We start from the raw sequence: 57671 nt of genomic DNA, 5'->3' as shown, positions 1-57671 counted from the left end.
GTCAATGGTAACCAGGTCGATCCGATGCGCGTCGACCTGCCCGAGAACCAGAGCCTCGAGGGTGACGCCCTGGCCGCCTTCCAGCGTGAGTCCGAGCGCCTGCTGGCAACCCTCGAAAGCGGCGAAACCGGCACCGTCATCGCCAGCACCAGTGCCGGCGAACCCGAACCGCGCCGCCCTGGCGACGACAGCTAGACTGCCGAGCTTGACCCACGACGCCCCGCCCTGCGGGGCGTCGTCGTTTCTAGGCCTTGGCCGGCAGCGTCGCAGTGCCGAAGCGCAGCAGCAGCGCATAGCTCAGCACGGCCACCAGCACGCCCACCAGCGGCGGCAGCAGCGGCGAGAGATAGGCGGCCAGCGAGCCCAGCGCATAGGCCAGCAGTCCCACCCAGTGAAAGGCCGGCAGATCCGCTGACTCGAGAGACGGATAGCGCCCTTTATGGCGCAGCCAGAAATCGGCCATGATCACGCCGCCGATGGGTGGGATGAAGGTGCCCAGCAGCACCAGGTAGGGAATCAGCAGGTCGTACATGCCGCCGACTGCCAGCAGCGTACCGATAGCGGCACCGACCACGGTCACCAGCCGTCGACGGGGCGTGCGTAGCAGGTTGCAACCGGCCACGGCGAAGTTGTAGATGGTGTTGTCCTGAGTGGTCCAGATATTCAGGAACAGCATCAACACCGCCAGCACCACGAACCCTTGCGCCAGCATCACGTCGACGATGTCCGCCTGCTGATAGATCAGCGCGCCCAGCGCACCGGTTAGCACCATCAGCCCGTTGCCGACACAGAAGGCCGCCAGAGTGGCGATCACCGCGATTTTCGGCGAACGCGCGAAGCGGCTCCAGTTGGTCGCCTGGGTCCCACCACTCACGAAGGTGCCGATGATCACCGTGACGGCCGCGGCAAAACTCATGCTGCCAGTGGGCGTCTGGCCTAACAGGCCGCTCAACCCGCCAATATCGTGCATGCCGGTATAGAGGCTGATCAGGATGAACAGCAGCATGGCCGGCACGGCAAAACGCGACAGCCAGTCGAGACCGCGATAGCCGATCATCGCAGTAATGCAGAAGGCCATGCCGAACACCACCATCAGCGGGATCTCCATCCAGCCGGGCAGGTTAGTGGTTTGCACCAGGATCACCGCGATGGTGGCCGTCCCCCAGGCGTACCAGCCGATCTGGGTGAAGCCGAGCAGCAAGTCGGAGAGCTTGCTGCCAAGCTCACCGAAGCAGAAGCGCCCCATCAGTACCGAGTTGAGGCCGCTGCGACAGGCGATATACGCCAGTGCCGCGGCATAGCCGCCAAGCAGCAGGTTGCCGATGGTGATCACCCATAGCAGCTCACCAAAGGTGAACGCCGTGCCCAGCGAGCCGCCCGCCCACATCGTCGCCGTAAAGAAGGTAAAACCCAGCAGCACCATGGTCGTCGAGAGCAGTCCTTTGCGGCGACTTGCCGGTACGGCGCTGAGCGGATAATCGGATGTTTTCATTGTTAGCTCCGGAATGAATGAAATGCCCGTCTAGCGGGAAGGCCGACACGACAGCGCCCCGGGCTGATGGCCGGGGCGCGGCGCGTGCATTACTCGAACGACGCTATCAGGGCATGCGTTCGGGCTCGATGGCCGCAGCCGTCGCCGACACGTTCACCGGCGACATCACCTGGCTTGCCACATAGTAGATCACGGCACCCAAGGCCGAGCCGGTAAACCAGCCGTAATCGTAGAACCAGTACATGGTGCCGGTCAGCAGCGATATCACGGTCAGTGCGACGGGAATGCCGAAGGCGACGAAGCCAGGCCAGTTGACCGCCGGATAAGCGCGCCCATCCTGATACAGGCTCGGCACATCGAGCCGCTGGCGCTTGATCAGGAAGTAGTCCACCGCCATGATCCCGGCGATGGGCCCCAGCAGGCTCGAATAGCCCAGCAGCCAGTTGGAGTACATCTGCTCGAGCGACACCCCGGCGGTAATCACCCCGGCCTTCTGCAGCAGATCATAGCCCATCAGCAAGACCCCCACGGCGCCGGTGATCAACACCCCGCGGGTCTGGTCGACCAGCTTGGGCGCCACGTTCTGGAAGTCGTTGGTGGGCGAGACGATATTGGCGGCGGTATTGGTCGAGATGGTCGCAATGATGATGAACAGCATGGCGAGAGCAACCCAGAACGGGTTGTCGATCATGCCGATCAGACTCACCGGGTCGGCCACGGTCTGCCCCACCAGCGACTCGGACGCCGCCGTCATCACCACCCCGAGGGCAGCAAAGAAGAACATGGTCATGGGCAAGCCCAGCACCTGGCCGACGATCTGATCCTTCTGGCTCTTGGCGAAGCGGCTGAAGTCAGGAATGTTGAGCGACAGCGTCGCCCAGAAACCCACCATCGCGGTAAGCCCGGCGAAGAAGTAGCCGTACACCGGCGCGCCTTCCGGGCGCGACGGGGGCTGCGCCAGCAGCTCAGTCATCGACATATGCGGCCAGGCCCAGAACATCAGGCCCACGGCGACCGCCAGCAGCAGCGGCGCGGCCAGTGTTTCGAGCCACTTGATCGACTCGGCGCCGCGAATCACCACATACAGGTTCATGGCGCCGAAGACGAAGAACCCGACCACCTCACCCAGGCCACCCAGCGCCTGCCATGGGGGAAAGATCGTCGACAGCAGCAAGTGAATCGCGAGCCCGCCGAACATGGTCTGCACCCCGAACCAGCCACAGCCGACCAGTGCCCGCACCAGACACGGCACATTCGACCCCAGGATGCCGAACGATGAGCGCAGCACTACCGGAAACGGGATCCCGAACTTGGTACCGGGAAAGGCGTTCAGCGTGAGCGGTATCAGCACCACCACGTTGGCCAGCAGGATCGCAAACAGCGCCTCGCCGACACTCAGGCCGAAATAGGCGGTTAGCACACCGCCCAGGGTATAGGTGGGTACGCAGATCGACATGCCCACCCACAGGGCGGCCACGTTCCATTTCGACCAGGTGCGTTCATGCGCCTTGGTCGGCGCGATATCAGCATTGAAACGTGGACTGTCGCGGACGTCATCGCCCTCCTCGAGCTCGATCAATCCTTGCCTATCCACCATCCTCGATGCCTTGACGGTCATTGTTGTTCTCCTCGTCACTTGTGTCGTCACAACGCCTGGCGGCGTACGTGTCAGATGCAACGCAATAAGCGTGCCCAGTTGCGCCATTAGCAACGCATGACGCCACTGCCAGCCTCGCCACAGGGCACTCCCAGGGCCTTCAACTCAATGATTTTTGTGAAAAACTGTCTTTGCTGACAGCTTAATTGGCGTCGTCATAGCGAAAGAAAAAGCAAACTACGTTGTCATCTCCTTCACGCTTCATGACAGGCTAGTCAGTTTTCATAATGGTTCAAGATTCATTATCTAGCTAACAAAAGCCCGCGGAAATAAATCACAACCTACTGTTATAAAAGAAAAATATAGGAAATATGCGTTTGTCCATTATGGTGCAGAGAATCACCAAAATGGGGATGTCGCGGCATATAACCATAAATAAAACTTTCAATACAATGACTTATAGACAAACTGGCCAGGTGGAAAAAAAGTTCTTGCAGGAACCTGTCGATGCCGACTAGCTTAAAACAGCTGTCTTATGAGTCAACTTTAATAACAACCCAGATCGTGCCTTGGACCCTCCCCGCACCACCACGGCAGGGAAACCGTCCTGACAACAAACACAAGATGAGTGAAATGCCATGCAGAAGATGAAGATCGGTCTGATCCAGATGGCGCTGAACACCAGTACCGACCTGGAACCAGACGCCATTCGCGACGCCATGAACGACGCCCACCTGCCGTTGATCCAGCAGGCCGCCGATGCCGGCGTGCAGGTGCTGTGCTTTCAGGAAGTCTTCAACCAGCCCTACTTCTGCCCCAGCCAGGACCCCAAGTGGTATGCCGCTGCCGAGCGGGTACCCGAGGGACCGACCTGCCAGATGATGCAGAAGCTTGCCGCCAAGCACCGCATGGTGATGATCGTGCCGGTCTACGAGGAGACGGTGACCGGGATCTACTACAACACTGCAGCGGTCTTCGATGCCGACGGCAGCTATCTCGGCAAGTATCACAAGACCCATATCCCCCAGGTCGCCGGCTTCTGGGAGAAGTTCTACTTCAAGCCCGGCAAGTCGGAGTGGCCGGTATTCGATACCGCCTACGGCAAGATCGGCGTCTACATCTGCTACGACCGCCACTTCCCCGAGGGCTGGCGGGCGCTGGCACTCAACGGTGCCGAGGTGATCTTCAACCCGTCGGCCACCGTCGCCGGCCTCTCCCAGTATCTGTGGGAGCTCGAACAGCCGGCCTCGGCCGCCGCCAACGGCTGCTTCATCGCCGCCATCAACCGCGTCGGCACCGAGGCGCCCTGGAACATCGGCGAATTCTACGGTTCGAGCTACATCGTCAATCCGCGCGGCAAGATCGAGGCCCAGGCCAGCGACAAGGACGACGAGCTGCTGATCCATGAGATCGATCTCGATATGGTCCGCGAGGTGCGCAACAACTGGCAGTTCTTCCGCGACCGCCGCCCGGATGCTTATGCCCGGTTGACCGACGGCGAATGATCCCGACACCAGGAGACGCACCATGAGCCTATTGATTCGCGGTGGCACCGTGGTCACCGACAGCGACACCTACCGCGCCGACGTCCTCTGTGATGACGGCAAGATCCAAGCCATCGGCAGCAATCTAGAGGCGCCGCAGGGCGGCGAGGTCATCGACGCCGAGGGCATGTACGTGATGCCCGGCGGCATCGACCCACACACCCATATGCAGCTCCCCTTCATGGGCACCGTGGCTAGCGAGGATTTCTATACCGGCACCGCCGCGGCGCTGGCCGGCGGCACCACCTCGATCATCGATTTCGTGATCCCCCAGCCCGGTCAGTCGCTGCTCGAGGCATTCGAGACCTGGCAGGGCTGGGCGGAAAAGGCTGCCACCGACTTCGCCTTCCACGTCGCCATCACCTGGTGGGACGACAGCGTGCGCGAGGAGATGGGCACCCTGGTACGCGACCACGGCGTCAACAGCTTCAAGCACTTCATGGCCTACAAGGGCGCGATCATGGCCACCGACGACATCCTGGTGGAGAGCTTCTCGCGCTGCCTGGAGCTCGGCGCGGTGCCCACCGTGCACGCCGAGAACGGCGAGCTGGTCTACCACATGCAGCAGAAGCTGCTGGCCGAGGGCATGACCGGGCCCGAGGCGCACCCGCTGTCGCGGCCGCCCCAGGTCGAAGGCGAAGCGGCCAGTCGCGCGATCCGTATCGCCAGCACGCTGGGCGCGCCGATCTATCTTGTTCACGTCTCCACCAAGGACGCCGTCGACGAGATCGCCTATGCCCGCCAGCAGGGTCATCCGGTCTACGGCGAGTGCCTGGCCGGCCATCTGGTGCTCGACGACAGCGTCTACCTGGATACCGACTGGGGACGCGCCGCGGCCCACGTGATGAGCCCGCCGTTTCGCCCCAAGGGCCATCAGGAGGCGCTGTGGCACGGCCTGCAGTCGGGCAACCTGCAGACCACCGCCACCGACCACTGCTGCTTCTGCGCCGAGCAGAAGGCCGCCGGCAAGGACGACTTCACCAAGATCCCCAACGGCACCGCCGGGGTCGAGGACCGCATGGCGGTACTCTGGGAGGAGGGGGTCAACAGCGGCAAGCTGTCGATGCAGGAGTTCGTGGCGCTGACCTCGACCAACACCGCGCGGATCTTCAACCTCTATCCGCGCAAGGGCGCGGTGCAGGTTGGCGCCGACGCCGACCTGGTGGTGTGGGACCCCAAGGGCACCCGCACCATTTCAGCCGAGACCCATCACCAGAACGTCGACTTCAACATCTTCGAAGGCAAGACGGTACGCGGCATCCCGCGTCACACCGTCAGCCAGGGCAAATGGGTGTGGCGCGACGGCGAACTGCGCGCCGAGCGCGGCGCGGGCCGCTACCTCAAGCGCCCCGCCTACCCCGGCGTGTATGAGCTGCTCAAACGCCGCGCCGAGCTCAATGCGCCAAAGCCGGTGAAGCGCGGCTAGGCAGGCCCCTGACAGGCCCACAACAACAACGAGGTGTTACCGTGAAACATGACCTGACCCATCTGCCCCGGGCCGGCGATACCGTTGCCGGCCGCCCGGGCACATCGCCTGAGGCGCTGGAGGCCAACTTCAGCGACCTGCATCCGCCGCTGAACCCGCGCCAGGCGATGATCGAGAGCCAGCGCTGCCTGTACTGCTATGACGCCCCTTGCGTCGAGGCGTGCCCGTCGGATATCGACATCCCACGCTTCATCCGCCAGATCAGCGAGGACAATATCGACGGCGCTGCGCACACCATCCTCGAACAGAACATCCTCGGCGGCAGCTGTGCCCGGGTCTGCCCCACCGAGATCCTCTGCGAGCAGCGCTGCGTACGCAATCACGATGCCGAGTGCCAGCCGGTGCTGATCGGCCTGCTGCAGCGCTATGCCACCGATCACGCGCGCTTCGACGGCCATCCGTTCCAGCGCGCCGCCGACAGCGGCTACCAGGTGGCGGTGGTCGGGGCCGGGCCGGCAGGGCTGGCCTGCGCCCACCGGCTGGCGATGCTCGGCCACCGGGTCACCGTCTTCGAGGCCGAGGCCAAGCCCGGCGGGCTCAACGAGTACGGCATCGCCCGCTACAAGATGACCGACGACTTCGCGCGCAAGGAGGTCGAGTTCCTGCTCGAGATTGGCGGCATCGAGATGCGCTACGGCCAGCGTCTTGGCCACGACCTCAGCCTCGCGCAATTGCATAGCGACTATGACAGCGTGTTTCTCGGCCTCGGCCTGGGTGCCAGCCGCCAGCTGGGGCTGACCGGCGAGGATGCGCCGGGCCTTGCAGCGGCCGTGGACTACATCAAGATCCTGCGCCAGAGCGACGACCTGGCCCAGCTCCCGCTGGCTCGCCGCTGCGTGGTGATCGGCGCCGGCAACACCGCCATCGACATGGCGACTCAGATGGCACGCCTGGGCGCCGACGAGGTGACTCTGGTCTATCGGCGCGGCGTGGAAGCCATGTCGGCCACCGGCCACGAGCAGGAGATCGCCAAGGCCAACGGCGTGCGCATGCTGACCTGGGCGACGCCGCGTGAGGTGCTGCTTGACGCCGAAGGCCGCGTGAGCGGCATGCGCTTCGAAAGAACCCACGCCACCGAGGGGCAACTGCAAGGCACCGGCGAGACCTTCGAGGTCGAGGCCGACGCGATATTCAAGGCCATCGGCCAGGGCTTCGATGGCGACAGCCTGAGCGACCCGGCGGCCAGTGAACTGGCCCGCGACGGCGAGCGCATCCGCGTCGACGACGCCTTTCGCACCTCGCTGCCGCGGGTCTACGCCGGTGGCGACTGTGTCGCCCCCGGCCAGGATCTCACCGTCCAGGCCGTGCAGCACGGCAAGCTGGCCGCCCACGCCATTCATCAGGATCTCTTGGCCAAGCAGGAGGCCGCATGAACACTCGCACGGACCACCTCGTCAACGGCGTCGACCTGTCCATCGACTTCGCCGGAATCAAGTCCCCCAACCCTTTCTGGCTGGCCTCGGCCCCGCCCACCGACAAGGCCTACAACGTCGAGCGCGCCTATCGCGCGGGCTGGGGCGGCGTGGTCTGGAAGACCCTCGGCGAGGATCCACCCGCGGTCAACGTCTCGTCGCGCTACTCGGCGCACTTCGGCAAGAACCGCGAGGTGCTGGGCTTCAACAATATCGAGCTGATCACCGATCGCTCGCTGGCGATCAACCTGGAGGAGATCGCCCGGGTCAAGCGCGACTGGCCGGACCGCGCGCTGATCGTCTCGATCATGGTGCCCTGCGAGGAAGCCGCCTGGCAGCATATCCTGCCGCTGGTGGAGGCGACCGGCGCCGATGGCATCGAGCTCAACCTGGGCTGCCCCCACGGCATGCCGGAGCGCGGCATGGGCGCGGCGGTGGGCCAGAACCCCGACCTGATCGAGCAGGTGGCGCGCTGGTGCAAGCAGTATTATTCCAAACCGGTGATCGTCAAGCTGACGCCCAACATCACCGATATCCGCGTTGCCGCCCAGGCCGCCCTGCGCGGCGGCGCCGATGCGGTGTCGCTGATCAACACCATCAACTCGATCACCAGCATCGATCTCGACAACATGGTAGCCAAGCCCACCGTGGGCCAGCAGAGCACCCACGGCGGCTACTGTGGTAGTGCGGTCAAGCCCATCGCCCTGAACATGGTCGCCGAGATCGCCCGCGACGCCCCTACCCGGGACCTGCCGATCTCGGGTATCGGTGGCATCTCGGACTGGCGCGATGCCGCGGAGTTCGTGGCCCTCGGCGCCGGCAGCGTGCAGGTGTGTACCGCCGCCATGCTGCATGGGTTTCGCATCGTCGAGGAGATGAAGGACGGCCTGTCGCGGTGGATGGCCGAGCAGGGCTATCGCTCGCTCGATGAGTTCAGCGGCAAGGCGGTGGCCAACACCACCGACTGGAAGCACCTCGACATGAACTTCAAGACCATCGCGCATATCGACCAGGACAAGTGCATCTCATGCGGGCGCTGCTACATTGCCTGCGAGGACACCTCTCACCAGTCGATCGCCCAGCTGATCGACGCCAGCGGGGCGCGGCGCTACGAGGTGATCGAGGAGGAGTGCGTGGGCTGCAACCTGTGCCAGATCACCTGCCCGGTGCAGGACTGCATCAGCATGCTGCCCCAGCAGACCGGCAAGCCCTATATGAGCTGGGACCAGGACCCGCGCAACCCCTTCCGCCAGGCCAGCTAAGTACCGGCTGATCGCCCCGACCGCACTGCCAAGGGCAGTGCGGTCGGGGCGTCTGCAATGAGATGACGCGTACCGGTATGCCCGGTGCCCCTCGCGAGGGTAGAGCAATGGCCATTCTTGGACAGACTCATAGACCAAGTGCTGATTTTTTCAGCGCCCCCTAAAGTCGCGCCTAGCCAAGCCGATTTGGTGAGTGCTTATCGCCAGTAAACCCAGCACTCCCGTGAGACAATAAAATATGGCTTCTTCGGCTCCCAAAGCCTCGTTCTTGCTAGGCCTGCAGACTCGTATTCTGGCACTCGTGCTACTCCCCTTATTGCTGACCACCGGCAGCCTGGTGGCCCTGGATGCATATACCCGCATCCAGAGCAGTCATGACGCCCTCGAGCGGCAGCGTGAACTGCTCATCGAAACCCGCCAGGCGGGTGTGCGAGACGTGGTGGAAAGCGCCCGCACGGCCATCCAGCCAGTGTTGTCGAACCACAATCTCAGCGACGCCGAGCGCCAGGAGCAGGCAGCTGAAATCGTGCGTGCCATTAGCTTCGAAGGCGACAACTACGTGTTCATCTATCAGTATGACGGACTCAACGTGGTCACAGCCCCCATGCCCGATCGAGAGGGCACCAACATGCTGGGCGTTCAGGCACCCGACGGCGCCTATATCATCAGCGACCTGATCGATGTTGCGCAGCAAGGCGGCGGCTATTACGCCTATCCGTGGGAGCACCCAGCCACAGGCACGATAGAGCCGAAGTATTCCTATGCCACCAGCGTGCCGGAATTCGACTGGATGATCGGCGCAGGCGTCTATACCACCGATATCGATGCCGCCATGGCCAGCGCCGAGGCCCAGGCGGCAGTCGAGCTGCGCCGTTCGCTTCTGACCTCTGCCCTGGCAGGGCTTTTGATCTTCGCTGGCGTATCAGTGATCGCCATCTGGCTGGTGCGACGCACGGTACAGCCGATCCGCCGCACCGCCGCAGCCATGCGCGACATCGCTAAAGGTCAGGGCGATCTGACTCGTCGCCTGAAAGTGGAGAGTCGCGACGAAATCGGCGAACTGGCAGCCCAGTTCAATGCCTTCGTAGCACGGATGCAAGACACCCTGCGCGACGTGCGCCGCAGCACCACTAGTGTGCAACAGGCCGCCCAGGAAATAGCCCAGGGCAGCGACGAACTGGCCACACGTACCGAACAGGCCGCAGCCAACCTTCAGGAAACATCGGCCTCCATGGAAGAGATCACGGCAACGGTCAACCACAGCACGGAATCGGCCGAGCAGGCCAACCAGCTGGTTCAATCCACGGCAACAGTGGCCCGTGAAGGGGAAACCGCGATGAAGAGTGTCGAGCGCACCATGAGTGATATCGATGCTTCGGCCAGCCGCATCAGTGAGATTATTACACTGATTGATGGCATCGCTTTCCAAACCAACATATTAGCGCTCAACGCCTCGGTTGAAGCAGCCCGGGCCGGTGAACATGGCCGCGGTTTCGCCGTGGTCGCCCAGGAAGTGCGCACCCTGGCTAGTCGAAGCGGCGATGCGGCACGCGAAATCCGAACCCTGATCGACGCTTCTGTTTCACATACGCGGGAGGGCAGCACTATCGTCAAGCAGGCTGGCGCCACCATGCAGGAAATTGTTAGCAGCGTTGCGCGAGTCACCGATGTGATTGCCGAAATCAGCGCCGGCGCTCAGGAGCAAAACGAGGGTATCGGTCAGATCAACACGGCCGTGGCAGAAATGGACACCATGACCCAGCAGAATGCTGCAATGGTGCAGCAGACCTCCTCGGCCGCCATGCAAATGCGCAACCATGCCGAGCATCTGAGCACCATGATCGGGACCTTCGTGCTAGGCGAGGATATCCAATCTGCAGCCACCCTTCCGGGGAGCAACAGCCCGCCCAGGTTGCAACGCGCTAGCAATAAAAAAACCGAGGAATGGGAAACATTCTGAGCCGCCCTCGCTGGCACACTCAGTCCGACCAGCTAAGCATTGGCTGATCGCCCCGACCGCACTGCCAAGGGCAGTGCGGTCGCGCTTGTGCACTACCCTGTCCCTGTCGACAGGGCGACAGCATTGCCACTTCGACCTCGGCAGCCTGAAGCGCCTCGGCGCTGGTCAACCTAGGCCGACAGGCCGATGCCGCGCAGGATCACCGATGTCACCGACTGTACCGCCCGCTCGAACTGGATATCATCGAGCGGACAGTCGTCGTTGAGCAGCGCAATCTGGTAGTCGAAGTCGGCATAGTGCTGGGTCGAGGCCCAGATCATGTAAAGCAGGTGCGACGGCTCCACCGGCAGAATCTTGCCGCTGTCGACCCACTCGCGAATCTTGGCCTCCTTGAGCTTGGCCCACTCGTAGAGATTGTCGCGCAGGCGCTCCTGAAGCACCGGCGCGCCCTGCATGACCTCGGCTGCCCAGACCTTGGAGCCATAGGCGCGATTGCGCGAGTGCTGCATCTTGGCGCGAATATAGCTCGACAGGACGATACGTGGGTCGTCGTAGAGCTCGAAGCACAGCGCGTCCTGCTTCCAGACCTCGAGCAACCCCAGCAGTACCTCGCGATACAGCTCCTCCTTGGTCGCGAAGTAGTAGTGCACGTTCGACTTGGGCAGGTCAGCCAACTGAGCAATATCGCCCATGGCGGCGCCCGCATACCCTTTCTCGGCGAAGACCCGCTCGGCGGCGAGCAGGATCTTCTCGACATTGCGGCGACGAATATCGCCCTTCTTCTTGGCCATCCCGTCTCCTTGCACCCCGTCTCACGCTGAACGCTGGCCACCGCCCGCCGGCGAGGCTCTATCCAGCGTACCATTTTCCACCCCCAGGGCGGCGCAAGCACGCCCAAGCCGACGCCTAGCCGCCCCAGTTTCCTGCACCCTGGCATGGCGGAGCCCCACGGTCGTTGCACCAACATGCACCATGCAGCGCAGCATAGTGCGCGCCAATAACAACACAAGGCATTGAATAAAAAGAAAAACACAAGAAGCGGCAAACTAATTGCTTGATGAATGACAGATATTGACGTGGACCAGGCTCAAATCGAGTACGAGTGCGTCGACCTGACCTTCAACGGCGAAGGCCCTGATCGTGAGTTCGACCGTCACTTGACGAGGCTAGTCCCATGGATATTCGCAACAAGGCCAACAAGATCCGCCTGTTGAGCTTCAACACCCCCCAGATGCGGGCCTTCCACTTCTCGTGGTTCGCCTTCCATATTTGTTTCTTTGGCTGGTTCGGTATCGCCCCACTGATGGCAGTGGTCCGTGAAGACCTCTCGCTGACCCAGACCCAGATCGGCAACACCATCATCGCCTCTGTCGCCATTACCGTGATCGTACGCCTGCTGATCGGCGTGCTCTGCGACCGTATCGGCCCACGCAAAGCTTACTCCGGGCTGCTGATCCTCGGTTCGATTCCGGTGATGGGGATCGGCTTCGCCAACAGTTTCGAAACCTTCCTGCTGGCACGCCTGGCCATCGGTGCCATCGGTGCCTCCTTCGTCATCACCCAGTACCACACCACCATGATGTTCGCGCCCAACGTGGTGGGCACCGCCAACGCCACCAGCGCCGGCTGGGGTAACCTGGGCGGTGGTACCACGCAAATCCTGATGCCGCTGATCTTCTCCGGCCTGCTGATGCTGGGTGTCAGCGAAACGCTCGGCTGGCGCCTGGCGATGGTAGTACCCGGCGTGGTGCTGTTCATCACCGGTATCTGCTACTACCGCTTCACCCAGGATGCGCCCAACGGCAACTTCGAGGACCTGCGCGCCCGTGGCGAGCTACCCCAGGCAGACGGCGAAAGCGGTGCCGGCCAGACCTTCCTGGCGGCCGCCAAGGACATCCGCGTCTGGGCGCTGTTCGTGGTCTATGCCATCTGCTTCGGCGTCGAGTTGACCATCAACAACATTGCCGCCATCTACTTCTTCGATCACTTCGACCTGACCCTGGCCACCGCCGGCCTGATTGCCGGGCTGTTCGGCTTGATGAATGTCTTCGCGCGTACCATGGGCGGCATCTTCTCCGACCTCTTCGCACGCAACGGCGGCCTCAAGGGCCGTGTGCGCTGGCTGTTCATCGCCCTGGTGTGCGAAGGCATCGCCCTGGTCGCTTTCTCGCAGATGCACGTGCTCTCCTACGCCATTGGCATCATGCTGGTCTTCAGCCTGTTCGTGCAGATGGCCGAGGGCGCGACCTACGGCGTGGTGCCCTTCATCAACAAGCGCGCGCTGGGTGCCGTGGCCGGCATCGTCGGTGCCGGCGGCAACGTCGGCGCCGTGGCAGCGGCCTTCCTGTTCCGCTCGGAAGCCATCACCTATCAGCAGGGGCTGTTCTACCTCGGGCTGATCGTGCTGGTGCTGGCCTCCTGTGCGCTGCTGGTGCGCTTCTCTCCGGAGACCGAAGCCGAAGAGGCCGCCGCCTACCAGGATGCGGTGGGCGAAAACACCGGTGCCGGGGCACTCTCGCTGCGCTGAGCGTAACCCGCGCCAACACAGGCTCGGCTCGACAGCAAGCCGCCGCTCGCAAGGGCGGCGGCTTGCGTGACGGGAGATGATGCGTCATTTACTCAGGAGGTCTCGCCCATGAACCCAGCCCACCGCCTGCTGCAAGCCGCCAAGCGTAGCGAGATCGACAACCTGCAGCACCTCGCCACCACCTGCGAACTGGTCGGCGATATCAGCCGCTTCATTCATGCGCTGCAGAAAGAGCGCGGCGCCTCGAATGTGTTTCTCGCCTCCCATGCCCAGCGCTTTGCCAAGCGTCGCCTGGAGCGGATTGCCGACAGCCTCACCCGCGAGCGGGCCATTCGCGAGCGCCTCGACCACCTCCCGCAGTACGCCGCAAGCAATGCCCGCCTGCTCAAGCGCATCGCCTGTGTATGGGTCGCCCTCGACGACCTGGCCGGCCTGCGCCGCGACATCGAGTCGCTGGCGATCAGCGCCGATGCTGCGACGCGCACCTACAACCGGTTGATCGGGGGGCTGCTGGCCGTGGTCTTCGATGCCGCCGACACCGCCGACGACCCCGACGTGACCCGCTCGCTGGTGGCCATCTTCCACTTCATGCAGGGCAAGGAACTGGCTGGCCAGGAGCGCGCCTGCGGGGCCATCGGGTTTACCGCCGGTGAGTTCGATGCTCCCCACCGCCAGCTACTGCTGCAGCTGATCGACGCCCAGCAGCGCTGCTTCGATACCTTCAGCGAATTTGCCAGCGACGCCGCCCGGGAGTATTGGCAGCAGCAGCTGTCGCTGCGTACCCAGGACGGCATCCAACAGCTGCGCGAGCGCGCCTGCACCGACGCTGCGCAGCAGCTGGACCGCGACCTGGGTGAGACCTGGTACGAGCTGACGACCGCACGCATCGATGCCATGCAGCAGGTCGAGGCGCAGCTGGCCGCCGAGCTCTCGCAGCTCTGTCATCGCAAGATCGAGCAGGCCCAGGCCGACATCAACGACCAGCAGCAGTTGGACGCCTCGCTTCAGGATGCGATCAAACACTGCTCGACCTGCGAACAGCTGGCCGACCTCTTCCCACAGGAGGCCACCCACGAGCTCGGCCAATTGACCGCCAATGCCGTGGAATCGAGGCTCAACCGGGCCCTGATTGACCTGATGCAATCCCAGAATGCGCGACTGCAGCATATCAGCGATGAGCTGGAGAACACCCGCAAGACGCTTCGCGAACGCAAGCTGATCGACCGTGCCAAGGGCATGATCATGGAGCATCAGCAGATGAGCGAAGAGGAGGCGTATCGTTTCATGCGCAAGGCCTCCATGGACCAGAGCAAGAGCATGGCCGAGATGGCCAAGACCATCATCGACCTGGCCGATATCCTACAAAAACGTCAGGCCTGAGGGCGTAAGTGGTGCGATGCATCATCGAGGCGCACCAACACAACGCCAAGAGAGATATCACCGAGCCCAGGCCACTATACGCAAGTCCTTGTTAGCGAAAGAAACAGCACCATTACGGGTAAAAATGGCACCCTAACTGCAACGGTATTGGCGTACGCTGAGTCAACGACGGTTCAGCTCCCAGGCAGTTTTCAATACCGGACAACGGCGTCTGATAAGAGCCTCCCAGTGAGTGGAGGCTTATATCAGACGCCGTTTCTTTGTTTGGAGCCATCATATGAACAACAACAGATTCAAGGGCTACTCCCCTCAGCGTCGTCGCTTCCTGAAAAACTCCGCCACCCTGGTCGGCGGCTCGGCGCTGCTAAGCAGTTTGCCGGTGAGCTGGGCCTTTGCCGACGGCAAGCCGGAGACCACTGCGGCCAAGCTCGGCTTTATCGCCCTGACCGATGCCGCCCCGCTGTTCGTCGCTGACGAGAAGGGCTTCTTCGCCAAGCACGGCATGACCGATGTCGAGGTACTCAAGCAGTCGTCCTGGGGCACCACCCGCGACAACCTGGTGCTCGGCTCACAGCGCAACGGCATCGATGGTGCGCATATCCTCACCCCCATGCCCTACCTGATCAGCTCCGGTGCGGTCACACCCAACAACCAACCGGTGCCGATGAGCATCCTGGCGCGCCTCAATCTCAACGGCCAGTGCATCTCGGTGGGTAGCGACTATGCCGACCTCGAGGTGCAGCTCGACACCCGTGAATTCGGCCAGGCCCTGGCCGAGAAACGCGCCGGCGGCGACGAAGCCAGTGCTGCCATGACCTTCCCCGGCGGTACCCATGACATGTGGATTCGCTACTGGATGGCGGCGGGCGGCATCGATCCCGACCGTGACGTATCGACCATCACCATTCCGCCCGCCCAGATGGTCGCCAATATGCGCGTTGGCAGCATGGATACCTTCTGCGTCTGCGAGCCATGGAACAACCAGCTGGTCAACCAGGGAATCGGCTATACCGCCAATACCACCGGCGAACTATGGAACGATCACCCGGAAAAAGCCTTCGCCATGCGCAGTGACTACGTGGAAGCCAATCCCAATGCGACCCAGGCCTTGTTGATGGCGATCATGGAGGCACAGATGTGGTGCGAGGATCCTGCCAACCATGAAGAGATGGCACAGATCTGCTCGCGCCGGCGCTGGATTCACGCCCCTTATGGCGACCTTATCGATCGTATTCAAGGTAACTTCGACTACGGCACTGGCCGAGTCGTCGAAGATCATCCGCAGATGATGCGCTACTGGGATCGTCATGCCTCTTACCCCTACAAGAGCCACGATCTTTGGTTCCTGACCGAGAACAAGCGCTGGGGATATCTGCCGCAAGACATGGACAGTGCCGCCCTGGTCGAGCAGGTCAATCGCGAGGATCTGTGGCGCCAAGCCGCCGACCGACTCGGCGTGGCATCAAGCGATATTCCCGACTCGACCTCGCGAGGCATCGAGACCTTCTTCGATGGCAAGACCTTCGATCCCGAGAATCCCCAGGCCTACCTCGACAGCCTCGAGATCAAGCGCCTGACCTGAGCCTAATCGACACCCACCGACTCACTCATACCGGAGAATCGCCATGCGCGCTTCACCTAGCACCGATAGCGCCAGTCGCCCACTGCTGGGTGGCTGGACACCCAACCTCCAGGGCATCAGGGACGCCCTGGTCCAGAAGCTCCTGCCACCGGTGATCATCCTCGCCGTGCTCGGGGCGATCTGGGAAATCCTGTGCTCCTCACCTGGGGCAACCCTGCCCCCACCCTCCCAGGTGCTCACCGACACCTGGGAGCTGATCGTCAATCCCTTCTATGACTACGGTGGCAACGACAAGGGCATGGGCTGGCAGATACTGGCCAGCCTCGAGCGGGTCGCCTACGGCTATTTGCTGGCGGTGGTGGCCGGCATCAGCCTGGGCGTACTGGTCGGCCAGTCTACCTGGGCCATGCGCGGGCTCGACCCGGTCTTCCAGGTGCTGCGCACCGTACCACCGCTGGCCTGGCTGCCGATTTCTCTGGCCGGCTTCCAGGACAGCACACCGTCGGCGATCTTCGTGATCTTCATCACCGCCATCTGGCCGATCATCATCAACACCTCGGTCGGAGTACGTAACATCCCCGAGGACTACCGCAACGTCGCCCGAGTGATACGCCTCAACGGCATGGAGTATTTCACCCGCATCATGCTGCCGGCCGCCGCGCCCTATATCTTCTCCGGCCTGCGCATCGGCGTGGGCTTGTCGTGGCTGGCCATCGTCGCCGCCGAGATGCTGATCGGCGGCGTGGGCATCGGCTTCTTCATCTGGGATGCCTGGAACGCCTCGATGATCAGCGACATCGTGCTGGCGCTGATCTACGTCGGCATCGTCGGCTTCATCCTCGACCGCATGGTCGGGTACATCGGCAACCGCGTCACCCGCGGCACCGCCCAGGGCTAACGGAGACTCCCCATGACCCAACGCTATCTCAGCATCGAACAGGTCGACATGACCTTTCACACCAAGGGTGGCTCGAGCAACGTGCTCAAGGGCATCAACCTCAGCGTCGCCCGCGGCGAGTACATCTCGATCATCGGCCACTCCGGCTGCGGCAAGTCGACCCTGCTCAACATCATTGCCGGGTTGACCGAATCCACCTCCGGCGCAGTGATCCTCGACGGCAAGGAGGTCAACGCCCCGGGCCCCGATCGCAGCGTGGTGTTCCAGAATCACTCGCTGCTGCCGTGGCTGACCGTGTATGAGAATGTCGCCCTGGCGGTCAACAAGACCTGTGCGCGTACCAAGAGCAAGGCCGAGCGCCACGCCTGGATCCTCAAGAACCTGGAAATGGTTGGCATGGGCCACGCGCTCGACAAGCGCCCGGCGGAGATCTCCGGTGGCATGAAACAGCGCGTCGGTATCGCCCGGGCGCTGTCCATGGAGCCCAAGGTACTGCTGCTCGACGAGCCCTTCGGCGCCCTCGACGCCCTGACCCGCGCCCACCTTCAGGAGGAGGTGATGCGGATCCAGGATGAGCTCGGCAACACCGTGATCATGATCACCCACGACGTCGACGAAGCGGTGCTGCTCTCAGACCGCATCGTGATGCTCACCAACGGCCCCTCGGCGCGTATCGGTGAAGTTCTCGACATCGACCTGCCGCGGCCACGCAACCGCATCACCCTGGCCGATGATCCTGCCTACAACCACTACCGCCAGGAGGTGCTGCGATTCCTCTACGAGAAGCAGCGTAAGGTCGAGCAGCTCGCCGAACGGCGCGACAAAGCCCCCACCGCCGAGGCCGCCAAGGCCCGCGCCTGAAGACAGCCGCGCCGCCTTCGGGCGGCGCGGCCATTCCCCGCATGACAACAAAAGTGGCAGCCCGGCGGGTGTCGAGCCATGCTCATAGCCATCGCCCGCGACACGGAGCCCGCCCAGTGACAGATTCCCCACGCGTCACGGTATTTTACGACGAGCGCATGCTGGCCCATGAGCCAAGCGCCGATGCAGCTTTCCTGCCTGGCCGCATGGATACCCGCATCCGCCAACTGCTCTCAGGGCTCGGCGTGCCCTGGAAGTACCCCGAGCATCCCGGCCGACTTACCGCCATCAGCCAGTTCCTGGCCCTTGCGCCACTTCAGGGCGTCACCTTCGCGACGGGAAAAGCGGCCACCGCCGAGCAGCTAGGTCGCGTTCATACCTCGTCGTACCTCGAGCAGGTGTACAAGCTACGCGGCCAGTATGCCTGGCTGGACGTGGATACCACCGCGGTATCGCCGGGCAGCGTGGATGCTGCGGAAGTGGCCGCCGGCACCGCGATTGCCGCCGTCGAGTCGGTGGTCGCTGGCGCAAGCGACAGCACCTTCGCCCTGGTACGCCCACCGGGGCACCACGCCGAGCCGGTGCGTGCCCGAGGCTTCTGCCTGTTCAACAATGTGGCAGTGGCCGCCGCCCACGCCAAGGCGGCGCTGGGCTGCCAGCGCATCATGATTCTCGATTGGGATGCGCATCACGGCAACGGCACCCAGGACATCTTCTGGGCCGACCCCGATGTGCTGCTCATCGACCTGCACCGCGGCGCCCCCTTCTATCCCGGCTCCGGTAGCCTGGAAGAGGTCGGTGAAGGACTCGGAGAGGGCACCACCGTCAACATTCCGCTGCCGGCCGATGCCGGCGACGCGGCCTACCTGCTGGCCTTCGAACGCATCATCGAACCCGCAGCGGACTGGTTCAAGCCCGACCTGATCCTGGTCTCGGCAGGCTTCGACCCACACGCCCACGACCTGGCACTCAACGTTTCCTACCGCGGCTTCGCCTCGATGACACACCGCCTCAAGCAGCTTGCCGCCCGCCACAGCCAGGGCCGGCTGGTGTTCGTGCTCGAAGGCGGCTACAACCTGATTTCGCTTTCACACGGCGTCAAGGCGGTGCTCGAAGTGCTCGCAGGCGCAGTTCCGCCGCCGCCGGGCGAGTGCGGCATCGCCGAGGTCGAGGCCGCCGCGGCCTTTCACCGCGGTGCCTTTGTCGATTCGTGACGTAACGCCCTGCCCGCGTGTCTCGCGTCATGCTGGCAGGCCGGCGACCAGGCTGATCAGCACGCCGCCCAGCGCCATGATGGCAACCACCGCCCAGGCCGGCAGCTTCCATATCGTCAACAGCAGGAAGCCGGTCAGCGCCAGGGCGAACTCATGGCTGCCAAGAATGGCGCTGGTCCACACCGGCTGATAGAGCGCGGCACCCAGAATACCCACCACCGCGGCGTTGGCGCCGCGCATCAGCGACTGGGCGCTGGCCCACTGGCGAAAGCGGTTCCAGAACGGCAGCACCGCCACCAGTAGCAGCATGCCCGGAACGAAGATTGCCAGTAGCGCCAGGGTCGCGCCAACCAGCCCGTTGGGCAGCGGCTCGAGTACCGCACCAAGATAGGCGGCGAAAGTGAACAGCGGCCCTGGTACCGCCTGGGCCGCGCCGTAGCCGGCCAGGAAGTCGTCTGGGGTGACCCAACCCGACTGCACCACCTCGGCCTCGAGCAGCGGCAGCACCACGTGGCCGCCGCCAAACACCAGCGCCCCGGCGCGGTAGAAGGCATCCAGCAGCGCCAGGGTCTGCGACGGCGTGCTCCAGGCCAGCAGCGGCAGCCCCACCAGCAGCAGCACGAAGGCCGCCAGTGCAATCCCGCCGGCACGCCGCGTCACCGGAAAGTGCACCTCGCTGACCGTGTTCTCCACCGCGGCACGACACAGCACCAGGCCTGCCAATCCGCCCGCAACGATTGCCGCTACCTGGCCCAGCGGGCCGCTAACCATCACCACGACCAGCACCGCTGCCAGGGCGATGGCAGCACGCTGGCGGTCCGGGCACAGGTTGCGCGCCATGCCCCATACCGCATGAGCGACGATGGCCACCGCGGCCACCTTGAGGCCGTGGATGATGCCGCTACCCACGGGCCCCTCCATCACCGCCGCGCCGAAGGCGAACAGCACCAGGATAATCGCCGACGGCAGGGTGAACGCCAACCACGCCATGGCAGCCCCCCAGGGGCCGGCGCGCATCAGGCCCAGCGCAAAGCCAACCTGGCTACTGGCCGGCCCGGGCAGGAACTGGCAGAGCGCCACCAGATCGGCGTAATCCTTCTCCGACAGCCACTTACGACGCGCCACGAACTCGGTGCGGAAATATCCCAGGTGGGCAATCGGCCCACCGAAGGAGGTCAGCCCCAGCATCAGAAAAGCGCGAAAGACCTCCTGGATGCGGCCCGGATGGGGGGTAGTCATGATCGGAATTCCTTGACTGGCGGTAGTGGTGACGCGAAAAGCTGCCTTATCATGCCATACCTGCGTGACGCTCTCGTTACGCGTACACTGGCGGCTCCCTCGCCAGGAGCCCCTACGTGTCGCCACCGCCAGCCCCCGACCGTGACAGCAGCAATCCCCTCGCCGGGTTCTTCGGCGTGTTTCGCTACAGCCGCCGGGCGCTCGGCCTGGTGTGGGAGACCTCGCGCTGGATGACCCTGGGGCTGATGCTGTGCACCCTGGTCGCCGGCGTGCTGCCAGCGGTGGCGGCCTGGGTCGGCCAGCTGATCGTCGACGGCGTGGTCGCCGCCATGGAGGCCCACCGCGCGGCCAGCGACCCCGAGCTGCTTACGCTGATCACCCCGGTGCTGTGGCTGGTAGCGCTGGAGGGAGTGATCATCGCGCTGATCGCGCTTGCCCAGCGCGGCCTCGCCGCCCAGCAGTCATTGTTGCGCGCGCTCCTCGGCCAGAAGGTCAACGTGATGATTCTCGAGAAGGCCGGGAAGCTCTCGCTGGCGCAGTTCGAGGACTCCGAGCTCTACGACAAGTTGACCCGCGCCCGCCGCGAGGCCTCGACCCGTCCCCTGGCGCTGGTCAACAAGACCTTCGGGCTGCTGCAGAACGCCATCTCGCTGGCCAGCTTCGGTGTGCTGCTGGTGCAATTCTCGCCCTGGGCGCTACTGCTGCTGGTGGCCGGCGCCCTGCCGGTGTTCATCTCCGAGGCCAAGTTCTCCGGCGACGCCTTCCGGCTGTTCCGCTGGCGCTCGCCGCAGACCCGCATGCAGATCTACCTCGAGACGGTGCTGGCCCGCGAGGACACCATCAAGGAGGTCAAGCTGTTCGGCCTCGAGGGGCTATTCCTGCAGCGCTATCGCGACATCTTCACCCGGCTGTTCGCCGAGGATCGCCTGTTGACGCTGCGCCGCGAGAGCTGGGGCTTCCTGCTCGGCCTGCTCGGCACCCTGACCTTCTACGGCGCCTACGGCTGGGTGGTGGTGGAGACTATCGCCGGTGGCCTCACGCTGGGCGAGATGACCATGTACCTGATGGTCTTCAAGCAGGGTCAGGCGGCGCTCTCGGCCAGCCTGACCGCGATCAGCGGCATGTATGAGGACAACCTCTACCTCTCGAACCTCTACGAGTACCTGGAGCAGCCGGTAGAGGACGACGGCGGCACCCTCACCCAGGGCGCCACGCCCGGCGATGGCCTGCGCTTCGAGGGCGTCGGCTTCGCCTATCCCGGCGGCGAGGCGGTGTTGCATGACATCAACCTGCACCTGGCCCCGGGCCAGAGCCTTGCCCTGGTGGGCGAGAACGGCTCCGGCAAGACCACCCTGATCAAGCTGCTGACGCGGCTCTACCTCCCCACCCAGGGGCGCATCCTGCTGGATGGCAGCGACCTGCGCGACTGGCAGACCGAGGCCCTACGCGAGCGTATCGGCGTGATTTTCCAGGACTTCGTGCGCTACCAGCTGCAGGTCGGCGAGAACCTCGGAGTCGGCGATACCCACGCCTTCGAGGATCAGGAGCGCTGGCAGGAGGCCGCCCGCCACGGCATGGCCGACGACTTCATTGCGCGCATGGCCAGCGGCTACCAGACCCAGTTGGGCCGCTGGTTCAAGGGCGGCCAGGAACTCTCCGGCGGGCAGTGGCAGAAGATCGCCCTGTCACGGGCCTACATGCGCGAGAACGCCGATATCCTGGTACTCGACGAGCCCACCGCGGCGATGGACGCTGCCGCCGAGGCGGAGATCTTCGCGCGTTTCCGCGAACATGGGCACGACAAGATGACCATCCTGATCTCGCACCGCTTCTCCACGGTGCGCAGCGCCGAGCAGATCCTGGTCATCGACCGCGGAGAGATCATCGAGCGCGGCACCCACGACCAGTTGCTGGCCGCCGACGGCCGCTACGCCACGCTGTTTAGGCTCCAGGCCAAGGGATATCGCTGACGGCCCAGGCTCAACGGCTCTCTCCCAACCGCTTGACGCTTGTTCAGCGATTGTTTATAAGAAAAGAGTCACTCACATTAGGTGAGTGACATCGACCCCATCCAGAGACCGTTTTCTCATGCGCTGGCAATCCCGCGTCAACCGCCCAAGCAAGCTACATCGCATTGCCAATAATGCGATGCGAGCCTGCCGTTGCCGCGTGCCAATCCGATACTGAGAAACGATGGCCGCGGCATGTGTCGCGGCCATGTGATTACCCCCGCTGTATTCGGTCATCTCCTGTTCGCGCTGCATCCCGGCCTCCCGCAAGGAGACCGAGAAATGGCAATTTCCGCTAGCCTCAAGAACCTGCTTCATGCACTGCGCAGCCGTGCGATCAAGCGTCGTCAATTCGCTCAGCTCCGGGAGTGCGACCCACGCATGCTCAAGGACATGGGCCTGCGCTGGGAGCGCGGCACCCTGGTCGCCATCAATCCCGAGCGCGAGCCATCCGAGGGCATCGCCCGCGACGCGCATGAGAGCTGTCCCCACTGCGGGAGTAGACTGACGTAGCCAACGCCCCGGCCACAGGACGTGGCCGGGGCGACTACACTACGGGGTGGCCGATTTACGCTGAATCAGGGGGTAAGATGAGTACCAATCTGTTCGACCTAAGCGGCAAGACCGCTATTATAACGGGCTGCAATACCGGCCTTGGCCAGGGGATGGCGGTAGGCCTCGCTGAGGCTGGTTGCAACATTGTGGCTGTCAATCGAAGCGAACCAAGCGAGACCCAACGACGCGTCGAGGCATCAGGACAAGGTTTCCTGGCCGTCCACGCCGACCTGACATCTACGGCACCGATAGACGACATTCTTTATCAAACGGAGCAGCGCTTTGGCGGCGCGGATATCCTGATCAACAATGCGGGGCTCATTCGTCGAGCTGACGCCTTGGATTTCACGGAACAAGACTGGGACGACGTCATCAACGTTAACCTCAAGAGCCTCTTCTTTCTCTCTCAAGCCTTTGGCCGTGCCTGCGTCGATAAACAGCGGCGGGGGAAAATCATCAACATCGCCTCATTGCTCTCCTTTCAGGGCGGCATCCGAGTGCCTTCCTACACGGCCTCCAAGAGTGGTGTTCTGGGATTGACGCGCCTGATGGCCAACGAGTGGGCGTCCCTGGGCCTCAATGTCAATGCCATCGCGCCGGGCTACATGGCGACCAACAACACCCAGGCCCTGCGCGACGATCCCCAGCGCAGCCGCGAAATTCTTGGCCGGATTCCCACGGGACGCTGGGGAACACCGGAGGATCTCGTCGGCGCGGCCGTGTTTCTCGCCTCACGCGCATCGGACTACGTCAACGGTCACACGCTCGCGGTGGATGGCGGCTGGCTGGGCCGCTAGGCATCTACAGCAGACGAGTCGAGAATGACGCACTCATCGTTAGCCCCTTACTCATTAGCCAGTGAATATCACCCTAAGAATCACTAGAATCGACGTTTCGCTTCGCTGCCGGACACGCCATGAGTTCTGCCCACGCCGCTGATCCCCCCGCCGAAGAGCAGATCGCCCTGCATCGCCAACCCGGCTTTGTGAGTTTCCTGGTATCACGCCTGGCGGCGGTATTCGCCATGCAGATCCAAGCGGTGGTGGTGGCCTGGCAGGTGTATGCGATTACTCGCGATCCGATGTCGTTGGCCTATGTGGGCCTGGCCCAGTTCCTGCCCATGGTGGTGCTGTTACTGCCCGCCGGCGACCTGGTCGATCGCTTTCCGCGTAAGCGCATCCTGCAGCTGAGCTGGGCGGTGCAGGCGCTGTGTAGCGCCATGCTATTAGCGCTTTCGCTGGCCGCCAGCGAGCGGGTCGGGGCCTTCTATGCGGTGCTTGCGCTGTTCGGCTGCGCCCGCGCCTTCACCGGCCCGGCACTGCAGAGCCTGCTACCCAATATCGTGCCTCGCAGCCAGCTGGCCCAGGCCATCGCCTTGAACAGCTCGATCATGAAGATCGCGGTGATCGGTGGTCCTCTGCTAGGCGGGATTCTGTATGCCCTGGGCGGGGGTGGACTCGCCTATGCGGTATGCCTGGGCTGCTTCGCTACCGCGCTGGTTCTGCTGCTGCCGGTACCGATCCGCTTCGCCGAGGCTAGCCAGGCACTTGAGGCCACCGCCTGGCGCCGCTTTACCGCCGGCATTGGCTATATCCGCCGCCAGCCGATCATCCTCGGCGCCATCTCGCTGGACCTGTTCGCGGTGCTGCTTGGCGGGGTGGTCGCGCTGCTGCCCATTTACGCCCAGGAGGTGCTCCACGTCGGCCCCGAGGGGCTCGGTGCGCTGCGCAGCGCCATCGCCGTCGGCGCCCTGCTGATGGGGATATATCTCGGCGTGCGCGGCATCAAGCGCCACGCCGGCATGGTGATGTTCGTTGCCGTGGCGATATTTGGCGTTGCCAACCTGGTGTTCGCCTTCTCGACGCTGTTCTGGCTGTCGCTGCTGGCCATGCTGGTGGCCGGCGCCGCCGACATGATCAGCGTCTATGTGCGCATGACGGTGATCCAGCTGGCCACCCCCGACGCCATGCGCGGCCGGGTCAACGCCGTGAACATGTTGTTCATCGGCTCCTCCAACGAGCTCGGTGAGTTCCGCGCCGGCAGCATGGCGGCCTGGCTCGGCGCCGTGCCGGCGGCAGTGGTCGGCGGCCTAGGCACCCTGGCAGTGGTCGGCGCCTGGATGCGGCTATTCCCCACTTTGCGCCACGTCGACCGCTTCGATGACGCCTCGCGCTAAGGGGTGTTCAGCAGCCTGGCGATTTGCGTCTAGACTGGCTGAGGAGTCGTCATTACAAGGAGAGTCTTATGTCCGCCACGACCCAGCATACCGGCAGCTGCCTGTGCGGCGCTGTTACCCTGAGCGTCGAGGTCGCCACCGACGAGGTCGCTGCCTGCCACTGCAGCCTGTGTCGCCGCTGGGGCGGTGGCCCGCTGCTGGCCCTGGAGGGCGCCAGCGCAATAGACCTGGTCGGTGAACACAACGTCACGGTATACCCCTCCTCCGAGTGGGCCGAGCGCGGCTTCTGCCGGGACTGCGGCACCCACCTGTTCTACCGCCTCAAGAGCGGCGATCACCACGCCGTACCGGTGGGGCTGGTCGACAAGGGCCACGGCTGGCACTTCGCCACCCAGATCTTCATCGATGAGAAGCCCGGCTACTACGCCTTCGCCAACGAGACCCACGATATGACCGGCGATCAGGTGTTCGCGGCGTTCAATGCAGGCGACGGAGATTGACGCTCAAAAGTGTGCGCCGGCCAGCATGCTGATCCAGCCGGCCAGACGCTTGCGCCAGGGGCGATTCTCCCAGCGCTCGAGGTCGTAGCGCTCGGCGCGGCGGATATCGTCCTCGACCAGCTCGCGGACACGCTGGGCGAAATCCTCATCGTAGACGTTGAGGTTGCCCTCCTTGTTGATGCGGAAGGAGCGGTTGTCGAGGTTGGTGGACCCGACGCTGGCCCAGCGGTCGTCGATGCTGATCAACTTGGCGTGATACATCGACGGCTGATACTCGTGGATGGCCACGCCGGCCTCGAGCATCGGCCGCCAGCGGTTGACCGAGGCGTGACGCACGAAGCCCATGTCGATACTGTCGCCGGGCACCAGGATATTGACCTCGACGCCACGTTCGCGAGCCTCGATCAGCGCCTCGAGAAATGCCTCGTCGGGGTAGAAGTAGGCCGAACCCAGCGTGATCCGCTCTTCGGCCGTGGCAATCGCCACCATCAGCATCTTGCGCATACGGTGGCGACCCTCGCGGGGCGTACTGGTCACCATCTGCGCCTCCAGTTCGCCCTCGGCCTCCAGCTCAGGGAAATAGGCATCGCCCAGCAGCAGTCGACCGCTGGCATCCAGCCAGGTATCGACGAAGGCCGACTGCATATTGCCCACCACCGGCCCCTCGACGCGGAAGTGGTGATCGCGATAGGCCTGGCCGTCGTCATCGGGCAGCCAGCTATCGGTGATATTGGCACCGCCGATAAAACCGGTGCGACCGTCGGTCATCAGCAGCTTGCGGTGAGTGCGATGATTGAAGCGCGCCAGCTCGTACCAGGCGGGCTTGCGCCAGCGGATCACCTCGACGCCAGCCTCCTGCATGCGCTCGAACTTGTCCGACGCGGCGGCCACCGAGCCGACATAGTCGATCAAGGCATGCACCGCGACACCGCGCTCGGCCGCCGCCACCAGGGCGTCGACGAATGGCCCGGCGGCCTCCTCGCCCCAGAACTCGAAGGTCTCGAAGGTGATGGAGGCCTCGGCAGCGTCGATGGCATCGAGCATGTCAGCGTAGATCGCCTCGCCGTCCTCGAGCATGGCGATGCGATTGCCGGCCACGATAGGTTGCTCGAGGATCAGTCCCATGCTGCGCCGGAAGTCTGCATCGCCGGTGGTGAAGTCCACCGCCAACGGCTCGAGCAACCGCTTGGGCTTGGGTGTAGCGTTGTAGAACAGCACGCTGCCCACCGCGAATATCACCACTATCACGGCAGCCACATAGGCAATGAGTCGATTACGGCGTTTCACTAGCGGCTCCCTGCCTTGTGAGTCGCCCCATGATTGCAGTAGCCCAGGCGGAATGCGAGCGTTGGCGCAGCGCGTCAGTCTCGTCCGAACAGGTTCTTCTGTACTTCCCGGAGATGCTCCTCGAGTAGTGACCTGGCGGTATCCTCGTCGCGATCGCGCAACGCCGCGACGATAGCGCGGTGCTGCATTTCGTAGCGTTTGCGCCGTTCAGGGGTGAGCGATATTCGCTTGAGACGCCCCCACTCACCCTCTTCGCGCACCACATTGGTGAGTTCCAGGATACGCAGGAAGAAGCTGTTGTGTGTGGCTTCGGCAAATGCCTGGTGCAGCGCGCCATCCCAGTGTTCGAACTCCTCGATGGCAGTAGCGCCTTCAGAGCGGAGGATGCACTCGTCCATGCGCTCGAAGTCGGACGCCGTGGCATATCGCACGATCAGTGCCACCATCTGCGGCTCGATCAATAGCCGCGCTTCCATCAGCTGCGCCGGACTCGTCTGGATGGCTACCGCGCGAGCGCCCGCCCCGGGTTCAGCTTGAGGCTCCACCAGCTCGCCGACACGCTCCGAGACGAAGGTACCGCTGCCCACCACCTGGGTAATCAAGCCCTGCTGCTTGAAGTTGCCGAGCACCCGCCGCACTGCCCCGCGCGATGCAGCAAAGCGTTCACTCAGCTCGCGCTCGGTAGGCAGCCGATGCCCTGCAGGGAAACTGCCGCTTTCGATCTGCTGCTGAAGATAGCGGGACAGAGAACGCGCGCCGTCGGCGCGTACTGCCTTGCCCAGTGTCTTGTCACTCACAGGCTGTCCTTGGTCCTGATGCCAATTCAATCATCAATGCAGCAAAGTTATACCATTTGGTCCCACTGATCAAAAAACACCCTTGAATTGGTACATTTTTAGTTCTAGTCTCGATAAATACGGGACCAAAACAAACCTATGGAGAACCAAGCCAGATGAAATTCGCCACGCTCCGCTCAAGCCCCGACCAGCCGACTTTCGTCGCCCTGGTCGATGGGGATGCCCAGCGCTACTGGCCGCTATCCGATCTGATATCCGGCTTCTCGGGAGACATGAACCAGCTCATACAGGCATGGGACAGCCTCCGGGAGACACTATCCCCCAGCGGCGACGGCCTGCCGCTCAGCGAGGTTCGGGTGGAAGCCCCCATACACCCTCAGCGCAATATGTTCTGTGTGGGCAAGAACTACTTCGAACACGCCGCCGAATTTAGCAACTCCGGTTTCGATAGTAGTACCAGCGCCGACGATGTAGTACCAAAATTCCCGATCATATTTACCAAGGCCTACAGCACCTTGATCGCCGACGGCGATGAAATTCCGCGACACGCCAAGGTCACCGAACAACTCGACTATGAAGCCGAGTTCGCCATCATCATCGGCAAGGGCGGGCAAGGAATCCAAAAAGCCCAGGCCTTCGACCACGTCTGGGGCTACACCGTGGCCAACGACGTCACCGCCCGCGACCTGCAGAAGAATCACAAGCAGTGGCACCTGGCCAAGTCGCTGGATGGACTGTGCCCGATGGGGCCCTGGATCACCACCGCCGATGAGATCGACCCCAGCGACGCCAGCATCAAGTGCTGGGTCAACGGCGAGCTGCGTCAGGACTCCAATATCGGCCAGCTGATCTTCGACATTCCCACCCTGATCGAGACCATTTCTGCCGGTATCGAGCTCAAGCCGGGAGACGTGATCATCACCGGCACCCCGGTCGGAGTCGGTATTGGCTTCGAGCCCCCCAAGTTCCTGCAGACCGGTGACGTGGTCCGCGTCGAGGTCGAGGGCATGGGCGCCATCGAGAACCGGGTCGGCCAGTAGCCGCCCATCAGGTAGACGCGCCGGGTCAACAATATTTCACAACAACACCAGGAGCACGCCATGTTCACACAAGCACACCCCCTCAAGACACTGTCAGCCGCCATGCTGGTCGCCGGCGGCGCTATTGCCGCCGCGCCCGCCATGGCCGACGACTTCTACGAAGGCAAAACCATCGAGATAGTCGTGCCCTTCGGCGAGGGCGGCGCCACCTATGTCGCCGCCAAGTTCCTCGAGCCGTTCCTCGAGAAGCATCTGCCCGGCAATCCACGCGTAGATGTTCAGACCCGCCCCGGTGGCGGCTCGATCCTCGGCGCCAACTGGTTCGAACAGAACGCCGAACCGGACGGCGAAACCATCCTGTTTACCACGTCATCGACGTCCAACCCCTACGTACTGGGCATGGATGCGGTGGAGTATGATCTCGCCGCCATGCGCCCCGCCTACAGCCTGCCGTTCGGCGCAGTGATCTATGTCTCGCCGCGCACCGGTATCGACTCACCCGCGGGCCTCAAGGAACCCGATATGCCGCTGATCTACGGCGGTATCGCCGCAGCGGCCAGCGACCTGCCGACGCTGCTGGCCTTCGAGCTGCTCGATCTCGATATCCAGACGGTGCTCGGCTTCGACGGTCGCGGTCCAGCGCGCCTCTCCTTCGAGCGAGGCGAGACCAACATCGACTTCCAGTTCACGCCGGCCTATATGTCGCAGGTGGTCGATATGGTGGAAGCCGGCACCGCGGTTCCCATCATGACCGGCGGCTCGGTCGGCGAGGATGGCATACTCAGCGCACGGGACACGGCCTTCCCGGATTACCCCTCGGTCTACGAAGTCTATGAGGAGCTTTACGGCGAAGCGCCTTCCGGCGTGGAGTGGGACGCCTTCCAATCGATCGGCGCCGTGACCTTCAACTACGGCCTCACCGCCTATCTCCCTGAAGGGACGCCGGACGAGATCCTCGAGATCTTCGAAGCCACCATCGCCGCCATCAACGAAGACCCCGAGTACCAGCAGCAGAGTCAGGATGCCGTGGGCGGCTATTCGCTGCTGCCCGCCTCCGAGGTCACCGAGTCGCTCAGTGAGGCACTGCAGCCTTCCGACGAAGTACGTGAACATCTGCGTACGCTGCTCTCGGAAGAGTACGACGTCGACCTCTGATTGTTCGTCTCGTGTCGCGGCCTGTCACTCGTCCCGCGGGTGGCATTGGCCGCGTTTTTTTGACCTCCGCATAGGACCTGTCTTGTGCTAGAGAACATTACAACGGCCCTGGCGATCCTGTTCGAGCCCATGCGCCTACTGGCACTGTTCGCCGGAATGCTGGCCGGCATGGTATTCGGCATGCTCCCGGGTCTTGGCGGCGTCGCCGCGGTATCTATCCTGCTGCCGTTCATCTACCTGATGGACAGCTACTCCGGGCTGGCCATGCTGCTGGGTGCCATCTCGGTGATCTACACCGCGGACACCATTACCTCAGTACTGCTCGGCGCACCGGGCTCGCCGGCATCGGCGCCGACGGCCATCGAGGGGCATGCCCTGGCCAAGCAGGGCAAGGCATCGCTGGCGCTGGGCGTGGGCTTTTTGGCCTCGATGATCGGTGGCCTGTTCGGTGCGCTAATCCTATCGGTGGCGATCCCCATCGCCGGCCCGCTGGTGCTGGCGCTGGGCACGCCGGAACTGTTCATGTTCGCCCTGGTGGGGCTGTGCTTTGCCGCCAGCATGGTCGGCAAGGATATCGTCGTGGGCCTGGCCGCGGCCTGCTTCGGCATTCTGCTGGGCGTAGTCGGCGCCGCGCCTGCTGCCGCCAACTACCGCTTTATCTTCGGCCAATCCTATCTGATGGACGGACTGTCGCTGCCGATCGTCGCGCTGGGGCTGTTTGCGGTGGCCGAGCTGATCGGTATGGTCGCAGCCGGCGGCGGCATCGCCGGCAAGCCGATGACCATGGGCAAGTGGGGCGAGAGTTTCCGGGAGTTCTGGCGCAGCCGCTGGTTGATCGTGCGCTCGTCGATCATCGGTATCTTCGGCGGTTTCGTACCGGCGGTGGGCGCCAGCGCCTCGACCTGGATCGCCTACGGCCACGCCATGAGCTCCACCAAGGACAAGCGGCGCTTTGGCAAAGGCGAGATTCGTGGGGTAGCCGGCGCCGAGGGTGCCAACAATGCCACGGTGATCTCCGACCTGGTGCCGACCATGCTGTTCAGCGTGCCCGGTGGCCCGGCCGCAGCGATCTTCCTCGGCGCACTGTTCTCGTTCGGCTTCTATCCCGGCCCGCGGATGGTCAGCGAGACGCCGGACCTGATGTACATGATCGTATGGAGCGTGGCGCTCGCCTCGGTAATGGGCGCCGCACTGTGCTTTGCGGTAACGCCGTACCTGGCTCGCTTGACGCGCATCAACTTTGCGCTGATCGCCGCCCCGCTGCTGTTGATCATGGTGGCCGGCGCCTACCAGGGCACCCAGACCTTTGGCGATATTCTTGCCCTGCTGGTGCTGGGCGTGATCGGCTGGCTGATGAAGAACGCCGGCTGGCCGCGCGCGCCGGTTCTGGTCGGCTTCGTGCTGGCCACCCCCATGGAGCAGTACTTCTGGCTGACCACGCAGATCCACGGCTTTACCTGGCTGACCCGGCCCGGCGTGCTGATCATCGCTTCGCTGATCGTCGTCCCCATGCTGCTCGGCCTGGTCCGCAAGTGGCGCGCCAGGCAGACAACGGCGCCCGCCGACTCGACCGACCCAGAGAGTCATACCACGAGCGACGATGAAGCGCCCCGCGATACTGCCGTTCTGCTGCTCGCCTCGTCGCTGCTGCTGGTCACCTTCGCCTATGCCTTCTACGAGATGCTGGGCTTTCGCAGCAATGCCCGGCTGATGCCGGCGCTGGGCATCGTCCCCGGCCTGGCGCTGAGCGTGTATATCCTTGGCCGGCAGCTCCATCGGCTGCGCCGGCAAGGGCGGATCATTCATCTTGGCTCGCGTCAGGAGCTGCCGGTCTTGGCAGGCATTCTCGCCTATGGCGTGGCAATGTGGCTGGTCGGCTTCAGTCTGGCCACCCCGCTGCTGCTGGCCTGGCTGCTGCTGCGATGTGCCAGGATGCGCCTGGCCAGCGCGGCACTCTACGGCGCCATCGTGTATGCCACCGCCCAAGGGATGTTCGCACTGATGCGTCTTACCCCTCCATCAGGTATCTGGTTCAGCTTGCCGATGCCATGGTGAGCTCGCACCACCTCATGCATGCTGGACAAGGCAGCACATTGGCGTAGCCTGGAAGCACCACACACACCACATGGAAGGATCTGGTATGACACTGACAGTAGGCGACAAGATTCCCGACGTCACGATCAAGACCAATGGCCCGGATGGCCCCCAGGACATCTCCACCGGTGAGCTTTTCGCTGGCAAGCGGGTGGTGCTGTTTGCCGTGCCCGGCGCCTTCACCCCCGGCTGCTCCAACACCCACATGCCCGGCTTCGTGATCAAGGCCGACGAGATCCTTGCCAAGGGGATCGACACCATCGCCTGCATGGCGGTCAACGATGCCTTCGTGATGGGTGCCTGGCAGCGCGCGCAGAACGCCGAGGCCTTCACCATGCTGGCCGACGGCAACGCCGAGTTCACCAAGGCCATCGGCACTGAGATGGATGCCAGCGGCGGCGGCATGGGTATCCGCAGCAAGCGCTTCGCGCTGATCGCCAACGACGGCGTGGTGGAGTACATCGGCATCGATGCCAAGGGCGTCGACAAGAGCAGTGCCGAGACGGTGCTGGCTCAGCTCTGAGACTAACGGCGGTACGCAAGGGCCGGCCCTGGTGGCCGGCCCTTGTGCGTCACAGGGGTGACTGGTCAGAATAGTCGGCTGCCATCATCGAGAGACCGCATGGACATCACTCCGATTACCCGCGATGACTTCCGCGCCTTCTGGCCGACCTTCAAGGCCATCGTCGAGGCGCAGGAGACCTACGCCTTCGACCCAAACATGGATTTCGATACCGCCTGGCGGCTGTGGTGCGAGCTTCCCCAGTTCACCTTCGTCGTCAAGCAGGACGGCGAGCTGCTCGGCTCCTACTACCTCAAGCCCAACGCCGCCGGGCCCGGCGACCATGTCTGCAACTGCGGCTATATGGTCACCCCCCAGGCCCGCGGCAAGGGGGTGGCCCGCGCCATGTGCGAGCACTCCCAGCGGGTCGCCATCGAGGCCGGCTACCTAGCCATGCAGTTCAATGCCGTGGTCGCGACCAACGAGGTGGCCATCCGCCTGTGGCAGACGCTCGGCTTCGAGATCATCGGCACGGTGCCTGGCGGCTACCGCCACCGCGAGCTGGGGCTGGTTAATACCCGCATCATGTACAAGCGCCTGGCCACGGACTGAAAAGTGGCTGCGCTCGGCCATACGGCGTTAAAAATCGGCTCAAAGTACTCATTAACACCCCGTAAACTCCGCTTTGGACTCGCGACATCCTTGTCGCTCGCTCTTTGAGCAGCGGAGCTGCCCAAATCGTCAATCCTGACGATTTGTCGCCGATTTTTGCTTTGCGACCCACATGGATGTGGGGAGTGCGTTGGCCCGTCGGGAACGGGCCTAGACCTGACCTTCGCTCGCCGACTTTTCAGACATGGCGCATGCTTTGGATTAAATGGTTAAGTTTGACGCGTGTTGATGCACGGCGGGGCTGGTCGCGACCATGCGCACCACGCTGCCGACCACGATCAGGCACGGCGAGGGCAGCGGCTGGTCCGCCAGTTGGGCCGGCATATCCGCCAGGCTGCCGATCAGCGACTGCTGCTCGGGCTTGCTGGCGTTGGCCACCAGCATGATCGGCCAGTCGCCGGGCAGGCCAGCGTCGCGTAGCCCGGCGCAGATGGCGGCGACCTTGGAGAGCCCCATGTAGAACACCAGGGTCTCGTCGCGGCGCGCCAGCGAGGCCCAGTCCGGTGTGCCGTCCTCGCGGCATAGCTGGGCGGTGACGAAGCGCAGCTGCTGGGCATGGCCGCGGTCGGTTAGCGGAATGCCCATGCTCGCCGCAGCGGCCGAGGCGGCGGTAATGCCGGGCACGATCTCGGCGGGCACCTGGGCCTGCGCCAGGGCGGCCAGCTCCTCCCCCATGCGTCCGAACACCCCGGGGTCGCCGCCCTTGAGGCGCACCACCGACTTGCCCTCGCCGGCCAGGCGCACCATCAGCGCACCGATCTCGGCCTGGGGCACGCTGTGGTGGCCGCGTGCCTTGCCCACGTAGTAGCGCTCGCGGCCGGCGGGGATCAGTGCCAGCACCTCCTCCTCCACCAGACGGTCGTAGACCACCGCATCGGCCTGCTGCAGCAGCCGCGCGGCCTTGAGGGTCAGCAGCTCGACATCGCCGCTGCCGGCGCCGACCAGGTAGACCTTGCCCGGGCGACACTCGCCGCCCAGCGCCACGCCGGGCGTGGCGCCTGAAGGCTCGCCGCCGAGCGCGGTGAAGTAGCGCGTCATGCGCTGGCTGAGGCGGACCAAGGCGTCAGGCCACTTGGGTTTCAGGGGTCGGCTTGGTGCGCGCATGGGTGCGTTCCTCTTCGAGCAGGGATTTGAGTTCTGGAATACAGCTGCCGCACTGGGTGCCGCAGGCGAGCCGGGCGCCCAGCGCCTCGACGCTGGTATCGCCGTCGCGAATGGCGGAGACGATCGCCTTCTGGCCGACCTGGTGGCAGCTGCATATGGTGGGGCCGGTATCGGCGGCGCCGTCGTCGCAGCCGGCCAGCAGCCGGCGGCGATGGGTGTCGCTCAGTTCGGCGTCGTTGAAGCGCTGCTCGAGCCAGGCCAGGCCCGGCAGTTCGGCGGGCGGGCCGACCATGGCCCACCAGCAGAGTTGTCCATGCCGCACCGCCGCGGCACGCAGCCGCCCATCACCGGCATCTTCGCACCACAGCGTCGCCGCCTCGGGCAGCCAGGCCGCCAGGCGCTCGAGCCAGTCGTGCTCGACTTGCCCGCTGGCCAACTGCCAGCGCTGGCAGCCGCGCATGGGAATGCGCGCCCAGTAGTCGCTCTCGCACCAGGGCGCAGCGTCGCTGAGCTCTTCACTGAGCGCTTCGCTGACTAACAGGGTGGCCTCCCAGGCGGTACTCAGCGGCGCCAGGGCCACGGCGCCGTGCTTGGATTCCGGCTGCCCCGAGAGCGGGTCGGTGTGGCCGGTGATCAGGGCACCGCTGCGCGCCTGCTTGGTGAAGCGGTCGCTCCAGTGCATCGGCACGAACACCTCACCGGCGCGCTGGCTCTTGGCGACGCGCACCCGGGCGCGATACTCACCGGCCTCACTGCTCAGCAGCGCCAAGCGCTGGTCGGCGACGCCGTACGCCACGGCATCGTCGGGATGCACCTCGATAAACGGTTCGGCGCGGTGGTTCATCAGCCGCGGGGCGCGTGCGGTGCGGGTCATGGTGTGCCACTGGTCGCGTATACGCCCGGTGTTGAGGCGCAATGGCCGCGCCGCACTCAGGCGCTGCTCGGGGCCACGCGGGGTGATCGGCACCAGCCGCGCCAGGCCGTTGTCGGTGGCGAAGTGGCCATCCTCGAACAGCCGCGCGGTGCCCCGCGGCGCCTGGGCGGTGACCGGCCACTGGATCGGCGCCAGCGCATCATAGGCGACGCGGTCGAGGCCCGCCAGTCCGGAGATATCGAACAGCCGCCTGGCGCCCGCGGGCTCGGCGGTGTTCTCGAAGCCCGAGAGCCGGGCATGCTCGTCGAAGATCTCGCTGGGGTGGGCGTAGGCGAAGGCCTCGCCGTAGCCCAGCCGCTTGGCGACCTCGCACATGATCCACCAGTCGTGGCGTGCATCCCCGGGGGGCGGCAGCAGGCCGCGCTGGCGCGAGATGCAGCGCTCGGAGTTGGTTACGGTGCCGTCCTTCTCCGACCAGCTCGAGGCCGGCAGCACGATATTGGCATAGGCCAGCAGGTCGGTGTCGGTCACGCACTCGGAGACGATCACCAACGGGCACTTGGCCAGTGCCGCGCGCACCCGGGCGGCGTCCGGCAGGCTCACCGCCGGGTTGGTGGCCATCACCCACAGCGCCTGGACCTCGCCGCGCTCGATGGCGCTGAACAGCTCGACGGCCTTGTGCCCCGGGCCCTCGGGCAGGGTCGGCGTCAGCGACGCAGTGCGCCAGAAGCGGGTCACCCGGTCGATGGCGCCGGGGGTGTGGTAGTCCATATGTGCGGCCAGCTGGTTGGCCAGCCCGCCCACCTCGCGGCCGCCCATGGCATTGGGCTGGCCGGTGATCGAGAAGGGGCCGGCACCAGGCAGGCCCAGCTTGCCGCCGGCCAGGTGGCAGTTGATGATCGCGTTGCACTTGTCGGTGCCGCTGGAGGACTGGTTGACGCCCTGGGAGTAGAGGGTGACCACGTGCAGCTGGCTGGCGAACCAGTAGTAGAAGGTCTCCAGCGCCTCGGCGTCGAGGTCGCAGTCGGCGGCCACCGATTCGAGGTCGCTGGCCTCCTCGCGGGCCGCGGCCAGCGCCTCGTCGAAGCCCTGGGTATGGCGCGTGAGATACAGCTTGTCCAGCTTGCCCTTGGCCGCCATCCAGCTCAGCAGGCCATTGAACAAACGCGCGTCGCTGCCGGGCTTGAGCCCCAGGTAGAGGTCGGCGATCTCGCAGCTGTCGGTGACCCGCGGATCGATCACCACCACCCGCATCAGCGGATTACGGGTCTTGGCCACCTTGATGCGCTGATAGAGCACCGGATGGTTCCAGGCCAGGTTGGAGCCCACCAGCACCACCAGCTCGGCCTCCTCGAGGTCCTCGTAGCAGCACGGCACCGCATCGGCGCCGAAGGCACGCTTGTAGCCGGCCACCGCCGAGGCCATGCACAGCCGCGAGTTGGTATCCAGGTGCGGCGTGCCGAGAAACCCCTTGAACAGCTTGTTGGCGACGTAGTAGTCCTCGGTCAGCAGCTGGCCGGAGAGGTAGGCCGCCAGCGCCTGATTGCCATGCTCGGTGCGGATCGCCGTGAGGCGGCTGGCCACGGCGTCCAGCGCTACGTCCCAGTCGACCTCGGCGCCATCCACCCACGGCCGGGTCAGGCGCCCCTGCTGGCCCAGGGTCTCGTGCAGCGCCGAGCCCTTGACGCACAGCCGCCCATAGTTGGCCGGGTGCTGGCGATCCCCTTCCACGGCGGTTATCGCCCCACCCTCGATGGTTGCGGTCACGCCACAGCCTACCCCGCAGTAGGGGCAGGTGGTCTTTGCTCGATCGCATATCGGCGCTGAATCATCGGCCTGATACATGGTGACTCCTCGTTTCGCCGCCGCCCGATGCAAGGGCTAAAACGCAAAAACGCCCACTATCGGCATCTGGGGATGCCGATAGTGGACGTCGTCGTCGGGTGAGGGCCGGCGTTGGCCCTCGGCAATTATCTATGCTGTAGTCATAGTGCTAGGCATACACCAAGCAAGCGCCATGCCAGCTAGGCCCTGCCCTACCGCCACTGCCCGGCGGGCCGGGCCGGCCGGCGAGCCGACGACACCGCCGCGGATCGCCAGCGGCGGCGCTGATCGCACCACAGCATTGCGCTTGGCCTGGGTTTTGCACCAGTATGACGCGGCGCAGCAGCCTGCCGAAGGCACTCGACGCCTCCCACCGGCAGCGTGCGCCGCCCCGCCGGCCACGGAGAGGGCGTTTGCAAAAGAGGCGAACGAAGACGAGTGCAGCCCTTTTGCAGACGCTCACTGGGCCGACGTGGAATATAACTTGCAGTACCTAAGTACGTGCGCCTCAACCACTGCTAGACGAGCCCACACCATGCCCCCAGCGCTTGATGTTCTACTGGTCGATGATGAAGAGGTGCGCGCCGCCATGGTCGAGGAGGCGCTGGTCAGGGAAGGTCATCGGGTGATCTGCCACCTCAAGAGCCCTGCCAGCCTCAATGAGATGGTGGCCAGGCATCAGCCCGACGTGGTGATCATCGACATGGAGTCACCGGACCGCGACATTCTCGACAGCATGACCCAGCTCAACCGCGAGAACCCTCGCCCGGTGGTGTTCTTCGCCGACCATCACGACCCCGAGACCATGCAGTCGGCGCTCAAGGCCGGGGTCAGCGCTTATGTGGTCGATGGCCTGGCCCAGGGGCGGGTCGAGCCGATCATCGAGGTCGCCATCGCCCGCTTCGAGGCGTTCCAGGCGATGCGCCAGGAGCTCGACCGCACCCGTACGCAACTCACCGAGCGCAAACGCATCGAACGTGCCAAGGGGCTGCTGATGCGCCACCAGAGCTGTGACGAAGAGCAGGCCTACCAGATGCTGCGCAAGCTAGCCATGGACCGCGGCCAGCGCATCGCCGAGGTCGCCACAAGCGTCATCGATATCCTCGAACGACTAGAGAAAGGCTTATGAACACGCTTCCTCCGGCCGAGCTGCAGCGCCTGCAGCTGGGTTTTATCCCGCTGCTCGACTGCGTGCTGCTGGTGGTCGCTCGCGAGCGCGGCCTGTTTGCCGATCAGGGCCTCGAGGTCACGCTATCGCGCCAGAACGCCTGGTCGACGCTGCGCGACAAGGTCGCCGCCGGGCTGCTCGACGGCGCCCATATGCTGGCGCCGATGCCGCTGGCCATGAGCCTGGGGCTGGGGCGCGCGCCCTGCGATACCCTGGCGCCGATCACCCTGAGCCGTAACGGCAACGCCATCGTACTCTCCCAGGCGCTGGCCGACGCCTGCACGGCGGGCCTGGGCGACGACCCGGCCGCCAGCGCCAGGGCGCTGGCCGGCTACCTCACCGCCGGTGGCGAGCGGCCGCGTCTGGGCATGGTCTACCCCCACTCCTGCCAGCACTATCAGCTGCGCCAATGGCTGAGCCTGGGTGGCATCGATGCCGATCGCGACGTGGAGCTGGTGGCGCTGCCCCCGCCGCGCATGGTCGACGCCCTGCAGCAGGGCAAGATCGACGGCTTCTGTGTCGGCGAGCCCTGGGGCAGCCTCGCCGAGCACCGCCAGGTCGGTCGCATCGTCGCCAGCGGTGCCCAGCTGTGGCCGGAGCAGCCGGAGAAGGTCCTCGGCGTGACCCGCTCCTGGGCGAATCGCTACCCGGCAACGCTAGCCCGGCTGATTCACGCGCTGATCGCCGCTAGCGACTGGCTCGCCGAGTCGCCGGCCAATCGCCTGCAGGCCCGCGACTGGCTGGCCCTGCCGCCCTACCTCGACCGCTCGGTGGGCCATCTCGAGACCCTGCCCATCGACGCCCCGCCGCTGCGGCAGCGGCTCTGCGGCCGCGATATGCTGCGCCCCGACCCTGCGTTTGCCGAGCTGCTCGCCGAACAGATCGACCAGCAGCTGCGCGATCAGGGGCAGCAGCTCGATCTCGCCACCCTCGGCGAGTGTTACAGCGCTGTGCATTTCGACCGCGCCCTGCACCACTGACGTGCAACTGGCCCCGTCATGGGGCCAGCTTCCCCCCTGCACCACACCTCCAGTCGACTGAAAATTCTACCAAAAGACGAAATTACCGCCGATTGGCAGGCGCTTTGCTTTAGCTAGAGCAACGCAATATTCGGCGGCATCGCGGTCGCCCGACGGTCAATGGCGACCGTCACCACCGGACACAGACGTCTTGGCTTCCTGCTCCAGCAGGACGCCGAGGCGTCTTTTTTTTGGCCGCATGCTCCAGTCATCGAGGAGTCGACCGACATGACACTAACGCCCCAAGCCCCCATGCCTGAAGGTCCTGGTCGCCGCGACCGGGTGCTGATCATCGGCAACGGCATGGCCGGCCAGCGGCTGGTCGAGGCGCTGCTGGCCCGGCCCGCGCCGCCGTCGCAGATCACCGTGATCGGTGCCGAGTCGGTGCCGGCCTATAACCGCATTCTGCTCTCGCCGCTACTCGCCGGCGAGCTGGACCACGCCGCCCTGACCCTGCGCGACGCCGACTGGTATGCCGAGCAGGGCGTCGAGCTGATCCTCGGCGACCGCGTCGAGCGTATCGAACGCCGGGCGCGCCAGGTGATCACCGCCAGCGGACGCCGGCTCGACTACGACCGCCTGGTGCTGGCCACCGGCTCGCGCCCGGCCATGCCCCCGGTGTCCGGCATCGATCTCAAGGGCGTCCACGGCTTTCGTGACCTGGAGGACGCCGCCACCCTCACCGAGTGCGCACAAGGTGGCGGCAGCGCCGTGGTGATCGGCGGCGGCCTGCTCGGCCTGGAGGCCGCCGAAGGGCTGCGCAAGCGCGGTATGGCGGTCAGCGTGCTGCAGCGCGCCTCGCGGCTAATGAATCGCCAATTAGATGTCACCGCTGCCGGGCTGCTCGAGGCTGAGCTCACCAGCCGCGGACTCACGGTCATCACCGACGCCCGGGTGGCCGCCGTCGAGGACGACGGCCACGGCCGGGTCGCCGCGGTGCGCCTCGACGATGGCCGCCGCCTGGCCACCGACTGCGTGGTAGTGGCCGCGGGGATCACCCCCAACGCCGAACTCGGCCGCGACGCCGGGCTCGACAGCGACCGCGCCATTCTCGTCGATGCCCACCTCACCACCAGTGACCCGGCGATTCATGCCCTCGGCGAGTGCTGCCAGTTCGAGCAGCACACCTACGGACTGGTCGAGCCGATCTGGCGCCAGGTCGAGGTGCTCGCCGCCCATCTCGCCGGCGAGGCGGTCGGCGGCTACGTCGAGCAGCCCAGCGCCACCAAACTCAAGATCAGCGGCGTGTCGCTCTACGCCTTCGGCCCCATCGAGGCGGCCCCGGAACACGACGTGCTCAGCTACCACGACCCCGAGCGCGGCGACTACCGCCGCCTGCTGCTGCGCGATGGCCGCCTCGAGGGCGTGGTGCTCTACGGCGATACCCGCATCGGCCCCTGGGCCTTCGAACAGGCCCTGGCCGGCAGCGACCTCAACGCCTGCCGCCAGGCACTACTCTTCGGCCCGGCCGACGTTCAGGCGCTGCTCGATGCAGCCGCCGAGGATGCCGACCGCGCCGCCGATACCGCTCATCAAGAACGCCCCGTCGAGGAGGCCGCATGACTACCCCCGCATCCACCAAGCAGCGCCTGATCATCATCGGTAACGGCATGGTCGGCCACCACCTCGTCGAGCAGCTCGTCGAGCAGGGTGCCCTCGAGCGCTACCAGGTCACGGTGTTCGGCGAGGAGCGCCACCTGGCCTACGACCGCGTGCACCTCTCGGAGTACTTCAGCGGCCGCGACGCCGACTCCCTGGCGCTCTCCACCGCCGACTACTACGCCGAGCACGGCATCGAGCTGCGCCTCAACGAGGCGGTATTTGCCCTCGACCGCGAGGTCAACGAGGTGGTCACCGACCAGCATCGCTACCCGTATGACCGGGTGGTGCTGGCCACCGGCTCCTTCCCCTTCGTGCCGCCGATCCCCGGCAACGACCGCGAGGGCTGTCTGGTCTACCGCACCCTCGAGGATCTCGATGAGATCCGCGCCGCGGCCGAGAAGGCCAATACCGGCGTAGTGGTCGGCGGTGGCCTGCTCGGCTTGGAAGCTGCCAACGCCCTGCGCGGCCTGAACCTGGACACCGCAGTGGTCGAGTTCGCCCCGCGGCTGATGCCGATGCAGGTCGACACCGAGGGCGGCGAGCTGCTGCGCGAGAAGATCGAAACCCTCGGCGTTCAGGTCCTCACCGACCGCGCCACCCAGCGCATCGAGGACGGCGATACCGCCCGCCATCGCATGGTGTTCCAGGACGACAAGATCCTCGAGACCGACCTGATCGTGTTCTCGGCGGGCATTCGCCCCCGCGACGAGCTGGCCCGCGACTGCGGCCTGGACGTCGGCGAACGCGGTGGCGTGGTGATCGACGACCAGTGCCTGACCAGCGATCCACAGATCCTCGCCATCGGTGAAGTGGCGCTGTGGAACCAGAGCATCTTCGGTCTCGTCGCCCCCGGCTACCAGATGGCCAAGGCGGCGCTGTCGACGCTGATGGGCGGCGAGACGCGCTTCCAGGGCGCCGACATGAGCACCAAGCTCAAGCTGCTTGGCGTCGACGTCGGCTCCATCGGCGATGCCCACGGCAACCAGAACCCCGGCGCGCGTAACTTCCGCTACCTCGACCAGATCAAGCAGGAGTATCGCAAGCTGGTGGTCTCCAGCGACGGCAAGCAGCTGCTTGGCGCCATGCTGGTGGGCGACAACGGCTACTTCGACACCCTGATGCAGTACTACGACAACGGGCTCGAGCTCCCCGAGGACCCCGCCTCGCTGATCCTGCCGAGCAGCGAAGGCGCCCCGGCGCTAGGCCCGGACGCGCTGCCGGAAACCGCCACCATCTGCTCGTGCCACAACGTCACCAAGGGCGATATCTGCGCCACCATCGACGCCGGCGCGGTGGACCTGGCCACGGTCAAGGGCGACACCAAGGCCAGCAGCGGCTGCGGCGGCTGTGCCGCACTGCTCAAGAGCGTGGTGGACCACGAGCTGACCGCCCGCGGCGTCGAAGTCGACCAGTCGATCTGCGAGCACTTCGCCCACACCCGCCAGGAGCTCTACGACATCGTCCGCGTCGAGGGCATCAAGACCTTCGGCGAGCTGGTCGAGAAACATGGCCACGGCCTCGGCTGCGATATCTGCAAGCCGGCGGTGGCCTCGATCCTTGCCTCCTGCTTCAACGAGCCGATCACCGACGCCGCCCATGTGCCGCTGCAGGACACCAACGACACCTTCATGGCCAACATGCAGAAGAACGGCACCTACTCGGTGGTACCGCGCATCGCCGGCGGCGAGATCACCCCGGACAAGCTGGTGGTGCTCGGCCAGGTGGCCCAGAAGTACGGCCTCTACTCCAAGATTACCGGCGGCCAGCGCATCGACCTGTTCGGCGCCCGCCTCGAGGACCTGCCGGATATCTGGGGCGAGCTGATCGAGGCCGGCTTCGAGACCGGCCACGCCTACGGCAAGTCGCTGCGTACCGTGAAATCCTGCGTCGGCAGCACCTGGTGCCGCTACGGCGTGCAGGACAGCGTGGGCATGGCGATTCAGCTCGAGAACCGCTACAAGGGCCTGCGCGCGCCGCACAAGATCAAGTTCGGCGTCTCCGGCTGTACCCGCGAATGCGCCGAGGCGCAGAGCAAGGACATCGGCATTATCGCCACCGAGCACGGCTGGAACCTCTACGTCTGCGGCAACGGCGGCATGCGCCCGCGCCACGCCGAACTGTTCGCCACAGATCTCGACGACGAGCAGCTCTACCGCACCATCGACCGCTTCCTGATGTTCTACGTGCGCACCGCCGACCGCCTGCAGCGCACCTCGGTATGGCGCGAGAACCTCGAGGGCGGGCTGGATTACCTCAAGGACGTGATCCTCGACGACAGCCTCGGCCTCGGCGAAGAACTCGAGCGCCAGATGCAAACGGTGATCGACAACTACCAGTGCGAATGGGCCGATGCCATCAGCGACCCGGAAAAGCTCAAGCGCTTCCGCAGCTTCGTCAACGACGCGCGCCCGGATCCGGACATCATCATGACCAGTGAACGCGGCCAGCTGCGCCCCGCTTAATCAACAGGATGCATCCATGAACACTGCGACAGCACTAAAAGATGAGGCACACACCGACGTGACCTGGCAAACCATCTGCAGCAAGGCCGACCTGGTCGCCTTCTCCGGCGTCGCCGCCTGGCTCGAAACCGCCGAGGGCCCGGCCCAAGTGGCGATCTTCTACCTGCCAGGCCACGCCCAGGAACTCTATGCCATCGACCACCACGACCCCTTCTCCGACGCCAACGTCATCGGCCGCGGCATCGTCGGCGATATCAAGGGCGACGCCGTCGTCGCCTCGCCGATCTACAAGCAGCACTTCCGCCTCGAGGACGGCAGTTGCGTGGAGGACGACAGCGTAACGCTGCGCACCTGGCCGGTGCGCTTCGATGGCGAGAAGGTTGTGATCGAAGCCTGAGGTAGGTCGGTATGAAACAAAAAAGCCGTCAGTGCTCAGCGCATTGGCGGCTTTTAGGGAGTAGCTACAGCAAAGCACAGACGATGGCCTGTTAATTAGTTACCTCAATGTACCATTTAGGCTTGATGCGCCCGAAATCCCGGCGGACATTCGATTTCAATGCCTTTTTGGAGTCCAGCACCACCGCCTCGCCACCTTCTCTGACAAACACGACCCAATGCCAGAATGGTTTGCCCTGCTCCAGGCGCCATTTGATCGCCATGAGGGCCTTGTCTGGCAGACACTCCCACGACTCGAAGGGTGTTTCTGTCGGTGACGCCTCAATACCGAGTTCACGTAGAAGCTTGCGAACGTGGGCTGTCTCCGACCAGAGTGTCGGGTCTACGGCGTAAATTCCCAGAGCGTTTGCCCTACGCTTGGCCTCCGCATAGCTGATGCCCGCAAGGGTAGCGCTAGCCGCAATACCACAACCGCTGATTTCTTCTTGGATGACTGGCTTCATATCCCTACCTACGCGATCTACTCTTCACTGCCTCCCCGCATCTTCCTACAGCTCCAAGGCTCGCCACAAACTGCTTTATTACAAGTATACCGTGCACGCAGGGAGCGAAGCCCATGGATTGATCATGTACCTTTCTCCTGGATTACACCATAGGTACGAAGCGCTGACTGGATCTGTGATGCCTCAGTAGGCTCCGTGGGGAAAACGCGATAGCTAGGCGCAACTATCGGCTCAGCCGTGATAGCGTTTACAATGAATATGCTGTGTATCGGATAGCGATCACCGGCCAGGGTGAGGAGTGGACCTACCCAGTGAGAATACTCGGGTTCCGAGGGCCTTACCTCGACTGCCGTACCAATGACCTTGAAACCCTTTTGCACGAAAATATCAACAAAACTCAAGCATACCTTCTGGTTAACCCTGATGTTCTTTGCTGAGCGTGATGATGCTATGTTTGCAACGACGATGCGCTGATCATCTGCAACAGCAAAGACCTACTTTGGCGATACATTCGGCTGCCCATCTTCATCACTCGTCGCCAGCCAACAGAGCACGCTTCTCTCTATAGATGCACGGACTTCAGTAGTAATTACATATGACACTATACCCTCCCAGGATGACTAACATCGCAATTACACGCCTGGCGCATGAATGGCCTTGCTAGCATCCGCTATCTGATGTTGGCTAAACACTTGAATACCATGCCGTCTTAGCAAAGCAGCGGTGACACCCATGCCGGGAACCCGGTTGCCTGAAAAGCTACCATAGTAGATGAATGAACTGCCGCAGGATGGGCTGGACTCAGCGAGTATCGCCACTTCGACATTGAATCTTTTGCACAATTGCAGAGCAATCGAAGCACCCTCGGTGAAACCGTCGGTAACGATAGTTTCATCCTTTTCAACAACGTAGACTTCACCGTTCAGCACACCACCTCCGACGCCTCGCGTAACATCATGAGCTATTCATCCCTACACTTGTGATCAAGCAAAAACCGATTTAGAGATGGGTATCCGGAATAGCTGGTTGATCTCCCCAAATCAGCAGGTTGGGGCGAGAGGTAAGCTGGGAGACTGGGCCTGGCCCCGCCTCCCCGGCTGACGATGGTGTTATGGGCAGACGGCTAGGCGTATCTCAGCCTCGGCGACCGCGTCTTCGGGCGCGCGTCCGGCGAGCACGGCCAGAATGTTGTCCGCAGCCCGGTGTTCTATGGCGCGTCGGGCACTGTGTACAGCCGAACCCAAATGGGGAGTGAACAGGGTGTTTTCGGCCAGCAACAAAGCGTCCGGAATTTTTCGCAAACGCTCCAGATAAGCCCAATCTTCGCAACTGAACACGTCGGCGGCGTAGCCCCCCAGGCGGCCTTCCGCTAGCACGTCGGCTACCGCCAATTCATCCACCACAGAGCCGCGTCCCACATTGATCAGCAGTTGGCCCGGCTTACAGGCACGCAAGTGCGCGGCATCCAGAAGGTGCCAGGTTTCTTCGGACAACGGCAACAAAGAAAACACAAAGTCCGCTTGCGCCAGCGCGTCCTGAAGCGAGCAATTCACCACCCCCGGTAAGCTGGCGTGAGTGTCCACACCCAGTATTCGGGCGCACCCAAACCCCTGCAAGCGCTCCACCAGGGCGCTGCCCAAACGGCCAAGCCCCAGTACGGCGACGGTGGAATTGTGCAATCCGTAGCCGTAAAAGTGCGGACGCCAACCACGGTAATTGCCTTGCCGGACAAAGGCATCACCTGCGCGCACATGACGGGCGAGACCCAGCGCCAGCGCCACGGCCAGTTCAGCCGTGGGGGCGGTGAGCAGGTCCGGCACAATGCTGAGCCACACCCCGGCTTGGGCGCAGGCCTCGGCATCGTAGTTGTCGTAGCCTTTCAGCGCGCAGGCGATGATTTTTAACCGCGGTGCGTTGGTCAGTAATTCGGTGTCCACTCGGTCCGTCATAAAACCCATGATGGCGGTAGCGTCGGCGGCGCGGCGGCACACTTCAGCGTAGGGCCAGGGTTCCAGATCGGGGTTCATGTCCACCTCGGCTACGGCAGCCAATCGGTGGTATACATCCTCGTGTACCGGGTGGGTGATCAAAATCTTGTCTGTCATAGTTATCGAAGCCTTTTTCGCAAAGCGGCACCTATGCCGTCTACCACAACAACGCAGGCCAGAATTGCCAGCAATATGGCCGATACTTCGGCGTAGTTAATCAGGCGCAGAGCGGCCATTAATTCAAAACCGATACCACCGGCACCGACGATGCCCAACACCGCCGAGGCACGGAAGTGATATTCCCAGCGGTAGATGGTGATGTCCGCCAATTGCGGTAGCACTTGGGGCATTACCGAGTGGGTAATCACCTGCATGCGGCTAGCCCCGGCGGCACTGGCCGCCTCCAGGGGTTTGGGGTCTACATGCTCTATGGCTTCGGCGTAGAACTTGCCCACCATGCCCACCGAGTGCAGCGCCAGAGCCAGCACACCGGGCAATGCGCCAAAACCCACCGCAGCCACGAACAGTATGCCCAATATGATTTCGGGTACGGAGCGCAGCGCCGCCAACAGCGTTCGTGCACTGTGGTACACCCAGGGGTTGGGCGAGGTGTTCGCCGCCGCCAGCAATGCCAGTGGCAGTGACAACAGCACCGCCAGCACCGTGCCCGCAATGGACATGGCTAAAGTATCCAATAGCGGTTTAAGCCAGTGCTGCCAACGGCTAAAGTTGGGTGGCACCATTTCCGAAGCCAGCTGTGCGATGGCCGGGCCGCCCTCAATGAAGCGCGCCGGGTCAAAAAAGCCGGTGATTGCGAGAGCCGCCAGACATACCGCCAAAATCACGGCCACCAAACGTGCCTTGCGCACCGCTTGGGTCCGGGCTTGGCCCAGGAGGTGGTCGTAGGATGGTGTTGCCACCGAGCTCATTACATTTCTCCCAGGTTTATGTTCAGAATGCGGGCGGTATCACGCAGCACGTCATAGGCCGAATCGTCGGTGGCGGCAAAGCCTTCAACCCGAAACGCCACCAGTACTTCGGGGCTCGACATGTTCAAAAACGCATCGCGAATGGACTGCTTCAGCGCCGGAGCCAAGTCGCCCTGCATGACAATGGGATAGTTGGGAATCGGTGCAGTTAGCTCCAGCTCTACCAATTTGCTGGCGTCCACCGTACCGCGAGCCACCAACATATCGTAGATGGGTTTGGACAGAGCGCCGGCCGGAATCTGCCCCGCCTGAACCGCCCGGGCTACCGCATCGTGAGTCCCCAGGTGTACCGGTCGATAGTCTTTATCGCCATCCAGTCCGACTTGGTTGAACAGGTGTGCTCTCGGAACCAAATGACTGGAAGTGGACGCTTGGTCACCATAACCAAAAGACTGACCGCGTACATCCGCCAAAGATTTCACCGGGCCGGCGGCGTTGGCGATGATGACGGAGTGGTAGGTGGGAGTACCGTCTTCAACGCCTACAGCGAACGGCTCCAGACCGGGCGCGAGGGACTTGGCTAACACATAGGACAAGGGGCCAAAGTAAGCCACTTCAATACGGCCGAAACGCATGGCTTCAATCATGGAGGAGTAATCCGTGGTGACCACAATTTCGATGCGTTTGCCCAGGGTTTTTTCCAAATATTGTTTTAGTGGCTGAGCGTTTTGAATCAGAGTGGAGGCGTTTTCATCGGGAAGCAGGGCGACACGCAGGCGCGAAGGGTCTTTCCCTTCGGCAAATGCCGGTGTGCAAACCAGGGTCAATAAGCTTAAGCAGGCAACAAATAGCCAATGCAGTTTCATAATAATCTCCGAGAGTAATTTACAGGGCTGAAGGAAGTGGAGCATCGCGGAATGGCTCATTCCGCAAGGCCTGTTGAGGTTGTTCTTGCGTGGATTTGGCTTTGTCCGGTCGTTGATAAAGTCCATGGGCGGCGGCCTCGGTGAGCGCGCCGGGCAGGCCGTCGAATACCACGGCACCGCTACGCAGACCGACAATGCGGTCGGCAAAACGCCGGGCGAAATTCACTTGGTGCAAACTGACGATAGCGGTCAGTCCATCGCTCTTACAGATGCTGTGAATCAGGGTCAGCAGTTGCTCCGCCGTGGCGGGGTCGAGACTGGCCACAGGTTCGTCGGCCAGCAAAATGGAAGGCTGCTGAATCAGCGCCCGGGCCACACCAACACGCTGCTGTTGCCCGCCGGACAATTGGTCGGCCCGCTGCAGGGCATAGTCCAACAGACCCACACGATCAATGGCCGCCAGCGCCATGCGCTTCTCATCTTTGGACCAGGGCAACAGGGTGCGCCAGCTGTTGTGGTAGCCAATACGCCCAAGCAACACATTGTCCAAAACGGACAGCCGCCCAATCAGGTGATGTTGCTGAAAAATCATGCCCGTTTGGCGGCGGTGGGCTCGCCGTGCTTCGGCCGTAGCGATATCCCCACAAGCCGAAGACAGGACTTTGCCTTGTGAAGGCTTTACGAGCCCGTTCAAACAACGCAGCAACGTGGACTTACCGGCACCGGAAGCGCCCAATAGAACCACAAACTCGCCTTGCGCAAAGGCCAGGGAGTTGGGCTGTAACGCTTGATGACCGTTGCTGTAGGTCACACTCAATTGTTCGGTTTGAAGTTGTGCCGGTTGGCTCGGGGATGCAGTATCCCGGGCGGCGGCCTCGGTGTTGGTGCTCGACATAATCTTGGCTCCTCTCCAGGGGTTGGAGCCGACAGTATGCCGAGCCTTGATGACGTGCCTATTAATTAAATCGACATATTTACCGCTTAGGGTATAGGTGGAGTCTATAGTCTCGCGGAGTGAGTAATGACAAATTCATCCAGCGCCGAACTTCGAGCCTTCGAAGCGGTTGCCCGCTGTGGCAGCCTGTCCGCCGCCGCCCGCTTTTTGGGATTGCGCCAGCCTACGGTTTCCGCCCACTTGAGCCGCCTGGAAACCCGCTACGGTGTGGAGTTATTGCACCGCACGCCGCGCGGTGCCGAGCTGACGGACTTTGGCAAACTGCTGCACGAAACCACCAGCCGCCTTTATCAGACCGAACAGCAAGCCATGTTGCTACTGCTCAGTGCCCGTTGCCAGTATCAGGGCCATTTGAAAGTCGGGGCCATAGGGCCCTACAACGTGACGCCGATGATCAAACGATTCCGCGAGCAGTACCCGCAGGTGCGAGTGTCTGTCTGCATGGGCGATTCGCGCCTGATCACCCGACGCGTCCTGGATCAGGAAGATGATGTGGGTGTGGTGTTGCATCACGTGGATGACCCCAATGTGTGGTGTATGCCGTTCAAGCGGCAACTGTTGGTCGTGTTCGCCGCCGTGGGCCATCCGCTGGCCCGTAAAAGTTCATTGACTCTGCATGACCTGCAGGATCAGGAATTTGTGATGCGCGAAGATGGTTCACGCACGCGCACCGTGTTCGAGCTCGGCCTGGCCGCCGCGGGGGTGAGAGTGCGCACATCCGTGGAGATGGGCAGCCGGGAAGCCGTTCGCGAAGCTGTGGCTCAGGGCTTGGGGTTGGGCGTCGTCGCGCAAACGGCTTTTACGCCCAGTAAGCGATTGGTGGCCTTACCCGTGGCAGGGTTGGAGCTCTATACACACGCGCACGTCATCTGTCTCAAGGACCGGGCAGAAGCCTCATTAATCAGTAAGTTTTTGGCCGTGGCGGAGGCGTCACGAGTTGGAGGGTGAAGGTGCCCCATCAACCATTAAATCCGTATACCCTTAGAGATCAGCTCCTTCAGGTTGTGATTATTTCACATCACTCATTCGCTGACCCTGGCGAGCTATATCTATCGCGCGCTCCACCGCCGACAATGCTTGAGGACTATTCTACCAGCAGGTGGTCCCAAGCATCGAGGCCACCATTTCTGCTATTTCGCTTGGCTCATGGTTTGCCAGCTCAGAGAATGAATCTATACCTATTTCCTCAAAGCGCTTAACAACCGTAGGCCCAACGCCTTTTAACGCCAGCAGAGCGGTTCTTTCTGATTCAGTGATGCCATATTAAGGATCCAAAGGTCAAATAACGAAAAGCTCATCAGAGCTCCGCCTCATGTATAACGCTCGTCATCACCGATGACAAACCGGCGCGGGGTAGAGATTTTGTCATCCGGTGCCTGGCCTGATTGCGCACTCTTTCGGATGGCACGGATATCTTCGATATCTACCGGCCGTGAAAGCGCAGCCTTATATCGGATTAGGTCTTCCCGCAGCATAAGCGGAAGCTCTAGGCCCAGCACATTCACGCTCACATAGTGAGAAAAATCCATGTTAAGCGGAACCCAAGTCTCTTTACTTGCATCGAAAATTCGTGGGCCTTCAGCACTCCCCACCTCTACCTTTATCCCTTTATACTTAAACTGAACGTAGGTCAGATCCCAGCCTTCCTCTTGGCGGTGAGCCCCAGCTTTGGATACAAATTCCTGACCGGCCTGAACCACTGACAAAAATGCTCACCAGGGACGAAAAGGTCGATGCCATGCAGCTCACGCTCAGAGCCATACCCCTTTGCCGCGAGTCCTCCACAGATCAGAAAGGGGATATTCCTATCTCTCAGTAAACCCACAATCCATTGGGCTGCTAAATTATGCACGCTTCCTCCTATGCTCATAACGCCTGGCTCACAAGAGAACCTGGAGCGCAGCAAATAACTTTCCTGTGAAGCTAATCTTTTAGAAGCAAGTAGCTACAGTTTTTTTTGCAACCAAGTGGCGCTAATGAACCTTCCATCTTTGACACCGTACTCGTCAAATGTGCCCACCTCTGTGAAGCCAAACTTATGATGAAATGCAAGCGAGGCGACATTAGGCAAAGCTATTCCTGCAACTGCCCTGTGAAGATCGAACGACTCCAGTGATTTAAACAACGTATCATACAGACTTGTTCCAACACCTGCCGACGTTGACTTAGGTGAAATATAGACACTTACTTCAACTGTCTTATTGTATGCAGGTTCAGGCCTATATTTTTGCGAACAACAAAAACCTAACACTTCACCATTACTTACTGCTACTAACATTTGATACGGCGTTTGTTGATTGAATGTATATAACCATGATTTCCTATCGCTCAATGATACAGGCACCGACTCAAAATAGCGTGCGTCACTATGAAGTATATAATGATTAAGTATTTCTGTTATTTCACTAAAATTATCTTCGATCACATGACGAACATTCATGCGAGCTCCTCGGATTTATAATTAACCTCTAACCCGGATTTCTCACAGGGCATAAAAGAAAGCGGATGAAAGTGTTAAAGCTTCAGGACCGTACACAAAAAACCAACACCAACATCAACAGCCACTTCCAAAATGTTACCTGAAAAACTGACCTTCTCGCCACCCTCACGCCGCCAAATTGAAGCCGACTTCTCCGGGGCCACATCACGACGGACGCCGGATTGCTCCTGCTTCGTGAAGTCGATAAACAGCGTCGCCTGACATGACACGCCGCTTGGCCAGCGTGCTCATGCCCCCCGCGCACCAGAACAGGTTCATCGTAAGCTCGACACTCTGGTTCGTCAGCGAGTGTTCGGTATCGAAGACCTGGAGTAGACGCTCAAGCGATACGGGTGGCTATACAATCACCATATCTCGCAGAAAGCCCTGCATCATCAATCGCCGATCACGGCGATGAAGGAATGGCAGGAAAAGCGGCCAGAGTTATTTACCAAACGAGTGGTCAATCACATGGGACCCGACAGCTATCCGCCAAACAGGAGATTACCTGAGGTCAAGAACGGTGATTGGCGCCGCCCCCAGTTCGACCACTTCTTCATAGTAACGTAACTCAGACACGCCATTGGAGAAGTACCACTCTCCTCTTGAGGAATACTCCTGCTCTGGCTCAGCTTCGAGCGTTTCTTCAAAGTACCAGCTCACATCTTCAATAATACGACCTTCAGCCTCATCTACTTTTGCGTCCATTAAACCCGGCCGAGTTACATAGCCCTTCAACGTGCCTCGATCCTCAGACCCGTAATCCAATGATGGATTCGCAAAGCTAACATGTGAAAAACGCTTACCATCGCTGAGGAAATACACATGAAGCAACCTTTCATGACCTCCTACATCTGACAAACTGCACTCCACACGGATGAGTCTCTGTGGGTCATAAGCATATTCTCTCGATGGAAAATTGTACTCTTCAACAACAGGTGCAGCTTTGTTAGCATAATATTCTGGGCATTGTTTTTCATCAAAAATAGCTTCAAAAAGCGCTATTATATCAGTCTCAACATCTTGAGCATAAGCAGGTAAAGTGAGAGCAGTGAAGGTTATACATAGAATAGCTAGTCGCACGCTTTTTCTCCTTATCAGATCCTAGCCAGGATTTCTCACTGGGCATAAAAGAAAGCGTATGAAAGTGTTAAAGCTTCAGGACCGTACACAAAAAACCAACACCAACAGCCGCTTCCAAAATGTTACCTGAAAAACTGACCTTCTCGCCACCCTCACGCCGCCAAATTGAAGCCGACTTCTCCGGGGCCACATTACGACGGACGCCGGATTGCTCCTGCTTCGTGAAGTCGATAAACAGCGTCGCCTGACACGCCGCTTGGCCAGCGTGCTCATGCCCCCCGCGCACCAGAACAGGTTCATCATAAGCTCGACACTCTGGTTCGTCAGCGAGTGTTCGGTATCGAAGACCTGGAGTAGACGCTCAAGCGATACGGGTGGCTATACAATCACCATATCCCGCAGAAAGCCCTGCATCATCAATCGCCGATCGCAGCGATATCAAGGGCGTCGTCGCCTCGCCGATCTACAAGCAGCACTTCCGCCTCGAGGACGGCAGTTGCGTGGAGGACGACAGCGTATCCCTGCGCACCTGGCCGGTGCGCTTCGATGGCGAGAAGGTTGTGATCGAAGCCTGAGGTAGGTCGGTATGAAAAAAAAAGCCGCCAGTGCTCAGAGCATTGGCGGCTTTTAAGGAGTAGCTACAACAAAGCACAGACGATGGCCTGTTAATTAGTTACCTCAATGTACCATTTGGGCTTGATACGTCCGAAATCCCGGCGGACATTCGATTTCAATGCCTTTTTGGAGTCCAGCACCACCACCTCGCCACCTTCTCTGAAAAACACGACCCAATACCAGAATGGTTTGCCCTGCTCCAGGCGCCATTTGATCGCCATGAGGGCCTTGTCTGGCAGACACTCACACGACTCGAAGGGTGTTTCTGTCGGTGACGCCTCAATACCGAGTTCACGTAGAAGCTTGTGAACGTGGGCTGTCTCCGACCAGAGTGTCGGGTCTGCGGCGTAAATTCCCAGAGCGTTTGCCTTACGCTTGGCTTCTGCATAGCTAATGCCCGCTAGAGTAGCACTTGCCGCAATACCACAACCGCTGACTTCTTCCTGGATGACTGGTTCCATGTCTCTACCGATTAACGCTTGCAGCATGCGCGCCTACGGAATGGAGCCGAAGGCGCAATGTAGTAGGCGTCGCTGTGCCTGCATTTGTTAGCTGGTGCGCTCACTTGATAGCTGGGTAACTGTCATGCGGCAAGAAGTACTTCTCCACAAGATCAGTGTGCATCTTGTGTATCCCGTTTTCTGGGTCCAGCGTTTCTTTCGTAATTTCTTCAACTGTTACATCGCTTTTGTTTTTCATTCCAGTCGAGCAAAGCACATGTATAGTTCTAGGGTCCATATGGTGGCTAATAATGCACATGTTATTGATGCCACCAAAATCGGGCTGTTTTGCCTTTAGCTCTAGTACATTTTCGTAAAACTTATGGTGTTCAGGATTGCTTCTTCCACGTTCCAGGCATACTTCGTATAGATGCATATTCATTATCCCTACTTTTGGCGATACATTTTCCGATCCGTTGCATAGCTAACGCCACCATAAACGGCGATATAGCGAAGCGTCTTTTGGCATAAAATGGCGGAGCCATGCGCAAAAGACGCGGAGTCTATAGCGTCCGTTTTCATGGTTTGGTTATGCGCGGCCTTTGAATTTATCTTCCGTCATTCCTATTATGTTTTCACTCTCCCCAAGCCCCCAGAGAAGCGAAATAGCCTTCTGAAACGCGTCCGTAAGGTCTGAACTTCTACCACAACGCAGATCATTAATGTACTGCTCAAAGTGGCGCATTATGCCCTCATGCATTCGTTGTGGATTAACCACAATGGATGCAGCGGGGGCGCGTAGGTTCAGGGAGCCGTCAGGATCCTTTGGGTAAGTAACGTAGAATGCGTGCGCGCCCTCTCGGCTGAAATTCACCCGATGCGTTAACATACCGGTATGCGCAAGGCCGCACCGGATGTGCTTATAGATTTCTTTTGCCGCGGTCTCGATTCCTTCTGTACTGGCATTGAAGCACCGCGAGAAGCCGTTCACAAAAAATTGTTTGGACTTCCCTTCGCTATTTTCTCCTGTCATATAGATGGCAATAGCTTCGAAGTACGAGGTCTCTAAAGTCATAGCTGCCGCGTCGCCACCCGCATTTTTCAGTAGCATTTCGGCAGGCCCGAATACATACCCTCGCCAAGAATCCTCAAACACATCAATGAGGTCTGTAAGGCTCGGACTTTCGAGCTTCGAGTGGTCATAATGTGGGCTTACTAGATGCTCCATCACTGCTCCGTACTCAGCGCATAACACCTAGCTCAACGGCGCATCGTCAGATGCGTCCGTTTGCAGCTTTTTGTTAGGTGTTGATAGTTTGCTAAGCTTGCATAATAAATTTGGCCTGCCAGAAATACCCCTGGCACCTTCACTAACTAATAAATATTTCTCAGTTTTTCCTTGGAAACACTTAATCAGTTGCCGCAAGGTTTCTCCGAAGCAATTAACGAGAACTTCTAACTCTTTTTCACGGGTATCGAGGAAAGTATCAAGATAATCTGATGTTACTACGTCAATGACCGTATTCAATTGCCGCCTTTCATTTCCTTTCCAGCGCAATCGAGCATGATTAATACTATTCAATTGTAATTCGTCGCTTTCAGGAGCGTATGTAGCTTCATAAAGACCTCCATCAATCACAATTACTGGAAGAGTGATGACTGCCAGCATATGATCTTCTGGCTCAAATTCGTACTCGTCATAAAACCTAGTAATATTTAGGCAGTTGGATACAACCCCCTGAACAGCTTGGTAAAAAAGGTCATTACCTTTTGAAAAGGCTTGTCTCCCTGAAAAAGAAAACCCCTCTCCCTTAAACATGCCCAACTCTTTAAATTCCTCATTGCCAGCGGCGGCCCAAGCGACCGCTTGGCCAGCCGATGAAGAGATAAGCTGAGCTGCCAAAGCGGAAGTGGCAAAACGTTTTTCGTCTTTAAATAACACCCAAGGTTTGTCTTTACTCCATTTGCATTCAACTACATGCTTAATTCGGAGAAAAGAGCGGCCGATTGGAACATTGGCAGTTGCTAGAACATCAACCTCTCGGGCTTTGCCATTTTCATCTTTTGCAAAATAACTCTGCTCAACGGAGAACCTTCTTTTCTTAAACTTGTGGGCAGTTGAAAATTCTAATGGGCACCCTTCTTTCTCTACCCACCGTTTTACTTTCTCGTCCAAACTGATCTCCATGGAACACCTAATGCCTTGGCTTTGCGGCGCACCAAAGCGCCAGCGGAGATGCGTCCGACAACAGCCACTTGTTAGGGGATTCAAACGAGTTGCTTGAATTCCCAAAGGTGACCGTACACGTCCGCAATTTCACGTGCGTACTCCTCAGGAAACCCCTCTTTACGGAGCAAGCGAGTCATATCTTCTTCAGCAAGTGGCTTTCGCATACGGCTGTTTCGCACAAATTCATAAAATCGTTTCCAATCTAAAGGGTGCAAAGCGGTTTTATTTGCCAGATTCGTAAAGCGCTTAAACAACTTGTGGCTTTGAGGTGGCAGCTTAGGTTCAAGCTTCTCTTTGGCTGGGACCGTCAAGCGATGACGCGTGCCTGCGATCCGATTATATTCGGAGAGCAGAGGGCCAATTAGGGCCTTCGCCTCTTTAACATATGTTTCATAGGTGGGAGGGTCCTGGGGGCTCCAGCGCTCAGCCCTGATTTCAAAAGCTATTTTTTTGAGTCAGGCTGAATGATTAATTGGCCACCCAGTCCCTTGTGTTGCTTGGACTTCTTGAGCCTAAAATTGGCTACGCTGAATCCATCGATGCCCATAGCATCATGCTCGATTTCGACATCAAACCTTTCAGACTTGTCAGCAATAGCGGCTATTTTCTCCAGAAAATGGGCCAACGGTCCGCTCACATTTATGTGAATTGGAGGCAGATAATCGCGCATGAAACCCTTCTCCTAACGCCTTCCTTCAGCCGCCCGCTTGGAGCGAATGACCGAAGGGAAGTAGCGGAAAGTGGGGGAACTCCAGGGTCGGATGCAAGGCATTGTTAGAGGTCAATCTTCGTAGATTTCAACAGATCTGACCTAACTTCTCTGGTGGTTTTTGAGTGACCAATCCACTTGCCTTTCAAAGCATTAGAATCAACGATCTCCAGTTGGTAGGTGCCAAAGTACCCAAGCGGATCTTTGGACGCATACCAATCACCAACCACATATCCGCACTTAATCCTGCCAAAGAACGAATACTTTATTCCGGCAAAAAAGAACTCGCTGTAGCAATAGCTTCCTAGCTGCCAGGTATCGCTTTGGCCGTGCCGTGTTGTGACTTCCGAAAACCCTGTGCTTCCACCTGGCTCCCAAGTTGTTTCCCACTTTCCCTTCAAGGAGGGTGGCTTTGCTCTAAATATGTTCCTAACTGGCAACCAGCCGAGATAGCGAACCAGTTTTGGAGCGATATGGAAATCTAGCAATGTTTTCAATATAAGAGCAACGGCGAATGTTGCCCCTCCGGTAGCTATGGCGCCCCAATTAAGTTCAGGCATTGGCTTTGGGTTCCTTCATAAGCTGGCCTTGACCTCTAACAGGTATTTGACGGTGTGTTCTATGATTGGGAAACGTGCCGGCACGTTCTTCCGACAAATGTAGCCCACTAACATCTCCTAACACACTGATTCTAATGCTAACTAATTAAAATTAGTCTTGCTATGCAGGATTTGCGTGCTTGCGCGTTTATTCCGCACCAACAATTCTGTACATAAACACAGCAACCTAGTGAGGAGATTCTGATGGCTACGCCCGGCAAGCCTCCAAAGCTGATGCCATGCGTGAAGAACACCATGCGGGTGAAGCGCTATAGTCCGCGTACCGAGAAGACGTACTGCTACTGGATTCGCTATTTCATCCGTTTCCACGGCATTCAACCCCCCGCCAGCATGGGTGCTTCCGAGGTGCATGCTTTCTTGGAACACTTGGCAGTGGAGCGCCATGTGGCGGCGGCCACTCAGAATCAGGCGCTTAACGCCCTCGTGTTCCTGTATCGCCATGTCCTCGAGCAACCACTGGGGGATATCGGTAAATTCTGGGTATCCGGATTAAATGGTTGAGGGGGCACCTACGCCCCGCCCAGACCTTAATCCTCCCAGAAGGTTGATAGATCGACGCCGAAG

53 protein-coding genes and 4 pseudogenes (1 of these 57 running past the window's edge) are annotated in these 57671 nt (G+C 61.7%); 33 read left to right on the top strand and 24 right to left on the bottom strand.

What is annotated here, in order from left to right; translation table 11 throughout:
* Positions 1–195, top strand: the 3' portion of a protein-coding gene (locus QC821_RS19455) for a peptidoglycan DD-metalloendopeptidase family protein (RefSeq protein ID WP_309724833.1). It extends 1569 nt beyond the left edge of the window; the window shows 195 of its 1764 coding nt (coding positions 1570–1764); its start codon lies off the left edge, out of view; the stop codon is at positions 193–195.
* 49 nt (positions 196–244) lie between these two features.
* Here the strand turns inward: QC821_RS19455 and codB are convergent, their stop codons facing one another.
* Positions 245–1492: a cytosine permease gene (gene codB, locus QC821_RS19450; RefSeq protein ID WP_309724831.1), complete on the bottom strand. Its 1248-nt coding sequence runs from the start codon at positions 1490–1492 to the stop codon at positions 245–247.
* A 106-nt stretch (positions 1493–1598) separates the two neighbouring features.
* Positions 1599–3110 carry an NCS1 family nucleobase:cation symporter-1 gene (locus QC821_RS19445; protein ID WP_309724829.1) on the bottom strand — a complete coding sequence of 504 codons (1512 nt, stop codon included), beginning with the start codon at positions 3108–3110 and terminating at the stop codon, positions 1599–1601.
* Positions 3111–3727: 617 nt separating this feature from the next.
* Between QC821_RS19445 and QC821_RS19440 the strand changes: the two genes are divergently transcribed.
* The 5 genes from QC821_RS19440 (at position 3728) to QC821_RS19420 (ending at position 10753) form a co-directional block, all read left to right on the top strand.
* Positions 3728–4594, top strand: coding sequence for a nitrilase-related carbon-nitrogen hydrolase (locus QC821_RS19440; protein ID WP_309724827.1), 867 nt, complete (start codon positions 3728–3730; stop codon positions 4592–4594).
* 22 nt (positions 4595–4616) lie between these two features.
* Positions 4617–6059, top strand: coding sequence for a dihydropyrimidinase (hydA, locus tag QC821_RS19435; protein WP_309724825.1), 1443 nt, complete (start codon positions 4617–4619; stop codon positions 6057–6059).
* Positions 6060–6100: 41 nt separating this feature from the next.
* The gene (locus tag QC821_RS19430; protein ID WP_422720131.1) at positions 6101–7492 is read left to right on the top strand and encodes an NAD(P)-dependent oxidoreductase; all 1392 of its coding nucleotides are present in this window, start codon (positions 6101–6103) and stop codon (positions 7490–7492) included.
* Positions 7489–8793 carry an NAD-dependent dihydropyrimidine dehydrogenase subunit PreA gene (gene preA / locus QC821_RS19425; RefSeq protein ID WP_309724824.1) on the top strand — a complete coding sequence of 435 codons (1305 nt, stop codon included), beginning with the start codon at positions 7489–7491 and terminating at the stop codon, positions 8791–8793. The genes QC821_RS19430 and preA overlap by 4 nt, the downstream gene beginning before the upstream one ends.
* Positions 8794–9031: 238 nt before the next feature.
* The gene (locus QC821_RS19420) at positions 9032–10753 is read left to right on the top strand and encodes a methyl-accepting chemotaxis protein (RefSeq protein ID WP_309724823.1); all 1722 of its coding nucleotides are present in this window, start codon (positions 9032–9034) and stop codon (positions 10751–10753) included.
* A 170-nt stretch (positions 10754–10923) separates the two neighbouring features.
* Here QC821_RS19420 and QC821_RS19415 read toward each other — a convergent pair whose 3' ends face one another.
* Positions 10924–11544: a TetR/AcrR family transcriptional regulator gene (locus QC821_RS19415; RefSeq protein WP_309724821.1), complete on the bottom strand. Its 621-nt coding sequence runs from the start codon at positions 11542–11544 to the stop codon at positions 10924–10926.
* A 383-nt stretch (positions 11545–11927) separates the two neighbouring features.
* Here QC821_RS19415 and QC821_RS19410 point away from each other — a divergent pair, with 383 nt between their 5' ends.
* From QC821_RS19410 to QC821_RS19385, 6 genes are all read left to right on the top strand, one after another.
* On the top strand, positions 11928–13280 hold the full coding sequence (locus QC821_RS19410) for a NarK family nitrate/nitrite MFS transporter (protein ID WP_309724819.1): 1353 nt from the start codon (positions 11928–11930) through the stop codon (positions 13278–13280).
* Between the two features lie 108 nt (positions 13281–13388).
* Complete coding sequence (locus tag QC821_RS19405) at positions 13389–14660, top strand: nitrate- and nitrite sensing domain-containing protein (RefSeq protein WP_309724817.1); 1272 nt, start codon at positions 13389–13391, stop codon at positions 14658–14660.
* Between the two features lie 277 nt (positions 14661–14937).
* Positions 14938–16242 carry a CmpA/NrtA family ABC transporter substrate-binding protein gene (locus tag QC821_RS19400; RefSeq protein ID WP_309724815.1) on the top strand — a complete coding sequence of 435 codons (1305 nt, stop codon included), beginning with the start codon at positions 14938–14940 and terminating at the stop codon, positions 16240–16242.
* A gap of 43 nt (positions 16243–16285) precedes the next feature.
* On the top strand, positions 16286–17140 hold the full coding sequence (gene ntrB, locus QC821_RS19395; RefSeq protein WP_309724813.1) for a nitrate ABC transporter permease: 855 nt from the start codon (positions 16286–16288) through the stop codon (positions 17138–17140).
* A 12-nt stretch (positions 17141–17152) separates the two neighbouring features.
* Positions 17153–18001 (top strand): ABC transporter ATP-binding protein, encoded by an 849-nt coding sequence (locus QC821_RS19390; protein ID WP_309724811.1) that lies wholly within the window; start codon positions 17153–17155, stop codon positions 17999–18001.
* A gap of 116 nt (positions 18002–18117) precedes the next feature.
* Positions 18118–19215, top strand: a complete 1098-nt coding sequence (locus QC821_RS19385) for a histone deacetylase family protein (protein ID WP_309724809.1) — start codon at positions 18118–18120, stop codon at positions 19213–19215.
* 27 nt (positions 19216–19242) lie between these two features.
* Here the strand turns inward: QC821_RS19385 and chrA are convergent, their stop codons facing one another.
* Entirely contained in the window at positions 19243–20454 is a 1212-nt protein-coding gene (gene chrA, locus QC821_RS19380) for a chromate efflux transporter (protein ID WP_309724807.1), read from the bottom strand.
* A gap of 116 nt (positions 20455–20570) precedes the next feature.
* Here chrA and QC821_RS19375 point away from each other — a divergent pair, with 116 nt between their 5' ends.
* From QC821_RS19375 to QC821_RS19355, 5 genes are all read left to right on the top strand, one after another.
* Complete coding sequence (locus QC821_RS19375; RefSeq protein ID WP_309724805.1) at positions 20571–22424, top strand: ABC transporter ATP-binding protein; 1854 nt, start codon at positions 20571–20573, stop codon at positions 22422–22424.
* A 321-nt stretch (positions 22425–22745) separates the two neighbouring features.
* Positions 22746–22976 carry a YjiS-like domain-containing protein gene (locus QC821_RS19370; RefSeq protein WP_309724803.1) on the top strand — a complete coding sequence of 77 codons (231 nt, stop codon included), beginning with the start codon at positions 22746–22748 and terminating at the stop codon, positions 22974–22976.
* 77 nt (positions 22977–23053) lie between these two features.
* Positions 23054–23815 (top strand): 2-dehydro-3-deoxy-D-gluconate 5-dehydrogenase KduD, encoded by a 762-nt coding sequence (gene kduD, locus QC821_RS19365; RefSeq protein ID WP_309724801.1) that lies wholly within the window; start codon positions 23054–23056, stop codon positions 23813–23815.
* Between the two features lie 119 nt (positions 23816–23934).
* Positions 23935–25194 (top strand): MFS transporter, encoded by a 1260-nt coding sequence (locus QC821_RS19360; protein WP_309724799.1) that lies wholly within the window; start codon positions 23935–23937, stop codon positions 25192–25194.
* A 68-nt stretch (positions 25195–25262) separates the two neighbouring features.
* A complete protein-coding gene (locus QC821_RS19355) occupies positions 25263–25694 on the top strand; it encodes a GFA family protein (protein ID WP_309724797.1) in 432 nt (143 codons plus the stop codon).
* A gap of 3 nt (positions 25695–25697) precedes the next feature.
* Here QC821_RS19355 and QC821_RS19350 read toward each other — a convergent pair whose 3' ends face one another.
* On the bottom strand, positions 25698–26981 hold the full coding sequence (locus tag QC821_RS19350) for a phospholipase D-like domain-containing protein (RefSeq protein ID WP_309724795.1): 1284 nt from the start codon (positions 26979–26981) through the stop codon (positions 25698–25700).
* 74 nt (positions 26982–27055) lie between these two features.
* A complete protein-coding gene (locus QC821_RS19345) occupies positions 27056–27778 on the bottom strand; it encodes a FadR/GntR family transcriptional regulator (protein WP_309724793.1) in 723 nt (240 codons plus the stop codon).
* 155 nt (positions 27779–27933) lie between these two features.
* Between QC821_RS19345 and QC821_RS19340 the strand changes: the two genes are divergently transcribed.
* The 5 genes from QC821_RS19340 to QC821_RS19320 all read left to right on the top strand — a co-directional run bounded on the left by QC821_RS19340 (position 27934) and on the right by QC821_RS19320 (position 33181).
* Complete coding sequence (locus QC821_RS19340; protein ID WP_309724791.1) at positions 27934–28818, top strand: fumarylacetoacetate hydrolase family protein; 885 nt, start codon at positions 27934–27936, stop codon at positions 28816–28818.
* 60 nt (positions 28819–28878) lie between these two features.
* The gene (locus tag QC821_RS19335) at positions 28879–29973 is read left to right on the top strand and encodes a Bug family tripartite tricarboxylate transporter substrate binding protein (RefSeq protein WP_309724789.1); all 1095 of its coding nucleotides are present in this window, start codon (positions 28879–28881) and stop codon (positions 29971–29973) included.
* Between the two features lie 84 nt (positions 29974–30057).
* Positions 30058–32028: a tripartite tricarboxylate transporter permease gene (locus tag QC821_RS19330; protein ID WP_309724787.1), complete on the top strand. Its 1971-nt coding sequence runs from the start codon at positions 30058–30060 to the stop codon at positions 32026–32028.
* An 85-nt stretch (positions 32029–32113) separates the two neighbouring features.
* On the top strand, positions 32114–32590 hold the full coding sequence (locus QC821_RS19325; RefSeq protein ID WP_309724785.1) for a peroxiredoxin: 477 nt from the start codon (positions 32114–32116) through the stop codon (positions 32588–32590).
* Positions 32591–32689: 99 nt separating this feature from the next.
* On the top strand, positions 32690–33181 hold the full coding sequence (locus QC821_RS19320) for a GNAT family N-acetyltransferase (protein WP_309724783.1): 492 nt from the start codon (positions 32690–32692) through the stop codon (positions 33179–33181).
* A 261-nt stretch (positions 33182–33442) separates the two neighbouring features.
* Here the strand turns inward: QC821_RS19320 and cobA are convergent, their stop codons facing one another.
* Both cobA and QC821_RS19310 read right to left on the bottom strand, forming a co-directional pair.
* Positions 33443–34345, bottom strand: a complete 903-nt coding sequence (gene cobA / locus QC821_RS19315; RefSeq protein WP_309724782.1) for a uroporphyrinogen-III C-methyltransferase — start codon at positions 34343–34345, stop codon at positions 33443–33445.
* Positions 34305–37064, bottom strand: coding sequence for a nitrate reductase (locus QC821_RS19310; RefSeq protein WP_309724780.1), 2760 nt, complete (start codon positions 37062–37064; stop codon positions 34305–34307). Before QC821_RS19310 ends, cobA begins: the two co-directional genes overlap by 41 nt.
* Before the next feature lie 514 nt (positions 37065–37578).
* On the opposite strand from QC821_RS19310, the gene QC821_RS19305 reads away from it, so the two are divergent.
* The 5 genes from QC821_RS19305 to nirD all read left to right on the top strand — a co-directional run bounded on the left by QC821_RS19305 (position 37579) and on the right by nirD (position 43691).
* Positions 37579–38172 (top strand): ANTAR domain-containing response regulator, encoded by a 594-nt coding sequence (locus QC821_RS19305; RefSeq protein ID WP_309724778.1) that lies wholly within the window; start codon positions 37579–37581, stop codon positions 38170–38172.
* Positions 38169–39191, top strand: a complete 1023-nt coding sequence (locus QC821_RS19300) for a CmpA/NrtA family ABC transporter substrate-binding protein (RefSeq protein WP_309724777.1) — start codon at positions 38169–38171, stop codon at positions 39189–39191. The genes QC821_RS19305 and QC821_RS19300 overlap by 4 nt, the downstream gene beginning before the upstream one ends.
* A gap of 267 nt (positions 39192–39458) precedes the next feature.
* The gene (locus QC821_RS19295) at positions 39459–40793 is read left to right on the top strand and encodes an NAD(P)/FAD-dependent oxidoreductase (protein WP_309724775.1); all 1335 of its coding nucleotides are present in this window, start codon (positions 39459–39461) and stop codon (positions 40791–40793) included.
* The gene (nirB, locus tag QC821_RS19290) at positions 40790–43294 is read left to right on the top strand and encodes a nitrite reductase large subunit NirB (protein WP_309724773.1); all 2505 of its coding nucleotides are present in this window, start codon (positions 40790–40792) and stop codon (positions 43292–43294) included. Before QC821_RS19295 ends, nirB begins: the two co-directional genes overlap by 4 nt.
* 16 nt (positions 43295–43310) lie before the next feature.
* On the top strand, positions 43311–43691 hold the full coding sequence (gene nirD, locus QC821_RS19285) for a nitrite reductase small subunit NirD (RefSeq protein ID WP_309724771.1): 381 nt from the start codon (positions 43311–43313) through the stop codon (positions 43689–43691).
* Positions 43692–43782: 91 nt separating this feature from the next.
* On the opposite strand, the gene QC821_RS19280 is transcribed toward nirD, so the two are convergent.
* The 7 genes and pseudogenes from QC821_RS19280 to phnC form a co-directional block, all read right to left on the bottom strand.
* Positions 43783–44193, bottom strand: coding sequence for a hypothetical protein (locus tag QC821_RS19280; RefSeq protein ID WP_309724769.1), 411 nt, complete (start codon positions 44191–44193; stop codon positions 43783–43785).
* Positions 44194–44315: 122 nt separating this feature from the next.
* A pseudogene (locus tag QC821_RS19275) lies at positions 44316–44795 on the bottom strand (pyridoxamine 5'-phosphate oxidase family protein).
* 30 nt (positions 44796–44825) lie between these two features.
* The gene (locus QC821_RS19270; protein WP_309724767.1) at positions 44826–45122 is read right to left on the bottom strand and encodes a 2-thiouracil desulfurase family protein; all 297 of its coding nucleotides are present in this window, start codon (positions 45120–45122) and stop codon (positions 44826–44828) included.
* 180 nt (positions 45123–45302) lie between these two features.
* On the bottom strand, positions 45303–46298 hold the full coding sequence (locus QC821_RS19265) for an NAD(P)-dependent oxidoreductase (RefSeq protein WP_086511882.1): 996 nt from the start codon (positions 46296–46298) through the stop codon (positions 45303–45305).
* A 2-nt stretch (positions 46299–46300) separates the two neighbouring features.
* Positions 46301–47110, bottom strand: a complete 810-nt coding sequence (gene phnE, locus QC821_RS19260; protein ID WP_086511883.1) for a phosphonate ABC transporter, permease protein PhnE — start codon at positions 47108–47110, stop codon at positions 46301–46303.
* Entirely contained in the window at positions 47110–47976 is an 867-nt protein-coding gene (gene phnD, locus QC821_RS19255; RefSeq protein WP_309724765.1) for a phosphate/phosphite/phosphonate ABC transporter substrate-binding protein, read from the bottom strand. Before phnD ends, phnE begins: the two co-directional genes overlap by 1 nt.
* Positions 47977–47995: 19 nt before the next feature.
* The gene (gene phnC, locus QC821_RS19250; RefSeq protein WP_086511884.1) at positions 47996–48871 is read right to left on the bottom strand and encodes a phosphonate ABC transporter ATP-binding protein; all 876 of its coding nucleotides are present in this window, start codon (positions 48869–48871) and stop codon (positions 47996–47998) included.
* A 126-nt stretch (positions 48872–48997) separates the two neighbouring features.
* Here phnC and QC821_RS19245 point away from each other — a divergent pair, with 126 nt between their 5' ends.
* The gene (locus QC821_RS19245; protein WP_086511885.1) at positions 48998–49879 is read left to right on the top strand and encodes a LysR substrate-binding domain-containing protein; all 882 of its coding nucleotides are present in this window, start codon (positions 48998–49000) and stop codon (positions 49877–49879) included.
* Positions 49880–50241: 362 nt separating this feature from the next.
* Here QC821_RS19245 and QC821_RS19240 read toward each other — a convergent pair whose 3' ends face one another.
* Positions 50242–50637 carry a hypothetical protein gene (locus QC821_RS19240; RefSeq protein WP_309724761.1) on the bottom strand — a complete coding sequence of 132 codons (396 nt, stop codon included), beginning with the start codon at positions 50635–50637 and terminating at the stop codon, positions 50242–50244.
* Positions 50638–50876: 239 nt separating this feature from the next.
* Complete coding sequence (locus QC821_RS19235) at positions 50877–51371, bottom strand: GNAT family N-acetyltransferase (RefSeq protein WP_309724759.1); 495 nt, start codon at positions 51369–51371, stop codon at positions 50877–50879.
* A gap of 132 nt (positions 51372–51503) precedes the next feature.
* Here QC821_RS19235 and QC821_RS19230 point away from each other — a divergent pair.
* Positions 51504–51731, top strand: a pseudogene (locus QC821_RS19230) (transposase); the annotation flags it as partial.
* Positions 51726–51896, top strand: a pseudogene (locus tag QC821_RS19225) (IS481 family transposase); the annotation flags it as partial. The pseudogenes QC821_RS19230 and QC821_RS19225, both read left to right, overlap by 6 nt.
* Before the next feature lie 18 nt (positions 51897–51914).
* Here the strand turns inward: QC821_RS19225 and QC821_RS19220 are convergent.
* Positions 51915–52493 carry a hypothetical protein gene (locus QC821_RS19220; RefSeq protein WP_309724757.1) on the bottom strand — a complete coding sequence of 193 codons (579 nt, stop codon included), beginning with the start codon at positions 52491–52493 and terminating at the stop codon, positions 51915–51917.
* A gap of 119 nt (positions 52494–52612) precedes the next feature.
* Between QC821_RS19220 and QC821_RS19215 the strand changes: the two are divergent.
* Positions 52613–52835 (top strand): annotated as a pseudogene (locus QC821_RS19215) (transposase); the annotation flags it as partial.
* Between the two features lie 32 nt (positions 52836–52867).
* The gene (locus tag QC821_RS19210) at positions 52868–53068 is read left to right on the top strand and encodes a nitrite reductase (NAD(P)H) small subunit (protein ID WP_422720130.1); all 201 of its coding nucleotides are present in this window, start codon (positions 52868–52870) and stop codon (positions 53066–53068) included.
* 90 nt (positions 53069–53158) lie between these two features.
* Here the strand turns inward: QC821_RS19210 and QC821_RS19205 are convergent, their stop codons facing one another.
* The 6 genes from QC821_RS19205 to QC821_RS19180 all read right to left on the bottom strand — a co-directional run bounded on the left by QC821_RS19205 (position 53159) and on the right by QC821_RS19180 (position 57047).
* Entirely contained in the window at positions 53159–53569 is a 411-nt protein-coding gene (locus tag QC821_RS19205; protein WP_309724756.1) for a hypothetical protein, read from the bottom strand.
* A 100-nt stretch (positions 53570–53669) separates the two neighbouring features.
* A complete protein-coding gene (locus tag QC821_RS19200) occupies positions 53670–53984 on the bottom strand; it encodes a hypothetical protein (protein ID WP_309724754.1) in 315 nt (104 codons plus the stop codon).
* 153 nt (positions 53985–54137) lie between these two features.
* A complete protein-coding gene (locus tag QC821_RS19195) occupies positions 54138–54776 on the bottom strand; it encodes a hypothetical protein (RefSeq protein WP_309724752.1) in 639 nt (212 codons plus the stop codon).
* Between the two features lie 27 nt (positions 54777–54803).
* Positions 54804–55724, bottom strand: coding sequence for a hypothetical protein (locus QC821_RS19190; protein ID WP_309724749.1), 921 nt, complete (start codon positions 55722–55724; stop codon positions 54804–54806).
* A gap of 496 nt (positions 55725–56220) precedes the next feature.
* Positions 56221–56448 (bottom strand): hypothetical protein, encoded by a 228-nt coding sequence (locus QC821_RS19185; protein ID WP_309724747.1) that lies wholly within the window; start codon positions 56446–56448, stop codon positions 56221–56223.
* Between the two features lie 104 nt (positions 56449–56552).
* A complete protein-coding gene (locus tag QC821_RS19180) occupies positions 56553–57047 on the bottom strand; it encodes a hypothetical protein (protein WP_309724746.1) in 495 nt (164 codons plus the stop codon).
* A gap of 243 nt (positions 57048–57290) precedes the next feature.
* Here QC821_RS19180 and QC821_RS19175 point away from each other — a divergent pair, with 243 nt between their 5' ends.
* Complete coding sequence (locus tag QC821_RS19175; RefSeq protein ID WP_309724744.1) at positions 57291–57608, top strand: site-specific integrase; 318 nt, start codon at positions 57291–57293, stop codon at positions 57606–57608.
* Positions 57609–57671 lie beyond the last annotated feature (63 nt).

The sequence above is a fragment of the Franzmannia qiaohouensis genome (assembly GCF_031451695.1).
In the GTDB taxonomy this organism is placed as follows: domain Bacteria; phylum Pseudomonadota; class Gammaproteobacteria; order Pseudomonadales; family Halomonadaceae; genus Franzmannia; species Franzmannia qiaohouensis.
Note: the sequence above shows the minus strand (reverse complement) of the source record. Positions and strands in the feature narration are given on the sequence as shown.

Coding starts and splice junctions, on each gene's coding strand:
- codB (WP_309724831.1), bottom strand. CDS start 1,492: ATGAAAACATCCGATTATCCGCTCAGCGCCGTACCGGCAAGTCGCCGC.
- QC821_RS19445 (WP_309724829.1), bottom strand. CDS start 3,110: ATGACCGTCAAGGCATCGAGGATGGTGGATAGGCAAGGATTGATCGAG.
- QC821_RS19440 (WP_309724827.1), top strand. CDS start 3,728: ATGCAGAAGATGAAGATCGGTCTGATCCAGATGGCGCTGAACACCAGT.
- hydA (WP_309724825.1), top strand. CDS start 4,617: ATGAGCCTATTGATTCGCGGTGGCACCGTGGTCACCGACAGCGACACC.
- preA (WP_309724824.1), top strand. CDS start 7,489: ATGAACACTCGCACGGACCACCTCGTCAACGGCGTCGACCTGTCCATC.
- QC821_RS19420 (WP_309724823.1), top strand. CDS start 9,032: ATGGCTTCTTCGGCTCCCAAAGCCTCGTTCTTGCTAGGCCTGCAGACT.
- QC821_RS19415 (WP_309724821.1), bottom strand. CDS start 11,544: ATGGCCAAGAAGAAGGGCGATATTCGTCGCCGCAATGTCGAGAAGATC.
- QC821_RS19410 (WP_309724819.1), top strand. CDS start 11,928: ATGGATATTCGCAACAAGGCCAACAAGATCCGCCTGTTGAGCTTCAAC.
- QC821_RS19405 (WP_309724817.1), top strand. CDS start 13,389: ATGAACCCAGCCCACCGCCTGCTGCAAGCCGCCAAGCGTAGCGAGATC.
- QC821_RS19400 (WP_309724815.1), top strand. CDS start 14,938: ATGAACAACAACAGATTCAAGGGCTACTCCCCTCAGCGTCGTCGCTTC.
- ntrB (WP_309724813.1), top strand. CDS start 16,286: ATGCGCGCTTCACCTAGCACCGATAGCGCCAGTCGCCCACTGCTGGGT.
- QC821_RS19390 (WP_309724811.1), top strand. CDS start 17,153: ATGACCCAACGCTATCTCAGCATCGAACAGGTCGACATGACCTTTCAC.
- chrA (WP_309724807.1), bottom strand. CDS start 20,454: ATGACTACCCCCCATCCGGGCCGCATCCAGGAGGTCTTTCGCGCTTTT.
- QC821_RS19370 (WP_309724803.1), top strand. CDS start 22,746: ATGGCAATTTCCGCTAGCCTCAAGAACCTGCTTCATGCACTGCGCAGC.
- kduD (WP_309724801.1), top strand. CDS start 23,054: ATGAGTACCAATCTGTTCGACCTAAGCGGCAAGACCGCTATTATAACG.
- QC821_RS19360 (WP_309724799.1), top strand. CDS start 23,935: ATGAGTTCTGCCCACGCCGCTGATCCCCCCGCCGAAGAGCAGATCGCC.
- QC821_RS19355 (WP_309724797.1), top strand. CDS start 25,263: ATGTCCGCCACGACCCAGCATACCGGCAGCTGCCTGTGCGGCGCTGTT.
- QC821_RS19340 (WP_309724791.1), top strand. CDS start 27,934: ATGAAATTCGCCACGCTCCGCTCAAGCCCCGACCAGCCGACTTTCGTC.
- QC821_RS19335 (WP_309724789.1), top strand. CDS start 28,879: ATGTTCACACAAGCACACCCCCTCAAGACACTGTCAGCCGCCATGCTG.
- QC821_RS19325 (WP_309724785.1), top strand. CDS start 32,114: ATGACACTGACAGTAGGCGACAAGATTCCCGACGTCACGATCAAGACC.
- QC821_RS19320 (WP_309724783.1), top strand. CDS start 32,690: ATGGACATCACTCCGATTACCCGCGATGACTTCCGCGCCTTCTGGCCG.
- cobA (WP_309724782.1), bottom strand. CDS start 34,345: ATGCGCGCACCAAGCCGACCCCTGAAACCCAAGTGGCCTGACGCCTTG.
- QC821_RS19310 (WP_309724780.1), bottom strand. CDS start 37,064: ATGTATCAGGCCGATGATTCAGCGCCGATATGCGATCGAGCAAAGACC.
- QC821_RS19305 (WP_309724778.1), top strand. CDS start 37,579: ATGCCCCCAGCGCTTGATGTTCTACTGGTCGATGATGAAGAGGTGCGC.
- QC821_RS19300 (WP_309724777.1), top strand. CDS start 38,169: ATGAACACGCTTCCTCCGGCCGAGCTGCAGCGCCTGCAGCTGGGTTTT.
- QC821_RS19295 (WP_309724775.1), top strand. CDS start 39,459: ATGACACTAACGCCCCAAGCCCCCATGCCTGAAGGTCCTGGTCGCCGC.
- nirB (WP_309724773.1), top strand. CDS start 40,790: ATGACTACCCCCGCATCCACCAAGCAGCGCCTGATCATCATCGGTAAC.
- nirD (WP_309724771.1), top strand. CDS start 43,311: ATGAACACTGCGACAGCACTAAAAGATGAGGCACACACCGACGTGACC.
- QC821_RS19280 (WP_309724769.1), bottom strand. CDS start 44,193: ATGAAGCCAGTCATCCAAGAAGAAATCAGCGGTTGTGGTATTGCGGCT.
- QC821_RS19265 (WP_086511882.1), bottom strand. CDS start 46,298: ATGACAGACAAGATTTTGATCACCCACCCGGTACACGAGGATGTATAC.
- phnE (WP_086511883.1), bottom strand. CDS start 47,110: ATGAGCTCGGTGGCAACACCATCCTACGACCACCTCCTGGGCCAAGCC.
- phnD (WP_309724765.1), bottom strand. CDS start 47,976: ATGAAACTGCATTGGCTATTTGTTGCCTGCTTAAGCTTATTGACCCTG.
- phnC (WP_086511884.1), bottom strand. CDS start 48,871: ATGTCGAGCACCAACACCGAGGCCGCCGCCCGGGATACTGCATCCCCG.
- QC821_RS19245 (WP_086511885.1), top strand. CDS start 48,998: ATGACAAATTCATCCAGCGCCGAACTTCGAGCCTTCGAAGCGGTTGCC.
- QC821_RS19235 (WP_309724759.1), bottom strand. CDS start 51,371: ATGAATGTTCGTCATGTGATCGAAGATAATTTTAGTGAAATAACAGAA.
- QC821_RS19205 (WP_309724756.1), bottom strand. CDS start 53,569: ATGGAACCAGTCATCCAGGAAGAAGTCAGCGGTTGTGGTATTGCGGCA.
- QC821_RS19200 (WP_309724754.1), bottom strand. CDS start 53,984: ATGCATCTATACGAAGTATGCCTGGAACGTGGAAGAAGCAATCCTGAA.
- QC821_RS19195 (WP_309724752.1), bottom strand. CDS start 54,776: ATGGAGCATCTAGTAAGCCCACATTATGACCACTCGAAGCTCGAAAGT.
- QC821_RS19185 (WP_309724747.1), bottom strand. CDS start 56,448: ATGCGCGATTATCTGCCTCCAATTCACATAAATGTGAGCGGACCGTTG.
- QC821_RS19180 (WP_309724746.1), bottom strand. CDS start 57,047: ATGCCTGAACTTAATTGGGGCGCCATAGCTACCGGAGGGGCAACATTC.
- QC821_RS19175 (WP_309724744.1), top strand. CDS start 57,291: ATGGCTACGCCCGGCAAGCCTCCAAAGCTGATGCCATGCGTGAAGAAC.